The sequence below is a fragment of the Kitasatospora sp. NPDC089797 genome, from assembly GCF_040684795.1.
In the GTDB taxonomy this organism is placed as follows: Bacteria; Actinomycetota; Actinomycetes; order Streptomycetales; family Streptomycetaceae; genus Kitasatospora.
Genome location: NZ_JBFBGS010000066.1, coordinates 1 through 51,577, shown reverse-complemented (window position 1 = coordinate 51,577; position 51,577 = coordinate 1). Strand labels below are relative to the sequence as shown.

Annotated in this window: 42 protein-coding genes and 4 tRNA genes; 20 read left to right on the top strand and 26 right to left on the bottom strand. The window is 72.3% G+C overall.

Annotated elements, in window-relative coordinates:
- Nucleotides 1–114: 114 nt before the first annotated feature.
- The 4 genes from AB0O91_RS36600 to AB0O91_RS36585 all read right to left on the bottom strand — a co-directional run bounded on the left by AB0O91_RS36600 (nucleotide 115) and on the right by AB0O91_RS36585 (nucleotide 5,495).
- Entirely contained in the window at nucleotides 115–2,244 is a 2,130-nt protein-coding gene (locus AB0O91_RS36600) for an FUSC family protein (protein WP_363442493.1), read from the bottom strand.
- Between the two features lie 9 nt (nucleotides 2,245–2,253).
- Nucleotides 2,254–3,516: an HTTM domain-containing protein gene (locus AB0O91_RS36595; RefSeq protein ID WP_363442490.1), complete on the bottom strand. Its 1,263-nt coding sequence runs from the start codon at nucleotides 3,514–3,516 to the stop codon at nucleotides 2,254–2,256.
- Nucleotides 3,513–4,172, bottom strand: a complete 660-nt coding sequence (locus AB0O91_RS36590) for a DUF5819 family protein (protein WP_363442487.1) — start codon at nucleotides 4,170–4,172, stop codon at nucleotides 3,513–3,515. Before AB0O91_RS36590 ends, AB0O91_RS36595 begins: the two co-directional genes overlap by 4 nt.
- A gap of 111 nt (nucleotides 4,173–4,283) precedes the next feature.
- Complete coding sequence (locus AB0O91_RS36585; protein WP_363442484.1) at nucleotides 4,284–5,495, bottom strand: rhodanese-like domain-containing protein; 1,212 nt, start codon at nucleotides 5,493–5,495, stop codon at nucleotides 4,284–4,286.
- 279 nt (nucleotides 5,496–5,774) lie between these two features.
- Here AB0O91_RS36585 and AB0O91_RS36580 point away from each other — a divergent pair, with 279 nt between their 5' ends.
- Nucleotides 5,775–8,525 (top strand): SpoIIE family protein phosphatase, encoded by a 2,751-nt coding sequence (locus tag AB0O91_RS36580; RefSeq protein ID WP_363442481.1) that lies wholly within the window; start codon nucleotides 5,775–5,777, stop codon nucleotides 8,523–8,525.
- A gap of 55 nt (nucleotides 8,526–8,580) precedes the next feature.
- Here AB0O91_RS36580 and AB0O91_RS36575 read toward each other — a convergent pair whose 3' ends face one another.
- Both AB0O91_RS36575 and AB0O91_RS36570 read right to left on the bottom strand, forming a co-directional pair.
- Nucleotides 8,581–9,273, bottom strand: a complete 693-nt coding sequence (locus AB0O91_RS36575) for a hypothetical protein (RefSeq protein WP_363442478.1) — start codon at nucleotides 9,271–9,273, stop codon at nucleotides 8,581–8,583.
- A gap of 277 nt (nucleotides 9,274–9,550) precedes the next feature.
- Entirely contained in the window at nucleotides 9,551–11,371 is a 1,821-nt protein-coding gene (locus AB0O91_RS36570; RefSeq protein WP_363442508.1) for a phosphatidylglycerol lysyltransferase domain-containing protein, read from the bottom strand.
- Between the two features lie 347 nt (nucleotides 11,372–11,718).
- Between AB0O91_RS36570 and AB0O91_RS36565 the strand changes: the two genes are divergently transcribed.
- The gene (locus tag AB0O91_RS36565) at nucleotides 11,719–12,372 is read left to right on the top strand and encodes a response regulator transcription factor (RefSeq protein ID WP_363442505.1); all 654 of its coding nucleotides are present in this window, start codon (nucleotides 11,719–11,721) and stop codon (nucleotides 12,370–12,372) included.
- The gene (locus AB0O91_RS36560) at nucleotides 12,369–13,517 is read left to right on the top strand and encodes a histidine kinase (RefSeq protein WP_363442476.1); all 1,149 of its coding nucleotides are present in this window, start codon (nucleotides 12,369–12,371) and stop codon (nucleotides 13,515–13,517) included. The genes AB0O91_RS36565 and AB0O91_RS36560 overlap by 4 nt, the downstream gene beginning before the upstream one ends.
- Before the next feature lie 91 nt (nucleotides 13,518–13,608).
- Here the strand turns inward: AB0O91_RS36560 and AB0O91_RS36555 are convergent.
- Nucleotides 13,609–13,692: transfer RNA gene (locus tag AB0O91_RS36555), tRNA-Leu, on the bottom strand.
- A 434-nt stretch (nucleotides 13,693–14,126) separates the two neighbouring features.
- Between AB0O91_RS36555 and AB0O91_RS36550 the strand changes: the two genes are divergently transcribed.
- The 6 genes from AB0O91_RS36550 (at nucleotide 14,127) to pknB (ending at nucleotide 22,594) form a co-directional block, all read left to right on the top strand.
- Nucleotides 14,127–14,984, top strand: coding sequence for a DUF3662 and FHA domain-containing protein (locus AB0O91_RS36550; RefSeq protein WP_363442473.1), 858 nt, complete (start codon nucleotides 14,127–14,129; stop codon nucleotides 14,982–14,984).
- 46 nt (nucleotides 14,985–15,030) lie between these two features.
- A complete protein-coding gene (locus AB0O91_RS36545; RefSeq protein ID WP_363442470.1) occupies nucleotides 15,031–15,582 on the top strand; it encodes an FHA domain-containing protein in 552 nt (183 codons plus the stop codon).
- A 53-nt stretch (nucleotides 15,583–15,635) separates the two neighbouring features.
- On the top strand, nucleotides 15,636–17,246 hold the full coding sequence (locus tag AB0O91_RS36540; RefSeq protein WP_363442467.1) for a protein phosphatase 2C domain-containing protein: 1,611 nt from the start codon (nucleotides 15,636–15,638) through the stop codon (nucleotides 17,244–17,246).
- A gap of 163 nt (nucleotides 17,247–17,409) precedes the next feature.
- Nucleotides 17,410–18,786 (top strand): FtsW/RodA/SpoVE family cell cycle protein, encoded by a 1,377-nt coding sequence (locus AB0O91_RS36535; RefSeq protein ID WP_363442502.1) that lies wholly within the window; start codon nucleotides 17,410–17,412, stop codon nucleotides 18,784–18,786.
- Nucleotides 18,783–20,240: a penicillin-binding transpeptidase domain-containing protein gene (locus tag AB0O91_RS36530; RefSeq protein WP_363442464.1), complete on the top strand. Its 1,458-nt coding sequence runs from the start codon at nucleotides 18,783–18,785 to the stop codon at nucleotides 20,238–20,240. Before AB0O91_RS36535 ends, AB0O91_RS36530 begins: the two co-directional genes overlap by 4 nt.
- A 254-nt stretch (nucleotides 20,241–20,494) precedes the next feature.
- Nucleotides 20,495–22,594, top strand: a complete 2,100-nt coding sequence (gene pknB, locus AB0O91_RS36525) for a Stk1 family PASTA domain-containing Ser/Thr kinase (RefSeq protein WP_363442461.1) — start codon at nucleotides 20,495–20,497, stop codon at nucleotides 22,592–22,594.
- 154 nt (nucleotides 22,595–22,748) lie between these two features.
- Here the strand turns inward: pknB and AB0O91_RS36520 are convergent, their stop codons facing one another.
- The 5 genes from AB0O91_RS36520 to AB0O91_RS36500 form a co-directional block, all read right to left on the bottom strand.
- Complete coding sequence (locus AB0O91_RS36520) at nucleotides 22,749–23,537, bottom strand: class E sortase (protein ID WP_363442458.1); 789 nt, start codon at nucleotides 23,535–23,537, stop codon at nucleotides 22,749–22,751.
- Between the two features lie 38 nt (nucleotides 23,538–23,575).
- Nucleotides 23,576–24,700, bottom strand: a complete 1,125-nt coding sequence (locus AB0O91_RS36515; RefSeq protein ID WP_363442455.1) for a class E sortase — start codon at nucleotides 24,698–24,700, stop codon at nucleotides 23,576–23,578.
- Nucleotides 24,701–24,705: 5 nt separating this feature from the next.
- A complete protein-coding gene (locus AB0O91_RS36510; RefSeq protein WP_363442452.1) occupies nucleotides 24,706–25,368 on the bottom strand; it encodes an aminodeoxychorismate/anthranilate synthase component II in 663 nt (220 codons plus the stop codon).
- Nucleotides 25,369–25,424: 56 nt separating this feature from the next.
- A complete protein-coding gene (locus tag AB0O91_RS36505; protein ID WP_350748960.1) occupies nucleotides 25,425–25,604 on the bottom strand; it encodes a hypothetical protein in 180 nt (59 codons plus the stop codon).
- A 91-nt stretch (nucleotides 25,605–25,695) separates the two neighbouring features.
- On the bottom strand, nucleotides 25,696–26,460 hold the full coding sequence (locus AB0O91_RS36500; RefSeq protein WP_363442448.1) for a DUF881 domain-containing protein: 765 nt from the start codon (nucleotides 26,458–26,460) through the stop codon (nucleotides 25,696–25,698).
- A gap of 167 nt (nucleotides 26,461–26,627) precedes the next feature.
- On the opposite strand from AB0O91_RS36500, the gene crgA reads away from it, so the two are divergent.
- Nucleotides 26,628–26,876 carry a cell division protein CrgA gene (gene crgA / locus AB0O91_RS36495; RefSeq protein ID WP_270145659.1) on the top strand — a complete coding sequence of 83 codons (249 nt, stop codon included), beginning with the start codon at nucleotides 26,628–26,630 and terminating at the stop codon, nucleotides 26,874–26,876.
- A 350-nt stretch (nucleotides 26,877–27,226) separates the two neighbouring features.
- Here crgA and AB0O91_RS36490 read toward each other — a convergent pair whose 3' ends face one another.
- Nucleotides 27,227–28,147: a rhomboid family intramembrane serine protease gene (locus AB0O91_RS36490; protein WP_363442444.1), complete on the bottom strand. Its 921-nt coding sequence runs from the start codon at nucleotides 28,145–28,147 to the stop codon at nucleotides 27,227–27,229.
- A 192-nt stretch (nucleotides 28,148–28,339) separates the two neighbouring features.
- Here AB0O91_RS36490 and AB0O91_RS36485 point away from each other — a divergent pair, with 192 nt between their 5' ends.
- The gene (locus tag AB0O91_RS36485; RefSeq protein ID WP_363442441.1) at nucleotides 28,340–29,050 is read left to right on the top strand and encodes a DUF5324 family protein; all 711 of its coding nucleotides are present in this window, start codon (nucleotides 28,340–28,342) and stop codon (nucleotides 29,048–29,050) included.
- 66 nt (nucleotides 29,051–29,116) lie between these two features.
- On the opposite strand, the gene AB0O91_RS36480 is transcribed toward AB0O91_RS36485, so the two are convergent.
- The 13 genes from AB0O91_RS36480 to dnaA form a co-directional block, all read right to left on the bottom strand.
- Nucleotides 29,117–29,189: transfer RNA gene (locus AB0O91_RS36480), tRNA-Ala, on the bottom strand.
- 171 nt (nucleotides 29,190–29,360) lie between these two features.
- Complete coding sequence (locus tag AB0O91_RS36475; RefSeq protein WP_014137031.1) at nucleotides 29,361–29,489, bottom strand: DLW-39 family protein; 129 nt, start codon at nucleotides 29,487–29,489, stop codon at nucleotides 29,361–29,363.
- 299 nt (nucleotides 29,490–29,788) lie between these two features.
- Nucleotides 29,789–29,862 (bottom strand) — tRNA-Ile (locus AB0O91_RS36470).
- A 101-nt stretch (nucleotides 29,863–29,963) separates the two neighbouring features.
- A tRNA-Ile gene (locus AB0O91_RS36465) sits at nucleotides 29,964–30,040 on the bottom strand.
- 16 nt (nucleotides 30,041–30,056) lie between these two features.
- Nucleotides 30,057–31,430: a cyclopropane-fatty-acyl-phospholipid synthase family protein gene (locus AB0O91_RS36460; RefSeq protein ID WP_363442438.1), complete on the bottom strand. Its 1,374-nt coding sequence runs from the start codon at nucleotides 31,428–31,430 to the stop codon at nucleotides 30,057–30,059.
- A 238-nt stretch (nucleotides 31,431–31,668) separates the two neighbouring features.
- Nucleotides 31,669–32,340, bottom strand: a complete 672-nt coding sequence (locus AB0O91_RS36455; protein ID WP_363442435.1) for a DUF3566 domain-containing protein — start codon at nucleotides 32,338–32,340, stop codon at nucleotides 31,669–31,671.
- A 220-nt stretch (nucleotides 32,341–32,560) separates the two neighbouring features.
- Entirely contained in the window at nucleotides 32,561–35,098 is a 2,538-nt protein-coding gene (gene gyrA, locus AB0O91_RS36450; protein WP_363442499.1) for a DNA gyrase subunit A, read from the bottom strand.
- Between the two features lie 131 nt (nucleotides 35,099–35,229).
- Complete coding sequence (gene gyrB, locus AB0O91_RS36445; RefSeq protein WP_363442432.1) at nucleotides 35,230–37,245, bottom strand: DNA topoisomerase (ATP-hydrolyzing) subunit B; 2,016 nt, start codon at nucleotides 37,243–37,245, stop codon at nucleotides 35,230–35,232.
- Between the two features lie 268 nt (nucleotides 37,246–37,513).
- Nucleotides 37,514–38,053, bottom strand: a complete 540-nt coding sequence (locus AB0O91_RS36440) for a DciA family protein (protein ID WP_363442429.1) — start codon at nucleotides 38,051–38,053, stop codon at nucleotides 37,514–37,516.
- A 151-nt stretch (nucleotides 38,054–38,204) separates the two neighbouring features.
- Entirely contained in the window at nucleotides 38,205–39,338 is a 1,134-nt protein-coding gene (gene recF, locus AB0O91_RS36435) for a DNA replication/repair protein RecF (protein ID WP_363442426.1), read from the bottom strand.
- Nucleotides 39,339–39,407: 69 nt separating this feature from the next.
- Nucleotides 39,408–40,283 (bottom strand): phosphogluconate dehydrogenase (NAD(+)-dependent, decarboxylating), encoded by an 876-nt coding sequence (gene gnd, locus AB0O91_RS36430; protein ID WP_363442423.1) that lies wholly within the window; start codon nucleotides 40,281–40,283, stop codon nucleotides 39,408–39,410.
- Nucleotides 40,284–40,471: 188 nt separating this feature from the next.
- Entirely contained in the window at nucleotides 40,472–41,602 is a 1,131-nt protein-coding gene (dnaN, locus tag AB0O91_RS36425) for a DNA polymerase III subunit beta (protein WP_360242831.1), read from the bottom strand.
- A 945-nt stretch (nucleotides 41,603–42,547) separates the two neighbouring features.
- Complete coding sequence (gene dnaA, locus AB0O91_RS36420; RefSeq protein ID WP_363442419.1) at nucleotides 42,548–44,359, bottom strand: chromosomal replication initiator protein DnaA; 1,812 nt, start codon at nucleotides 44,357–44,359, stop codon at nucleotides 42,548–42,550.
- Nucleotides 44,360–44,711: 352 nt separating this feature from the next.
- On the opposite strand from dnaA, the gene rpmH reads away from it, so the two are divergent.
- The 9 genes from rpmH to AB0O91_RS36375 all read left to right on the top strand — a co-directional run bounded on the left by rpmH (nucleotide 44,712) and on the right by AB0O91_RS36375 (nucleotide 51,449).
- The gene (gene rpmH, locus AB0O91_RS36415) at nucleotides 44,712–44,849 is read left to right on the top strand and encodes a 50S ribosomal protein L34 (protein ID WP_031067783.1); all 138 of its coding nucleotides are present in this window, start codon (nucleotides 44,712–44,714) and stop codon (nucleotides 44,847–44,849) included.
- Nucleotides 44,850–44,867: 18 nt separating this feature from the next.
- Nucleotides 44,868–45,296, top strand: coding sequence for a ribonuclease P protein component (gene rnpA, locus AB0O91_RS36410; protein WP_363442415.1), 429 nt, complete (start codon nucleotides 44,868–44,870; stop codon nucleotides 45,294–45,296).
- A complete protein-coding gene (gene yidD, locus AB0O91_RS36405) occupies nucleotides 45,293–45,664 on the top strand; it encodes a membrane protein insertion efficiency factor YidD (RefSeq protein WP_363442412.1) in 372 nt (123 codons plus the stop codon). Before rnpA ends, yidD begins: the two co-directional genes overlap by 4 nt.
- Nucleotides 45,661–46,815: a membrane protein insertase YidC gene (gene yidC, locus AB0O91_RS36400; RefSeq protein WP_363442409.1), complete on the top strand. Its 1,155-nt coding sequence runs from the start codon at nucleotides 45,661–45,663 to the stop codon at nucleotides 46,813–46,815. Before yidD ends, yidC begins: the two co-directional genes overlap by 4 nt.
- 65 nt (nucleotides 46,816–46,880) lie before the next feature.
- Nucleotides 46,881–47,411 carry a R3H domain-containing nucleic acid-binding protein gene (locus tag AB0O91_RS36395; protein ID WP_363442406.1) on the top strand — a complete coding sequence of 177 codons (531 nt, stop codon included), beginning with the start codon at nucleotides 46,881–46,883 and terminating at the stop codon, nucleotides 47,409–47,411.
- A gap of 159 nt (nucleotides 47,412–47,570) precedes the next feature.
- A complete protein-coding gene (gene rsmG / locus AB0O91_RS36390) occupies nucleotides 47,571–48,416 on the top strand; it encodes a 16S rRNA (guanine(527)-N(7))-methyltransferase RsmG (protein WP_363442404.1) in 846 nt (281 codons plus the stop codon).
- Nucleotides 48,417–48,683: 267 nt separating this feature from the next.
- Nucleotides 48,684–49,631 (top strand): ParA family protein, encoded by a 948-nt coding sequence (locus tag AB0O91_RS36385; RefSeq protein ID WP_363442496.1) that lies wholly within the window; start codon nucleotides 48,684–48,686, stop codon nucleotides 49,629–49,631.
- Nucleotides 49,628–50,698: a ParB/RepB/Spo0J family partition protein gene (locus AB0O91_RS36380; protein WP_363442402.1), complete on the top strand. Its 1,071-nt coding sequence runs from the start codon at nucleotides 49,628–49,630 to the stop codon at nucleotides 50,696–50,698. The genes AB0O91_RS36385 and AB0O91_RS36380 overlap by 4 nt, the downstream gene beginning before the upstream one ends.
- Before the next feature lie 133 nt (nucleotides 50,699–50,831).
- The gene (locus AB0O91_RS36375; RefSeq protein WP_363442400.1) at nucleotides 50,832–51,449 is read left to right on the top strand and encodes a GNAT family N-acetyltransferase; all 618 of its coding nucleotides are present in this window, start codon (nucleotides 50,832–50,834) and stop codon (nucleotides 51,447–51,449) included.
- The last annotated feature ends 128 nt before the right edge of the window (nucleotides 51,450–51,577 follow it).

The window sequence follows — 51,577 nt, the reverse complement described above, 5'->3', positions numbered from 1 at the left end:
CTTCCGATCTGTGATTTTCAGACTGCCAACGGCGCCCAGCCACCCCCGATGAGAGTCGGCAGTCCGAAAATCACCCAGCCCCCGGAGCGCCCACCCCCGGAACCGCCCCCGGCGTCACCCACCCTCCCGAGAGCCCCCCTCCGAAGAAACCCCCCGCAACGCCCGCTCCAAATCCCGCAAAGCCACCCCCACCAACCGCGTCCCCGCCCGCACCACATCCCGCTGCACCCCCGCCGGAGCCCCCTCCAACCCCGCCTCCAACCGCCCCTGCGCCTCCCGCACCGCCCCGAACTCCACCGGCCGCCCGGTCAACAGCGCCGCCGCCGCCAACGCCGTGGCCAGCCGCAGCTCCTCCGCGTACTCGGCCGCCCCCGGCACCGGGTCCGCGTCGGCGGCCGGCAGGTGTGCCTCCAGCAGCACCGCCGCCCGCCCCAGGTGCCCGACCGCCGCCCGGGCCCGGTCGATCTGGCGCCGGGTCACCCCGGTCAGCCCCGACTCGTGCCGCCCCGGTTCGGAGTCGGCCCGCTGCATCGCCTGGAGCAGCTCGGAGCGCGCCTCCCGCGAGTCCAGCAGCGCGGACCGCACGACCCGCCCGCGCGGCGCCCCCGGCTGCTCGTAGCAGTCGATCACCGCGGCCGCGTACCGCCCGGCCGCCGCCAGCCACTCGGCGAGCCGTTCCCCGAGCCGGGCCGTCTGCCAGGTGGGGAACAGCGCGTACGTCAGCAGCGCCAGCGACCCGCCGAGCAGCGTCAGCCCGACGCGTTCGAAGGCCGTCTGCAGCGGGTCCCCCGCCTGCAGCCCGAGCAGGAACACCACGTACGAGGAGATCCCGACCGTGGTCAGCGCGTACCCGGTCCGGAACGCCAGGTACGCCCCGCCGATGCACAGCACCGCCAGCGCGGCCAGCACCCACTCGCCCGGGTGGGCCAACTGCACCACCAGCGTGGAGACGGCGACCCCGACGACCGTCCCGGCCAGCCGGGCGACCCCCCTGCTGTAGGTCTGGGCGAAGTCCGGCCGCATCACCATGGCCGCGGTCATCGGCGCCCAGTACCCGTGGTGGAACCCGGCCAGCCGGGCCAGCAGGTAGGCCCCGGTCACCACCGCGGCCAGCCGGACGGCGTGCTGGAAGATCGCCGAGCGCGGCCGCAGCTGCCGCCGGACGGCCCGCAGCGCGACCGGCAGCATCCGGGAGATCGACGGCTTGTGCAGCGCCCCGCCGGCCCCGACCACCGGGGTGGTGATGGTGTCCTCGTCGTTGCGGTCCAGGGTGTCCGCGGCCTTGCGCAGCAGTCCGCCCAGCCGCCGGGCGGAGCGCCGGGCCGCACCCTGCAGCGGCGTCCCGTCGTCCGGCCGGACCAGCGTCAGCGTCGGCGCCGAGCGGGGGAGCCGGACCGGGTCGCCGGTGCGGACGGCCCGGGCGAGGGCGTCCATCACCTCGGCGGCGGCCGCCAGCACCTCGCGGGCCCGGTCGCGTTCCGGCCCCTCCTCCGGGGCGCCCACCTTGGGGTCGGCGAGCGCGGCGAGGGTGGGCCGGATCCGTTCGGCGATGCCGCGCAGGCCGCGCAGTTCGGGCGGCCGGTGGCGGTCCTGCCAGGGGGTCACCGCGGAGGCGTGCCGGGCCGTCATGAACGGCTCGGGGTCGACGTGTGCGGTCGGGTCCTGCCGCAACCGGCGTGCGTAGTCGGCGAGTTCGGCATAGGTGTCGGCGAGCGCGGCCCGCTGGGCGGACCAGCTCCCGATCGGCCACAGGGTGATGACGACGGCCTGGGCGACCCCGCCGAGCGCGGCGACCAGCCCGTGGCCGAGCGCCGCGGTCGCGCTGACCGGGAGTTGGACCACGATCAGCATCACCGAGAGGGTGTTGGCGGTGACCACCCCGGCGGTCGGCCCGATCGCCCAGGCCAGGCCCGCGCCGAAGGCCCAGACCGCGAGCAGCACCGGGAACAGCCCGTACACCCCGGCGGCCAGGTAGCCGAGGAAGGTGCTGATCCCGAGCCCGAACCCGGCGGCGACGGCCAGGCTGGCCCGGGGCCGGAAGCTGCGCTGGAAGGTGGCCGAGCCCGCGATGAACGCGCCCATCGCGGCCGAGGTGGCGAGCGCGACCCCGCCCAGGGCGAGGGTGGGGAAGAGCACCAGCGCCACGGCGACGGCCCCGCGCAGCGCCCGCTTGGGGTCGGTGAGCGCCCGGTCCAGGGTGAGTCCGGTCCGCGCGGTGTCACGAAGGGCGGCGAACCAGGACATACCGACATCCTAGGCGGCGGGCGCCCGCACCAGCCTCCGCCGTACCCGGTCGAGCCGCGCCGCCGTCCACCGCAGGGCACCGGTGGGCAGGAACACCGCGTCGGCCGCGACCATCGCGAGCGAGAACACCGGCAGTCCGAGGACCACCGCGATCCCGAGGTGTTCGGCCATCAGCACCGCCAGCAGCACGTTCTTGACCCGCCGGTTCAGCAGCGTGAACGGGAACGCGACCTGGAGGACCACCGTGCCGTACGAGATCAGGAAGACCGGCAGCAGGGCCGCGCCGACCAGCCCGGACAGCGCCGGCCAGGGGGCGAAGTAGTCCAGGTGCAGCGGGTAGTACAGCGCCGTGCCGTCCTGCCAGCGCGAACCCTGCACCTTGTACCAGCCGGCCGTGGCGTAGACCAGCACCACCTCGGCGGCGATCACCAGCATCGCGCAGTTGTGCACCATGGTGGCCAGCGCGTCGAGCACCGCCCGCGGCTCGCCGTCCGGCCGGAGCCGGCCGAGCAGCCACCAGAGCCCGGCCACCACCCAGAGCCCCCAGAACAGCGGCGCCCAGCCGAGGTACGGGAAGGTCGGAGCGGTCCAGGTGAGGCTGTCCCCGGAGAAGTCGCCGGCCTGACAGAGCGCCAGCACCGCGCCGAGCAGCGCCCACAGCACCACCCCGGACCGGCCGGGCCGGGCCCTGCGCGCGTCCAGCGACCAGACCTCGGCGCAGCGGGTGAAGACCAGGTACACCGCCATCAGGTGGACGACGTTGTCCCCGCCGTCGCCCAGGAACACGTTGCGGTTCTGCAGCGACAGCACGGTGACCAGGAACAGCACCGTGGCGGCCCTGGTCCGCCAGCCCAGCAGCACCGCCAGGGCGGCCAGCAGGGCCAGGTGGTAGACCAGTTCGAACCAGAGCCGCCCGTCGAACCAGGGCAGCACGGTGAACGCCCCGTTGTCCGCCAGCAGCTGCCGGGCGAGGTCCGCCGACCAGGGCGAGCGGTCGCCGTACAGCACCCGCCGGTGGGGCCACTCGCGCAGCAGGTAGGCGAGCCAGACCAGCCCGAAGCCGATCCGCACCACCGCGGCCTGGTGCCGGCCGAGCACCTGCCCGGTGAACGCCGCCATGGCCCGCCCGAGGACCGCGACCGGGCCGCGGGCCGGCGGTGCCGGGGCCGGAGCCGGAGCCGGTGCGGCGACGGGCGACGGCCCGCCCTGCCGCGGGATCCCGTCCAGCGTGCCGGCCGCCACCGGCTCCACCGGCGTCGAAGCCTCGTTCACCCCAACCCCCGGTAGTCCTCGTCCCCGACCGGCCACCACGGCAGCTCCCGCGTCCTGGGCGGGGGCGGCGCGGCCTCACCGCTCCAGGCCGGCGGCGGCACGGTGGCGGTGGTCACCCGGAACTCGATCCCCAGGACCCGCTCGCCGTCCACCGTCCGCCCGATCCGCTGCAACGCGATCCGCTTGAGGTACTGCTCGGCCAGCCGGCCGCGCGGGTTGGTGAGCCGCTCGTCCTGCGGGTCGTGCGAGCCGTCGTAGAAGTCCCAGGCGCGGCGCAGCATGTTCTGGTCGACGTGGCTAGGCGCCGGGTTGCCCCGGATCGCGGCGATGTCCCGGGCGGTCAGCCCGATCCAGTCGCGGGTCAGGGTGGCGCCGCCGGTCCCGGCGGTGCGCACCCGGGCGTCGAGGGTGACGTTCTGCTGCAGCGGATTGGGCGCGAACAGCTTCCAGTTCTGCTCGAACTCCGGGTACACCACCCCGTCGACCTCGCCCTGGTACTGCCGGGACAGCGTGTTGGCGGGCGCGACGTGCAGGAACACCGCGGCCAGGAACAGCCCGGTGCCGGTCACCAGCGCCGCGGCGGCCAGCCCGAGGACGAGCTGGGCGGGCCTCGACCAGGTGCGTCCGGGGGCGGCCCGGTCCGTGGTCTCCGTCATGGCCCCCGCCCGATCGGCGCGCCGCCGGCGGCACCGGCGCGTCGCGCGCCCATCCTGCCCTACCCGCCGCCCGCCGGGGCCCGCACCCCGGGCCCCGGCGCCGGTCGGGCGCTACAGCACGAAGGCGGTCTGGCCGGTGCTGCTGACCATCGGCCGGCCCGCGCCCTCCCAGGCGTACATCCCGCCGTCCACGTTCACCGCGTCCCGGCCCTGCTGCACCAGGTACTGGACGACCTGCGCGGAGCGGCCGCCGACCCGGCAGAGCACGTACAGCTTCCCGTCCGGCAGCTCGCCGATCCGGGCGATCACCTCGCCGATCGGGATGTGCAGCGCGCCGTCCACGTGGCCGGCGTCCCACTCGTCCTGCTCGCGCACGTCCAGCAGGGCGGCGTCGGCCGGCACGGAGGCGGCGTCGGTGGTGGGGATCTGCGCGAACATCGTGGGGCTCTCCTGGGCTCGGTTCGGGTCGGTGCCATTGTCGCCCACCGCCGGCTGCCGGTGGGCCGGATCGGGGGCGCCGAGCAGCCGGGCCAGCTCGGCCTGCTGCGCGGCGGCCTTGGCGAGCAGTTCCTCGGCGAGCTGCTCCAGCAGCCGGTCCGGGTCCTGCGGCGCGAGGGCGAGCAGCTGGCCCATCGGGGTCTGCTCCAGCCGGACCTGCTCGGTCGCGGTCTCGGTGATCTTGGCGGTCAGCCAGCCCAGCCGGCGGCGCAGCCAGCCCAGCCGGTCGGGGGAGTCGACGGCGGGCGCGGCCTCCGGCGCGGTGGACCACTCGGCGGCCAGGTCGGTCAGCGCGGCGGTGTCGCCGTACGCGTAGGCCTGGTTGACCCGGACCAGGAAGTCCGCCCGGCGCTGCTGCTCGTCCCGGTCGGTGGTCAGGTCCGGGTGGGCGCGACGGACCAGCTCGCGGTAGATCCGCTGGGCGTCCTTCCCCGGCCGCACCCGGGCCGGCGCGGCGGGCGGCGGCGCGACGGCCTCCTCGGCGCCCTCCGCACCCGCCGCGGACTTCTCCCGGACGGAGTCGAACAGCGCGTCCAGGTCGGGCAGTTCCTCGACCTGCCGGCGCGCCTCGGCGGCCCGGCGCAGGTCCTCGGGGCGGCCGGTGCGGGCCGCGACGGCCTCGGCGACCAGCGCGTCGAGCTCGTCCAGCCGGGCGTACAGCGGGCCGAGCAGCTGGTGGTGGATCAGGGCGAAGTTGTCGATCTCGACCCGCAGCGTCTGCACGTCCACGTCCATGCTGAGCCAGGCGAGCTCGGCCGCGGCGACCCGCTCCTCCAGCTCCTGCTGTTCCGGGTCCGTCCAGCGAACGGGGCTCTGCGCGGTCACGATCTCGCCTCTGTCTCGTCCGGCCGGCTGGGTCCTGCGGAGCCGCCGCGCGGGCGGCCCGGCCTGCCACCCTACCGCCGTGTTCCGGGGCTCCGTCCGGGTGAAGCGGGCGTACGAACCGGCGCGCGGCACCCGACACGCAACCGATCCTGATGAATCTCCCCGTTTCGGTGTCGAGCCCGGCCCGGTCCGTGCTTCGCTGGTATCCGCACAGCGTGCCTTCCTCCGGAGAGACGGCCGCCTCCAGGCGTGGCGGCCAGGCGGGAGCAGACCGAATCCATGGTGGCCGAGTCCAACTCCACACCGCTGCCGGCGGGCGCCGGGACCACCCCGGGCGACCATCCGACCGGGGTGGCCGCCCTGGTCCGCCTCGCCCTCGTGCTGATCGACCGGAGCGGCCGGATCGCCCAGTGGAGCCGGGCCGCCGAGGAACTGTTCGGGCACCGCGCCGAGGCCGTCACCGACCGCCCCGCCGCCGGCCTGCTGCCCGCCCTGGAGTCCCGGGTGCTCGACCGCTGCGCGGTGCGCCGCCGCTGCGACGCCCTCGACACCCTGGCCGGGCTGACCGCCGCCGGCCGCCCCTGGGCCGGCCGGCTGACCGTGACCGACCGCGAGGAGCACCAGCGCGACGTGCTCTGGTGGGCCTACCCGCTGCCCGGCCCGACCGGCGGCGTGCTCGCCCTCGCCGCCGACGCCCGCCCGCTGCGCACCGCCGGGCCCCGGCTGGCGCTCGGCGAGCGGCTGCTGCCGTTCGCCGCCGCGCCCGCCGCCCGGGGCGGCTTCCACGGGCTGACCGCCGCGCTCACCCCGCCCGCCGCCGGGCTGCCCGAGCCGCTGGCCCGGCTGCTGCCCGACGCCCACCGGGCGCTGCTGCGGGAGGCGGTGGCGCGGGGCGGGCTGCCGGCCCTGCGGCTGGACCCGACCACCGTGCTGCCGGTGCTGCCCTCCGACCCGCAGAACGGCACCGCGCACGTGGCCGCCGGCCTGGGCCGCCGCTACCCCACGCCCCAGCAGCGCGCCGCCCGGCTCGGTCCGCCGCCGCAGGGCGAGCACTCCGCGCCGGGCCGCCGCCCGGCCGGCCCGCTGCCCGCCCAACGCGAGCCGGTCCCGCCCGAACCGGCCGCCCAGACCCCGACCGCCCCCGAGTCGAGACGGCGCGAAGCGGCCCCACCCGGCCCCGCCCGGCCCGTCCCGTCCCCCGCCTCCGTCCGCGAGGCACCCCCGCGCACCGGAGGAGGAGCCGCCATCGAGCAGCAGGCCGCCGTCGAGTCGTCCGTCCACGGCCTCCCGCCCCGCCGCCCCGGCCAGGCCCCGCCCGGCGCCGGGGCACCGTCCAGCGGCCGGTTGAGCCCGTTCCTCACCAACGGACAGGCCGGCGAGCAACTGGCGCTGCTGAACGAGGTCGGCGGCAAGGTGGGCACCACCCTGGACCTCGGCTTCACCGCCCACGAGCTGTGCCAGGTGCTGGTCCCCCGGGTCGCCGACTTCGCCTGCGTGGACCTCGTGGACGGGCTGATCTCGGACTCCGAGCTGCCGGTCGCCCGCCCGGACGACGACACCATGCTGCGCCGGGTCGCCCTGGTCTTCAACGAGGCCGGCGGCGCCTGGGACCACGTGCTCTCCGAGGGCTCGCTGGTCAGCATGCCGCGCCGGACCCCGCCCGGGATGGCCCTGCAGCTGAACCAGCCGGTGCTGGTCCCGGTGGTCAGCGCGGACGTCGCGGTCGACTACGCCATAGCGCTCGGCGGCGTCCGGCTGGCCCCGGTGGTCTCCGGCCGCTCGATGCTGGTGGTCCCGCTGTCCGCCCGGGGCACCGTGCTGGGCATCCTCAAGCTGCTCCGGCTGCCGGACCGCGCCCCGTTCGACGAGAGCGACGCCGCCACCCTCAAGGAGCTGGCGGTCCGGGCCGCGCTGTCGCTGGACAACGCCCGGCTGCACCGCGCCGAGGCCCGGGTCGCCACCACCCTCCAGCGCTCGATGATCCCGACCCGCCCGCCGCAGATCCCCGGTGTGCAGATCGCCCACCGCTACCTGCCCGGCGATCCGAAGGCGGAGGTCGGCGGCGACTGGTTCGACGCGATCCAGCTGCCCGGCAGCCGGGTCGCCCTGGTGGTCGGCGACGTGATGGGCCACGGCATCCACTCGGCCGCCGCGATGGGCCGCTTCCGCACCGCGATGCAGACCCTCGCCGCCCTGGACCTGCCGCCCGGCCAGCTGCTGCGGCACCTGGACAACCTGGCCCAGAAGCTCGGCGACGACCACCTCGCCACCTGCCTGTACGCGGTCTACGACCCGATCAACCGGACCTGCGAGCTGGCCAGCGCCGGCCACGTCCCCCCGGTCCTGGTGCACCCGGACGGCACCGGCGAGCTGCTGGAGATCCCGGCCGGTGCGCCGATCGGCGTCGGCGGGGTGCCCTTCGTCGCCAAGACCATCGACGTCTCGGACGGCTCGATGCTGGTGCTGTGCACCGACGGACTGGTCGAGGTCCGGGGCGGGGACATAGGGGCCGGGCTGGCCGCGCTGTGCGGCAACCTGATCGACCCGCAGCAGAGCCCCGAACAGGCCTGCGACGAGGTGCTGCGGCGGCTGCACTCGGACGACCGCAAGGACGACGTCGCCCTGCTGGTGGCCCGCTTCGACGGGGTCGCCCCGTCCGAGGTGGCCACCTGGGACCTCACCGTGGACCAGCGCGAGGTCCGCCGGGCCCGGTCGCTGGTCCGTGAGCAGCTGGCGTCCTGGCACCTGGAGGCGCTCAGCGACACCACCGAGCTGCTGGTCAGCGAGCTGGTCACGAACGCCGTCCGGGTGGCCCGGGACCGGGTGCAGCTCCAGCTGATCCGGGTGGACAAGCTGCTGGTCGAGGTCAGCGACGACAACCACAACCTGCCCTCGCTGGAGCCGGCCGAGCAGCTCGGCGAGACCGGCCGCGGCCTCACCCTGGTCACCAAGCTCGCCGAGCACTGGGGCACCGCCCGCAAGGCGGTGGGGAAGGTCGTCTGGTTCGAGCTGCCCCTCCCGCACGCGTGACGGCCGCGTACGGGCGGTGTCCCGTACGCGGCCGACGGATCGGATGGAGCGCGGCTCAGGGGATGACGGCCCCCGCCGACCGGCGCCGGGCCTCCGCCGCGACCTCCCGGGAGGCACTGGCCGCCACCGAGGTGGCCGCGCCGACCCCGGCCAGCACCCGCGGCCAGAAGTCCCCGAAGACCTCGACCGAGACGGCGATCAGCAGCGCGGTGATCACCGCGACCACGTGCTCCAGACCGGCCAGGTTGGGCAGCACGACCGCCTCGCCGACCATCAGGACGACCACCGTGCCGGCGGTGAACCAGGCCCGGGTACGGAACGCGATGCAGATCGCCAGCGCCACCACGGCGGCCGACGGCCCGGTGTCCCGCACGTAGGCGACCCACTTCGGGAAGCCGAACAGGTGGCCCGGCCCGATCGCCACCCCGACCCGGGCGAACAGCGTGCCCGCCAGGGTGCACGCGTAGGCGACCACCAGGGTCATCCGCCGGCCGAGCACCACCTCGGCGATCGCGAAGACCACGAAGACCTGCGCCAGCGCCCCCCAGACCGGCAGGTCCAGCGCCGGCACGTACAGCGACAGCGGGGTGCGCAGCAGCGAGACGTCCAGTGGCAGGGAGGCCCGCACCACCCCGATGTGGTTGACGAAGCGCTCGCCGCCCGGCAGGTGCTGGACGACGCTGAACAGCAGGATCAGAAACGTCGCCACCGTGGCCAGCGGGAATGCGGCGAACTTCTTTCGCAGCACCGCTCCCCGGACCGTCAGGTACAACGTTCCCCACTCGGCGACAGCGGCCGTTCTGGCTAGCGCCAGCGGCCCCTTTCGCACGCCCCCCGCGTGGGTCCTGTCCATCACAACCGTTTCTCCTGAATCCCCGAACTCGTCAGCTACCTCAACATTAGAAGCCTGTTAACAAATCCACATCGGCATGGATGGGGATCGAGGTCATCCTCAGGAGGGAGACCGATCCCCCCTCCGGACCCCCCGTACGGCCGATGGCCCCCCTCCGCCCCCCGACGGAGGGCTACCCCTTCCCGTCCCGGGCCGACACCGGGAGCCGGGGCGCCACCACGGCGGGCCCGGCGTGCCGGCGTCGGAACAGGGCGGGCAGGCTCGGCGCGACGATGAATCCCTCGGCGCGCGCACTCGCGATGCCGATCCGCGGAATCTCGCTGCTCTTCTCGAACAGCAGGTAGCGCGGTTCCCAGATCGGCCGGTACTTGGCGTTCGCGCGGTACAGCGATTCGATCTGCCACCAGCGCGAGAAGAATCCGAGGATGGAACGCCACAGCCGCAGCACCGGGCCGGCGCCGAGCCGCGAACCGCGCTCGAAGACCGAGCGGAACATCGCGAAGTTCAGCGAGACCCGCTTCAGCCCGACCTCCTCGGCGCGCTGCAGCAGCTCGATCACCATGAACTCCATCAGGCCGTTCTCGGTGTCCCGGGCCCGGCGCATCAGGTCCAGCGAGAGCCCGTCCGGGCCCCACGGGACGAAGCTCAGCAGCGCCTTGAGCTCGCCCTCGCCGTCGCTGCACTCCAGCATCACGCAGCGGCCGTCGCCCGGGTCGCCGAGCCGGCCCAGCGCCATCGAGAAGCCGCGCTCGGTCGCCCCGTCGCGCCACTCGTCGGCCTTGGCCACCAGCTCGGCCATCTCCGCCTCGGAGATGTCCTCGTGGCGGCGGATCCGCACCGTGTACCCGGCCCGCTTGACCCGGTTGTACGCCTGCCGGACCACCCGCATCGCGCGGCCGTCCAGCGAGAACTCGTCCAGCTCGACGATCGCCTCGTCGCCCAGCTCCAGCGCGTCCAGGCCGTGCCGGGCGTAGATCACCCCGGCCTCCTCGGAGGCGCCCATCACGGCCGGCGCCCAGGCGTGCTCGCGGGCCTCGGACAGCCAGGCGTCGATCGCGCCCGGCCAGGCCTCCGGGTCGCCGATCGGGTCGCCCGAGGCGAGCGAGACCCCGCCGATCACCCGGTAGGTCACCGCGGCCTTGCCGCTGGGGGAGAAGATCACCGCCTTGTCCCGGCGCAGCGCGAAGTAGCCCAGCGAGTCCCGCTCGCCCTGCTTGTCCAGCAGGCCGCGCAGCTTGGCCTCGTCCTCGGGGGTGAGCAGCTCCTTGCCGCGCGGGCTGCGGAAGGCGACGTAGAGCACCAGCAGGAACAGCACCGCGCCCATCGCGTTGATCGCGGCGTTCACCCAGGTCGGGGCGGCGATCACGGAGCGCAGGTGCTCGGTCGGGGTGATGGTGATCATCCGGCCGACGGAGTAACGGAACAGGTCCCACCAGCCCGCGCCGTCCAGCTCGTTGGTCAGCCAGACCAGCAGCGCACCGACCGCGCCGCCGAAGAACAGCCCGCCGACGAAGGTGGCGGCCGCGGTCTTCGGGTTGGAGCGGTCGCCCTTGGAGGTGAACTCCTTGCGCCCGATCAGCAGCGACAGCACGAACAGGCAGGTCAGGATGGTGGAGATGTAGTTGAGCGGGTGCTTGTTGAAGCGCTCGCCGGGCAGCAGCATGACCGCCAGGTAGAGCAGGGCGAACACACTGCTGAGCGCCGCGTTGAAGATCCACGCGGCCCGCTTGCGCCGCCGCATCGCGACGGCGAGGAACACCGAGAGCACTGCGGCCGCCAGGCCGGAGGTCATCAGGTAGGGGGTGAAGTACTCACCCTCGTTGTGCTCGTTGACCTGGTTCCCCCACGGGACCAGCAGCACGGTGGCCAGGTTGAGCAGCGCCAGCAGGCGGAGGTACCAGACGGAGGCGGCAGCGGCCCTCGGGCGCCAGCGGTCGAGCGGTCCGGTGGGCCGCGGACCGGCGGAGGTTGCGGAGGGCTCCGACTTCACAATGGACGACACAGCTCAATTCCAAACGATCAGATGGTGGGGCGCATCCGCACACGGCCCGGCGCCGGGCGCCCGCACGGGCCCGACGGACTGACCGGCCACCCCCGCCCACCCGGCCGCCCGCAGCGAGCGGCAGGCCGGAAAAGGGCAGCCAACTCCATGGTTCCGCACTATTCCTGAGAATTGCGTGAACCGGGTAGCGGATTCCCACCCCCGCCGAACGGCGGGGGTTGGGACCCCCACGGGTTCGGCACCCCGCCGTACCTACCCCTACTCTCAAAGCGACCCCCGCGGACCGACCGAACCCGGCCGCCCGAACCGAGGAGGCACTCATCACCACCACCCGCGTGCTGATCGTCGACGACGAGATCCTGGTCCGCTCGGGCCTCGGCCTGATCGTGGGGTCCGCCCCCGACCTGGAGGTGGTCGGCGACTGCTCCGGCGGGCAGGCCGAGGACCACGTCCGACGCCTGCGCCCGCACGTGGTGCTGCTCGACATCCGGATGCCCGACCTGGACGGCATCTCGGTGCTGCGCCGGCTGCGCGCCCTGCCCGACCCGCCCGCCGTGGCGATGCTCACCACCTTCGACACCGACGAGTACATCGGCACCGCGCTGCGGGCCGGCGCGACCGGCTTCCTGCTCAAGGACACCGCCCCGGAGCAGCTGGTGCACGCCGTCCGGGTGCTCGCGGCCGGCGGCAACATCCTCTCCCCGACCGTCACCCGCACGGTCATCGGCGGCTACGTGGACGGCGGCGGCCCGGACGCCGAGGCCACCGCGCTGGCCCGCACCCTGACCGGCCGGGAGCTCGACGTCCTCGCCCTGCTCGGCGAGGGCCTGTCGAACGCCGAGATCGCCGACCGGCTCTTCCTCGGCACCGGCACGGTCAAGGACCACATCAGCGCGATCCTGGGCAAGCTCGGCGCCGCCAACCGGGTGCAGGCCGCCGTGCTCGCCCACCGGGCCGGCCTGGTCCGGCCCAAGCCCGGCGACGGGGCATGACGGCCGCCGACCAGCTGCCGTCCCGCCGGCTGCCGGCCTGGTGCACCGCGCCCTGGCTGATGCTGCTGCTGCCCGTCCTGTACTCCCTGATGGACGCCGCGCTGGTGTCCCGGGGCTCCTCCTGGTGGCAGGTGGCGCTCTCCACCCTGGCCGCCGTCGCGCTGTTCTGGCGCCGCCGCTTCCCGGTGACGGTGCTGCTGCTCACCATGCCCGGCACCTGGGTCGAGGCGATCTGGCTGGCCCCGATCACCGCCGTCTACACGGTGGCCACCGAGCGCCCCAGGGCGAAGGTGCTGTTCCCCTGCGCGGCCCTGTTCACCCTGGTCGACTTCTTCCACTGGCCGTTCTCGAACCCGATCATCGACCTCAGCCGGGGCACCGCCCTGGACGCCATCCAGGCCGTGATGCTGGCGGCCGGGCCGGCCGCCACCGGCCTGCTCTCCCGCACCCGGCGGGAACTGGCCGCCCGCCTGGACGAGCTGACCCGCGGCCAGGAGCGGGAGAGCCGGCTGCTCGCCGAGCGGGTGCTGATCAGCGAGCGCGGCCGGCTGGCCCGGGAGATGCACGACGTGGTCTCGCACCAGGTCAGCCTGATCAGCATCCAGGCCGGCGCGCTCCAGGTGAGCACCGCCGACCCGGCCGCCGCGACCGTCGCCCGGACCATCCGCGAGCTGTCCGTGCGGACCCTGGACGAGCTGCGCCAGATGGTCGGGGTGCTGCGCGGCACCGGCGGCCCGCTCCCGGACGCCCCGCTCGCCCCGCAGCCCCGGCTGGCCGACCTGCCCCGGCTGATCGAGGAGAGCGGCCTGGCCGCCGACGCCGAACTGAACCCCGGTGACCGCCCGTGGCCGGAGGCGGTCGAACGGGCCGCCTACCGGACGGTCCAGGAGGCGCTCACCAACATCACCAAGTACGCCCCGGAGGCGGTCGTGCACGTGCGGGTCCGGGCGAAGGGCCGCCGGCTGCGGGTCGAGGTCCGCAACGAGCCACCGCCGGTCCGGCCGGCCGAGACCCTGCCGGGCGGCGGCCACGGCCTGGTCGGGCTGCGCGAGCGCGCCCAGCTGCTGGGCGGGACCCTTACCGCCGGCCCCACCCAGGACGGCGGCTTCGAGGTCCGTGCCGAACTCCCGGCCACCCGCTCCTGACCCCGGCGGCCGCTGCGCCTCCGGGGTCTTGCAAGGTCCTTCGGGACAACGAGAAAGCCCCGCAGATCCGAAGATCTGCGGGGCTTCGCTGTGCGCGAGGGGGGAGTTGAACCCCCACGCCCTTTCGGGCACTGGAACCTGAATCCAGCGCGTCTGCCTATTCCGCCACCCGCGCATGGGTGTCGTCTTCACTGCCGTCCGATCCTCGGAACCGCTCGGTACCATGTGGCCCTCGGCGCTTCCTCGGTCCGGCTCCCTTCCGGGCGGCCCTTCCGACGTGGAAAACATTAGCACGACCCGGGGGGCTGCTCCGAATCCGTTTCCCGGGGAGACCGACCACCTCCGAACGGCTGCGCGACGAACGGGCGGACGAAGGACGGCGGACGGTTCCCACGGACACACCTGGCGTCCCGCACCCGGAATGCGTCACCCTGTGTGTCCGAGCCCACCCCCCGGCACCACGCGGTCCGGGAACCGTACGGAAGGGCCCGGCGTGGATACGATCAGTACGGAAGTACCGCAAGTAGGCACGACCGGCTCCGCGGAGGACGCCTCCCCGGAGGGGCCGGATCGGCAGGCAGGCGAACGAACCCTGGAAGGGGGTGCCCCATGGGGATGATGAAGAAGTTCGAGCAGCGGCTGGAGGGTCTCGTCAACGGCACCTTCGCCAAGGTGTTCAAGTCCGAGGTCCAGCCCGTGGAGATCGCCGGCGCTCTGCAGCGCGAGTGCGACAACAACGCGAGCATCTGGAACCGCGACCGCACCGTCGTGCCGAACGACTTCATCGTCGAGCTCAGCCCGCACGACCACGAGCGGCTCAGCCCCTACTCGGGGCAGCTCGGCACCGAGCTCGCCGGCATGGTCCGCGAGTACGCCGAGGCCCAGCGGTACACCTTCATGGGCCCGCTCCAGGTGAACCTGGAGAAGGCCGACGACCTGGACACCGGCCTGTACCGGGTGCGCAGCCGCACCCTGGCGGCCGAGGAGCCCCAGCAGTACGCCCCGCCGCAGCAGCAGCCCGGCTACGACCGCCAGCCGGCCGCACCGGCCCCCGGCGCACCGTGGCAGCAGACCGGCGCCGGGCAGTACGGTGCGCCCCCGCAGCCGCCCGCGCCCCCCGCGATGCCCCCGGGCCCGCCGGCCGGCGGCAACGTCCGCGCCTTCCCCGGCGCCGGGCACGGCGCCTCGGTCCGCCGCTGGGTCGAGGTGAACGGCGCCCGCCACCAGATCACCGGCGCGGCCTGCGTGCTCGGCCGCTCCACCGAGGCGGACGTCCGGATCGACGACCCCGGGGTCTCCCGCAAGCACGCCGAGATCCGTCCGGGCACCCCTTCGATGGTCCTCGACCTGGGCTCCACCAACGGCATCGTGGTGGACGGACAGCACACCCAGCGCGCTACGCTCCGCGACGGCTCCCGAATCGTCGTGGGCTCCACCACCATCGTCTACCGGCAGGTCGAAGGGTAGTGTCCGAGTTGTTCGCGCGCCTCGCTCACCGACTGGCGGGACGGCCATGTCAGAACTGACCCTCACGGTCATGCGGCTGGGCTTCCTGGCCGTGCTGTGGCTGTTCGTCATCGTCGCGATCCAGGTGATCCGCAGCGACCTGTTCGGCACCAAGGTGAACCCCCGCAGCTCCCGCCGCGGCGCTGGCCCGGGCGCCGCGTCCGGCACCGCCGCCGCGGCCACCGCGGCACCCGGACGTTCCGCCGCGCCCGCCGCCGGCAGCCCCGGCCCGGACCGGGCCCAGGGCGGCGGCCGCCGCCGCGGCGCCCCGACCCAGCTGGTGGTCGTCCAGGGCTCGCTGGCCGGGACCACGGTCGCGCTGCAGGGCCAGACCATCACGCTCGGCCGCGCACACGACTCGACCATCGTGCTGGACGACGACTACGCGTCCTCCCGGCATGCCAGGATCTATCCGGATCAGACTGGGCAGTGGACGGTCGAGGATCTAGGCTCCACCAACGGCACCTATCTGGACCGGCAGCGCCTGACCGCGCCCACTCCGCTCCAGCCGGGCACGCCGATCCGTATCGGCAGGACCGTCATCGAACTGCGGAAGTAGTAGCGCATGAGGGACAGCATCCCGTCCATGACCCAGAGGGGGGCACAGGTCGCATGACCCTGGTGCTGCGCTTCGCCGCCGGCTCCCACAAGGGACTGATCCGGGAGGGGAACGAGGACTCCGGCTACGCCGGGCCGCGGCTGCTGGCCGTGGCCGACGGCATGGGCGGCGCCGCGGCCGGCGAGGTCGCGTCCTCCGAGGTGCTCGGCTCGATCGTCCGACTGGACGAGGACGTGCCGGGTGCCGACCTGCTGACCCTGCTGGGCGACGCCGTCCAGGGCGCCAACGACCGGCTCCGGCAGATGGTCGAGGAGGACCCGCAGCTGGAGGGCATGGGCTGCACCCTGACCGCCATGCTGTGGACCGGCCAGCGGATGGGCATGGTGCACGTCGGCGACTCCCGCGCCTACCTGCTGCGCGACGGCTCGCTGGCGCAGATCACCCAGGACCACACCTGGGTGCAGCGGCTGGTCGACGAGGGCCGGATCACGCCCGAGGAGGCCGAGACCCACCCGCAGCGCTCGCTGCTGATGCGGGCGCTGGACGGCCGCGGCCAGGTCGAGCCCGACCTGTCGATCCGCGAGGTCCGGGCCGGCGACCGCTACCTGATCTGCTCCGACGGCCTCTCCGGCCCGGTCAGCCACCAGACCCTCCAGGACACCCTCGGCAGCTACTACTCGCCCGAGCAGACCGTGCAGGAGCTGATCCAGCTCGCGCTGCGCGGCGGCGGTCCGGACAACATCACCTGCATCGTGGCGGACGTCATCGACGTCGGTGCCACGGACACCATGAGCGGCCAGTTCAACGACGTCCCGGTGGTGGTCGGCGCGGTCGCCGACACCCCGCCGTCCTCGGCCGCCGACCACTCGATCGCGGACACCCCGGCCGGCCGGGCAGCAGGCCTGGGCCGCGGCCCGCAGGGCGCCTTCGGCCCGGCCGAGGGCTACGGCGCGGCCCAGGGCGGCTTCGGCCCCGCCGAGGGCTACCAGGGCGACGGCGGCTACGGCTCCCCCGCCGAGCCCTCGGTGTACGGCACCGAGGAGTTCGACGAGGAACCGCCCGTCAAGCGCAAGCGCCGGGGCCTGACCGCCTCGCTGGCCGTCCTGGTCACCCTCGGCCTGCTCGGCGGCGCCGGGTACTTCGGCTACCAGTGGACCCAGGACCAGTACTACATCGGCGAGGACGGCGACCACGTCGCCATCTACCAGGGCATCAACCAGAACCTGGCCGGGCTGAGCCTGTCCTCGGTGCACGACTCGTACGCCGACACGCCGCTGAAGTGGCTGCCGCAGGACCAGCGCGCCCAGGTGAACCGGACCATCACCGTCGGCAGCCTCGCCGAGGCCCAGAAGACGGCGAACGGCCTCCAGGACTGGGCCAAGCTCTGCCAGAAGGCCGCCGTCCTCGGCGGCACCGCCGCGCCCCAGGGCACCCAGGCCACCAAGGCCGCGTTCCTGGCCGCCACCCCGACCACCCCGGGCGAGCGGGAGAAGCCCCGCAACCCCACCCCGGCCGCGCCGACCACCTCGCCGACCCCGAGCGCCCCGGCCCAGAACGCCACCCCGCCGGCGGCCGCCGCACCGACCGAGCAGCCCCAGCAGCCCGCGCAGTCCCAGCTGTCCGACGACGAGCGCAGCCGGGCCGAAGCCTGCCCGAAGCAGTGACGTCCGTGATCCGACATAGGTCCGCCCGGAGCGGGTTCGCCGGCCGTCAGGGAGCGGTCACCACGTGAGCAGCTACCACCTGAGCGGCGACACCGAGCAGAGCGGCGGCCGGCGCCGGGCGTCGGCCGGTCGCGCCGCGACCCGACGCCGGGACAACACCACCATCTCGCTCCAGGGCACACCGAACCGGCGCAACACCGAACTGGCCCTGCTGGTCTTCGCGGTGCTGCTGCCGATCCTGGCCTACGCCAACGTGGGCCTGGCGATGGACGGCCGGGTCCCGACCGGGATGCTCGGCTACGGCCTCGGCATGGGCGCGCTGGCGCTGGTCGCGCACCTGCTGGTGCGCCGCTTCGCCCCGTACGCGGACCCGCTGATGCTGCCGATCGCCACCCTGCTGAACGGGCTCGGCGTGGTGATGATCTGGCGCCTGGACAAGGCCGGCCACCTGCTCAGCGGCAACTTCCCGGCCGCCCGCAACCAGCTGATGTGGTCGGCCCTCGGGGTCGCGCTGTTCATCGGCGTGATGGTCTTCCTGAAGGACCACCGGGTGCTCCAGCGCTACACCTACATCTCGATGGTGCTGGCACTGGTGCTGCTCGCCGCGCCGGCCTTCTTCCCGGCCCGGGCCGAGGACTTCGGCGCGAAGATCTGGATCCGGATGGGCGGCTTCTCCATCCAGCCCGGCGAGTTCGCCAAGATCATCCTGACCGTCTTCTTCGCCGGCTACCTGATGGTCAAGCGGGACGCCCTGGCGCTGGCCAGCCGCCGCTTCATGGGCCTGTACCTGCCGCGCGGCCGCGACCTCGGCCCGATCATCGTGATCTGGCTGCTGAGCCTGCTGATCCTGGTCTTCGAGAACGACCTCGGCACGTCCTTCCTGTTCTTCGGCCTGTTCGTGGTGATGCTCTACGTCGCCACCGAGCGGACCAGCTGGATCCTGTTCGGCCTGCTGATGTCGGTCGGCGGCGCGGTCATGGTCGCCATGACCACCAGCCACGTCAAGGTCCGCATCGACGCCTGGCTCGACCCGATGGCCGCCTTCGCGCCGAACCCGCCCAGGGGCGCCACCGAGCAGATCGGCCAGTCGCTGATGGCGCTCGGCTCCGGCGGGGTGACCGGCTCCGGCCTGGGCCAGGGCCGCTCCTGGCTGATCAACTTCGCCGCCAAGAGCGACTTCATCCTGGGCTCCTTCGGCGAGGAGCTCGGACTGACCGGACTGCTGGCGATCTTCCTGCTGTACGCGCTGCTGGTGCAGCGCGGCCTGCGCACCGCGCTCGCCGCCCGCGACCCCTTCGGCAAGCTGTTCGCCGTCGGGCTCGCCTCGGCGATGGCGCTGCAGGTCTTCGTCGTGGCCGGCGGGGTCACCGGACTGATCCCGCTGACCGGTATGACCATGCCGTTCCTCGCACAGGGCGGTTCGTCCGTCGTCGCCAACTGGGCGCTGGTCGCGATCCTGCTGAAGATCAGCGACAGCGCCCGCCGTCCCGGGGTCGAACCGACCCCGGTCACCGAGGGCCAGGGAGGACCCGCCCGATGAACAAGCCGATCCGACGGGTCTCGATCTTCTGCCTGGTGCTGATCCTGGCCCTGATGGTGCGCACCAACTGGGTGCAGGGCGTCCAGGCCGACTCCTGGGCCTCCAACGTCAACAACAAGCGCCAGCTGTACGACCGCTACGCCCACCCGCGGGGCAACATCATCGTCAGCGGCCAGCCGGTGACGAACTCGGACTTCGTGAACGGCCTGCGCTACAAGTACAAGCGCTCCTGGGTCAACGGCCCGATGTACGCCCCGGTCACCGGCTACTCCTCGCAGGCGTACGGCTCCAGCCAGCTGGAGAACCTGGAGGACGGCATCCTCTCGGGCACCGACGACCGGCTGTTCTTCCGCAACACCCTGGACATGCTGACCGGCGAGCAGAAGCGCGGCGGCGACGTGGTCACGACCATCAACGCCAAGGTCCAGAAGGCCGCCTTCGACGGCCTGGGCGACAAGAAGGGCGCGGCGGTCGCGATCGACCCGAAGACCGGCGCGATCCTGGCCCTGGTCTCCACCCCGTCCTACGACCCGGGCACCTTCGCCGGCGGCGACAGCGGCGACACCAAGGCCTGGCAGGACCTCAACGCCGACCCGAACAAGCCGATGCTCAACCGGGCGCTGCGCGAGACCTACCCGCCCGGCTCCACCTTCAAGCTGGTCACCGCCACCGCCGCCTTCGAGAACGGCCTCTACCAGGGCATCGACGACGTCACCCAGACGCCGGACCCGTACACCCTGCCCAACACCCAGACCGTGCTGAAGAACGAGAGCCCCAACGAGCGCTGCGGGAACGCCACCGTCAAGTCCGGGATGGACCAGTCCTGCAACACGGTGTTCGCCAAGATGGGCGCGGACCTCGGCAAGGACAAGATGCGCGCGCAGGCCGAGAAGTTCGGCTTCAACAGCACGATCGACACCCCGGTCCGCTCCGAGAAGAGCATCTTCCCGGACAGCGCCAGCTCGGACGGCACGGCCCAGGACTCGATCGGCCAGCACGACACCCGCGCCACCCCGCTGCAGATGGCCATGGTCTCCGCCGCGATCGCCAACAACGGCAGCCTGATGCAGCCCTACCTGGTCGACCAGGAGCGCTCGGCCTCGCTGACCACCATCTCCAAGCACACCGAGAAGCAGTTCTCCCAGGCGATGAGCCCGGCCACCGCGCAGAAGATGCAGGACCTGATGGTCTCGGTGGTCGAGAACGGCACCGGCGGCAACGCCAAGATCCCCGGCCTCCAGGTCGGCGGCAAGACCGGTACCGCCCAGCACGGCGAGGACAACGCCGGCCTGCCGTTCGCCTGGTTCACCTCCTGGGCCAAGACCCCGGACGGCCAGTCGGTCGCGGTCGCGGTGGTGGTCGAGGACGGCTCGCAGAACCGCGACGGCATCAGCGGTGGTCGCCTCGCCGCGCCGATCGCCAAGGCGGTGATGCAGGCCGCGCTCTCCAAGTAGGGGGCGTGGGTGAGGCGAATGTCACGATCGGCACCCCGGTCCGGATACCGGTCTGATATCGGCCGACGGCTGACTCCGGTCCGGTGCGGTGCGACCGGTAGCGTATCCGCCAGCAGCGGGTGTGCCCGTTGCCGCCCGCGAGGCGGCGCACGGCCCGGCCGGAGAACCGGCCGCGGGCCGCGCGGCGTCACCCAGAGCGTGCGGGGACACCTACGTCACAACCTCACCGGCGGGTGAGGGAGAGGGTCGGAACTATGGAAGAGCCTCGTCGCCTCGGCGGCAGGTACGAGCTCGGCGGCGTCCTCGGACGCGGCGGCATGGCCGAGGTGTACCTCGCCCATGACACCCGGCTCGGCCGTTCCGTCGCAGTGAAGACGCTCCGGGCCGACATGGCCCGGGATCCGTCGTTCCAGGCCCGCTTCCGCCGCGAAGCACAGTCGGCGGCGTCCCTGAACCACCCAGCGATCGTCGCCGTGTACGACACCGGCGAGGACTACATCGACGGGATCTCCATCCCGTACATCGTGATGGAGTACGTCGAGGGTTCGACGCTGCGCGAGCTGCTGCACTCCGGCCGCCGGCTGCTGCCCGAGCGGGCGCTGGAGATGACCATCGGCATCCTCCAGGCCCTGGAGTACTCGCACCGGGCCGGCATCGTGCACCGCGACATCAAGCCGGCCAACGTGATGCTGACCCGGCAGGGCAACGTCAAGGTGATGGACTTCGGCATCGCCCGTGCGATGGGTGACGCCGGGATGACCATGACCCAGACCTCGGCCGTGATCGGGACCGCCCAGTACCTCTCCCCCGAGCAGGCCAAGGGCGAGCAGGTCGACGCCCGCTCCGACCTCTACTCCACCGGCTGCCTGCTCTACGAGCTGCTGACCGTCCGCCCGCCGTTCGTCGGCGACTCCCCGGTCGCGGTCGCCTACCAGCACGTCCGGGAGGAGCCGCAGCCGCCGTCGGTCTTCGACCCCGAGGTGCGCCCCGAGATCGACGCGATCGTGCTCAAGGCGCTCGCCAAGGACCGCGACTACCGGTACCAGAGCGCCGACGAGATGCGCGACGACATCGAGCGCTTCCTCGACGGCCTCCCGGTCGCCGCCGCCCAGCAGGCCGCCGCCTACGGCATGGGCGCGGCCGGGTACGGCTACGACCAGAACGGCTACCCGCAGCACGACCCGTACGGCCAGACCAACATGCTGCCCCAGCAGCCCGGCGGCGGTCCGACCACCGTGCTGCCGCAGGCCTCCGGCTACCAGGAGGACGGCTACGGCGCCGCCGGCGGGCAGGGCGGCGGCCACGACGGCTACGACGACGGCTACGGCCAGGGCGGCGGCCGGCGCGCGGACGACCGGCAGAAGAAGAGCAACACCTCCTGGATCGTGCTGGCGGTCGCCGCCGTACTGGTCCTGGTGGGCACCTTCTTCGTGGCCCAGGCGATGTTCAGCGACAAGGGCACCACGGACGCCCCGAAGGTGTCGGCGCCGAACCTGGTCGGCAAGAGCCTGGCGGACGCCAAGACCGCCGCCACGGCGGCCGGTGCCAAGCTCGTGGTCACCGAGGGCGACCGGATCGCCTGCCCGGACGCCGGTGTGAAGAAGGACCAGGTCTGCACCCAGACCCCGGCGGCCAACACCCAGGTCTCCGAGGACGCCCACATCACGGTGCAGCTCTCCTCCGGGCCGACCAAGGTCCAGATCCCGACCGTGACCGGCAAGACCAAGGACCAGGCGATGCAGGCCCTGACGGCGGCCGGCTTCACCAACGTCGGCACGCCCGACTACAAGGACGACGACACCGCCCCGCAGGACACCGTCCTCTCCCAGGACCCGGCGGCCGGCACCTCGGCCGACCCGAGCGCCCCGGTCAAGCTGACGATCTCGCAGGGCAAGTCCAAGCAGACCGTCCCGAACGTGGTCGGCGCGCAGAAGGATGACGCGCAGAACCAGCTGCAGAGCCTCGGATTCCAGGTCGACACCTCCAAGACCGCGCAGACCAACGACCCCACCAAGGTCAACACCGTCTCCTCGCAGTCGGTCGCGCCGAACACCAAGGTCCCGGTCAACACCAAGATCTCGCTGACCATCTTCAAGGCGCCGGAGAAGTCCACCGTCCCGCCGCTGCAGAACTCCAAGCTGTCCGACGCCGTCGCCGCGCTGGGCAAGGCCGGCCTGGGCTACACCGTGGTCTCCGGCCCGCAGGACAACAACGCGATCGTCATGCAGAGCATCCCGGGGGCCGGCACCCAGCTGGACCCGAACACCCAGGTGCAGCTGATGACCCGTCCGGCCGATCCGGCCAAAGGAGGCGACTCCTCCACCTCACCCCCCGGCAAAGGGGGCAACAACTAAGCCCTTCTTCCCCTGGTTCTGAGACCGGGGGCGGGAGCGCCCAGCAAGGCCCGAGGGCCCGTCGCGGTGATCGCGACGGGCCCTCGGGCGTTCGGTCCGTCAGGTCCGTCCGGCTCGGCAGGTCGGGTCGTCAGGTCCGGCCGGCCGAGCCGGATCAGCGCAGCTCCGGCGGCGGGGTGCGCTTGGCGTCCATGGCGTCCACCCGCACCAGGCTCCCCCAGACGGCCATCCGGTACCGCGAGGTGTACACCGGCGTGCAGGTGGTCAGGGTGATGTAGCGGCCCGGGCCGCCGTACCCGGAGCCCGCCGGGACGGGCGCGACGATGCCGGTGTCGTACTTGGACGTCTCCGGCAGGGTGTTGTCGACCTTGTAGACGTACCACTTGTCCTTGGTCTCGACCACCACCGCGTCGCCCTTGTGGACGGCGTCCAGGTCGTGGAACTTGGCGCCGTGGCCGTCCCGGTGGGCGGCCAGCGCGAAGTTGCCCGTCTGGTCCCAGGGCATCGCGGACTTGTACGGCTGCTCGTAGACGCCCGCCACGCCCTCGTCCAGGACCTCGGTGGAGGTGCCCATCCGGATCAGCACCTGGAAGTCCCGGCCCATCGCCGGGACGTGCAGGAAGCCCACGTCGTCCCCGATCGCGGCCGCCCCCGGGGCGCCGGTGGGCCCGTCGGCGGGGCCGGCGGTCGGACCGGCCGCCCAGGAGCTGCGCAGCTTGTCCCCGGCGGCCGCCGCGGAGCGGTCCGCCTGCACGTTGGTCCACCAGAGCGAGTAGGCGACGAACAGGCCGAGCACCAGGCCCAGGGTGATCAGCAGCTCGCCGAGGACGCCGAGCGCGGCCAGCGCCCGGCTCCGGCCCTTCCCCGGCCCCCGCACGGGTCCGGGCGCGGGGAAGGCCTCCTGGCCCGGCTCGGCCGCCTGCGCGGCCCCGTCGTCCTGCATCTGCGGTGCTCCCCCTCCGGTACCGGGCCCGCGGGCGGCTACCCGCTGGTGATCGCGTCCGGCTTGCCCTGGCTGCGCGGCCGCTCCTCGATCATCTTGCCAAAGAGGATGAGGCGGTACTTGGAGGTGAACTCCGGGGTGCAGGTGGTGAGCGTGATGTACCGGCCCGGGCCGGTGTACCCGGAGCCGTTCGGCACCGGCTTGATCACGCTCACGTTGCTGGGCGGGGTCTGCGGGATGCCGCCGGTGATCTCGTAGGTGAAGTACCCGGCGGCGGTCTCGACGACGACCTTGTCGCCCTTGCCGAGCTGGTTGATGTACCGGAACGGCTCGCCGTGGGTGTTGCGGTGCGCGGCCAGCGCGAAGTTGCCCGCCTGGTCGCCGGGCATCCCGGTGCCGGGGTAGTGGCCGACCAGGCCCTTGTCGAGCACCGACGCCTTGTCGGTGCCCTCGGCGATCGGGAACTTCAGCCCCAGCTTGGGCAGGTAGATGATGGCGAAGCCCTTGCCGGGCGCGAACACCTCCGGCTTGTTCGGGTCCGCGGCGGGCTGGCCCGGGCCGGCCGGCGGGGCGTCCCACTGCTGCTCCAGCTGGTCCCGGGCGCTGCTGGCGGCCGCGTCGGCCTGCACGTTGGTCCACCAGAGCTGGTAGGCGACGAACAGCAGCATCACCACGCCGAGGGTGATGCACGCCTCCCCGACGAACCGGGCGGCCACCACGACCGCGGACTCCTTGGGACGGGCCCCCGCGGCCCCCCGGCCCTTCGCCCGGCGCCGTCCGCCGCCGGCCCGGACCGAGGTGCGGCCCTGGGCGGCCCGGCGGCGCTCGGCCCGGCCGCCGGTGGGCGGGGCGGTCTCGGCGCCCGGCGCCGCTTCGTCGAGGGGCAGCCGCAGCTGGAGGGTCTGGTCGGGCAGCCACGGGTACTCGGGGCCGTCCACGACCGGCTGCTCGGCCTGCTCGTAGACGCCCCAGGCGTCCTCGGGCGCGCCCCCGGCCGGATGCTCCGACGGGTACGGCCCGCCGGGCGCCGCGTCGCCGTACTGCGGGGCTCCGTACTGCGGGGCGCCGTACCGGTCGCCGTACTCGGTGCCCTGGTACTGCTGCGGGCCCCCGTACGGACCGGCCTCCGGCTGGTAACGCCCCTCCGGGCGCACCGCGGTCACGCCGCTCAGCCCCGGCCGATCACCGGGGCGAGCCCGGCCGACCGGTCCACGGCCTGCGGGAAGCCGCACTCCGCCAGCCAGTTGGCGAGCATCCGGTGCCCGCCCTCGGTCAGCACCGACTCGGGGTGGAACTGCACGCCCTCGACCGGCAGTTCACGGTGCCGCAGGCCCATGATCACGCCGCTCTCGGTCCGCGCGGTGACCACCAGACCGTCCGGCACGGTGGCCGGGTCGACGGCCAGCGAGTGGTAGCGGGTCGCGGTCAGCGGCGAGGGCAGTCCCTCGAACACCCCGCCGTCCTCGTGCTCGACCGGCGAGGTCTTGCCGTGCAGCAGTTCCGGTGCCCGGCCGACCACCGCGCCGTACGCGACCGCGATCGACTGGAGGCCCAGGCAGACGCCGAACACCGGCAGCCCGATCCCCGCGCAGTGGTGCACCATCGCGATGCAGACCCCGGCCTCCTCGGGCGCCCCGGGCCCGGGGGAGAGCAGCACCCCGTCGAAGCCCTCCTCCCCCGCCCGGCGGACGGCGTGCTCGACGGTCACCTCGTCGTTGCGCACCACCTCACAGGTGGCGCCGAGCTGGTACAGGTACTGGACCAGGTTGAAGACGAAGCTGTCGTAGTTGTCCACGACCAGGATGCGGGGCTGGGTCGACTGGGTGGTCATGCGCGCGTGGTCTCCGTGGGATGCGGTGCTGGGAGGGGTGTTCCGGGCCCGCCGGGTCAGCCGGCCGCGGCTCCGTCGCCGCCGTCCACTGTGACGTCACCGAAGGGGAGCAACGGTTCCGCCCACGGGAAGACGTAGGTGAAGAGGAGGTAGACGATCCCCAGGATCAGGAGCAGCGAGATGACGGCCCGGACCAGGGTGTTCCCCGGCAGGTGGCGCCAGATCCAGCCGTACATGGTGCTCCCTCTAGCTAGCGGACTGGGGTCAAGAGTAGACCCGGGATCAACGGCCGCGAGGCCGGTCCGGCACTGCCGTCGCCGCCACCGGCTACGGCTGCCCGCCCGCCGAACGCAGTTCGGTGGTGCCGGTGTACCCCGGCAGCGTCAGGTCACCGCTCTCCTGGACCTTCCAGCCCAGCCCGTACGCCTGGACGTACTGCAGGTAGTTGCGGATCGTCGGGTCGGCGTCGACGGCCGACCGCAGGGCGTCCGTCTTCCCGACCGCCCGGACCACGTACGGCGGGGAGTAGACCCGGCCCTGGAGCAGCAGGGTGTTGCCCACGCAGCGGACGGCGCTGGTGGAGATCAGCCGCTGGTCCATCACCTGCACGCCCGCCGCGCCGCCCCGCCACAGCGCGTTGACCACGGCCTGGATGTCCTGCTGGTGGATGACCAGGTCGTTGACGCCGGGCTCGGGGACCCCGGGGATGCGCGCGGTGGCGTTCGGCGGGGCGTCGTTGAGGGTCACGGTCAGCCCGCCGCCCTGGAGCGGCTCCAGGGCCGCGCCGAGCCGCAGGCCGTCCAGCCGGGCCGCGTCGGCCGGGTCGTGGCCCTGCTGTTCGGTGAGCTCCTGCGCCCGGGCCTGGAGGTCGGCCAGCTGCGCCTGCGCCTGCTGGTTCTGCGAGCTGCGCTGGCGGACGACGTCACCGAGGCTCAGCAGCGAGTTGTCGGTCCGCAGGTCGGTGCCGCGGGCGGTCTGGGCGCTGATGTAGAAGAGCAGCCCGGCGAGCGCGAACACGGCGCAGGTCAGGGCACGACCGACAATTCGGGTGCCGGAACGGCGGGTGACGGCCTTCCCGGGGGGAATCGACAAATTAGTCACCGTACCCTTATCTCCTTGAGACCCGCCGAGCCACTACGCTAACGGACGCCGGTGGCAGGCGGGGGAGCGGTCTCAGAGCGCTCTCCACGTCCGACCGTCGGCGTCTCGCCCGCTGCACCTCTGCGCGGTCTCACAGCGCATCGACAGGAGAGCTCCTCGTGCCGAAGTCTCGACTCCGCAAGAAGTCCGACTACACCCCGCCCACCACGGCCGCGGTGAAGATCAGCTCGGGCCGCGGTTGGGTCGCGCCGCTGATGCTGGCACTGTTCCTGATCGGCCTGGTGTGGATCGTCACCTATTACGTGACCAGCGGCAGCTACCCGGTCGAGAGCTGGCGGAACTGGAACATCCTGGTCGGCTTCGGCTTCATCGCGGCCGGCTTCGGCGTCTCCACCCAGTGGAAGTGACGCTCCCCGCGTCCTGAGGCTCACGTTCGAGCCACATCCGCCGCTTCGGATCGCGGGCCCCGGAGCGGCGGTCAGGCATGCCCGGAACCGGTCCGGAACGCGGCCGGCCGCCCACCGCCGTGCAGCCCTACGATCACACGGTCACGCTTATCCACACGGTTATCCACACTGGGGAAAAGTCCCCACAGCCTGTGGATAACTTTCCCGGTCGGGGCCGCCCACGCCTGTGCACAACTCCGCGGAAACGCGGAAACCGCACAGGAGGACACGCGTAGAACAACAGTCCACAGGAGGGGTGGCACACAGCCTGTGCACAACCCCGCACCCGCTGTGGACAAACGTCCGGGCCGTCACGCGCCGTAGAGGGCCATCCCGGCCAGCAGCAGCGCCGCCTCCAGCACCAGGGCCCCGGCCACCGTCAGCCCCTGGACCAGGCCGCGGCGCCCGCGCGGGGCGTACATCAGGCCGAAAGCCGTCAGCGCGCCGATCACCAGCCCGCCGATGTGCGCCCGCCAGTCGATGGCCGGCCCGGCCCCGCCCGGGCCGCCCCTCGCCCCCGAGAAGGTGATCACCAGGTTGAAGACCAGCAGCGCCATCGCCGGGCCGATCGGGCCCCGGTTCCGCAGCTGCATCACGACCGTGGCCCCGATCAGGCCGAAGATCGCCCCGGACGCGCCGAGCGAGATCACCCAGTCGCCGGCCACCAGGAAGGTGAGGGTGCTGCCGCCGAGCCCGGCCAACAGGTAGAGGGCCAGGAACCGCAGCCGGCCGAGCGCCTGCTCCAGCGACGGGCCGAGGAAGAACAGCGCCAGCATGTTCATCCCGACGTGCCACCACTCGAGGTGCAGGAAGGTGGCGGTCAGCAGCCGGTACCACTGCCCGGGGCCGTCGGCGACGCCGTACGGACCGCCGAGCCGGTCCCGGCCGGCGCTGGCCAGCGACCAGACCTGGCCCAGCCGCGGCGTGAGCACGTAGGCGGCCAGGACCCAGACCACCAGGTTGATCCCGATCAGCACCCGGGTGACCAGTCCCCCGTCCGCGGTCGGCACCCCGCCGAACCGGGTGGTCCCCCGCCGCGCCCCGGCATGCCCCTGGCCGACGCACTCCGGGCACTGGAAGCCGACCGAGGCCGCCACCATGCACTGCGGGCAGATCGGCCGTTCGCAGCGGGTGCAGGAGATCCCCGTGGCCGTCTGCGGGTGCCGGTGGCAACCCGGCAGCCCGCCCTGCGGGGACGGCTCCGTCGACTGCCGCGGCTCGTCCGGGAGCATCAGCGCGTTCCCCTTCCCCTACCCGACCACCGGAGCCGCCAGCCTACTGCCGTCCCCCTCCCGCCGACCCGGCCCGTCCCCCGCCGGGGCCCGCGTACGGCCCACCCCGGCGTGCCCGTGGGCAAATCCGGATGCATGATCAGCATTCAGGTGGATATGTGCATAAAGGACGCCACCCAGGAGGAGAGACTCGTGAGCTTTTCGGACTCGGCCCGTGACACCGCCACCAGGACCCGGGACACCGCCGCACAGTTCGCGGACGGCGCCAAGCAGCGCCTCGGGCCCGCCCTGGACGCCCTCGGGCCCAAGGCCACCCAGGCCGCCCACCACCTCCGTGTCCACTACGACAAGCACCTGGCCCCGCAGTTCAACCAGGCCTTCGCCGGCCTGTCGCCCGAGGCCCAGCAGAACGCCCTGAGGGCCTTCCACCGGGCCCAGGAGGCCGCTCTGGCGGCCCGCCTGTCCGCCACCCGCGCCGCCGACCAGGCCCGCTGCACGGTCGCCCCCAGGGTCGCCCAGGCCGTCGAGGACGCCCGCGCCGCGGTCTCCCCGGTCGCCCACGAGGCCCAGTCCCGCGGCGCGGCCGCGCTGACCGCCCTCCAGGGCCACGTCAGCTCGGCCGAGATCAGCGAGCTCGCCGCCCGGAACGCGAAGCGCCGGCAGCGGTGCGGCGGCTGGGCGACCGGCCTCACGGTGGCCGGCGTCCTGGCGGTCGGCGGCGGTCTGGTCGCCTGGCAGTGGTGGCGCCGGCACAGCAACCCGGAGTGGCTGGTCGAGCCGCCGGCCCCGGAGTCGCCGCGGCCGGCCGGTGCGACCGCCGCCACCTCCCCGGTGAACGGCGCCGCGCCGCAGGAGGCGGCGGGCTCCGCGGAACCCACCGAGGACGACGGCCCGCAGGCCTGACCGGCGGGCCCGGAAACGCTGAACGGCGGCCGACCCGTTTCCGGGTTGGCCGCCGTTCAGGTGCTGTGGAGCATAGGAGACTCGAACTCCTGACATCTGCCTTGCAAAGGCAGCGCTCTACCAACTGAGCTAATGCCCCTCGACGGCACGGTGCGTGCCGACGGGCACTAGCGTACCGGGTTCCGGCGTCGTTCCGACCGCCGTCCCCCACGGGGAACCGGACGCTCCGGTCGGGCGACCGGGCCGACCGGCTCCGGGAGGCGCGGATCGGCGCCTCCCGAACAACCGTCGATCGTCGGACCGTCCGGGCTCAGCGACCGGCCGGAACCGGGTCGGTGGCCTCGGTCCACAGGTCCTGCTCGGCGCGGTCCGCCTGGACCTGACGGTAGACAAAGAAGCCGCCGAGGGCGACCAGGGCGACCAGGAGGAGCTTCTTCACCGCGGGACCTCGTCCTTCTTGCGTTGGCGGACTCAGGAGCCGGTGCTCCGGCCGGACTGACCGGGCCGACGAGTCCAGATGTGTTTCGAGCGCGAACGGGCTGTCGGGTGCCGGACTGCCCTTGCGGCCGATGATACACACCGGTGTCCCAATCGTGACCAGCCACCGGCGCTCAACCCGGCGGTCCGGTCCGAGGATTGACGCCGCACCTCCTGTCGTACGGATCGTCCGCACGCGGCCCGCTCCGCCGGGGAACGCCGAAGGGCCCGGAGTGGATCACTCCGGGCCCTTCGGGGCGGTGGGCCTAACAGGACTTGAACCTGTGGCCTCTTCCTTATCAGGGAAGCGCTCTAACCGTCTGAGCTATAGGCCCTCGCTGCAGAGAGATAGTACCGGAAGCCGCCCGACCTGCGACGCCACCCCGTCCCGGGAACGCCGAAGGGCCCGGAGTGGATCACTCCGGGCCCTTCGCGGTGGTGGGCCTAACAGGACTTGAACCTGTGGCCTCTTCCTTATCAGGGAAGCGCTCTAACCGTCTGAGCTATAGGCCCTTGCCGCACTGAAAGATTAGCGGACCGAGCGCCGATCCCCCAAATCCGTTCCGGCCGGGGTCGCGGCGGTGACCTCGGCGACCGGGCGCACCAGCCACTCCTCGCGGGTCGGCGGCAGGCCCGATCCACCCTCCTCGGTGCTGCGGACGGCGAGGATCTGGTTGACCCCGATCCGGTTCTGCTCGAAGGCGAGCGCGGAGGCGGCCATGTACAGCCGCCAGACCCGGGCCCGGCCGAGGCCGACCAGTCGGACCGCCTGCGTCCAGTGCGCCTCCAGGTTGGCCACCCACTCGCGCAGGGTCAGCCCGTAGTGCTCGCGCAGCGCCTCGACGTCCCGGACCTCGAAGCCCGCCTCCTCCAGCCGGGCCACGGTGGAACCGACCGGGGAGAGCTCGCCGTCGGGGAAGACGTAGCGGTCGATGAAGGGGCTGGTGCGGTGGACCTCACCGGGGTGGTCGGGGCGGCGGGCGATCTGGTGGTTGAGCAGCCGGCCGCCGGGCGCCAGCAGCCGGTACAGGCCCTCGGCGTAGACCCGGTACTGCGCCTCGCCGACGTGCTCGGCCATGCCGACGCTGGAGATCGCGTCGAAGGGGCCGTCGGTGATCTCCCGGTAGTCCTGGAGCCGGACCTCGACCCGGTCGGCCAGGCCGGCCTCCTCGACCCGCGCCCGGGCCAGCGCGACCTGCTCCTCCGAGATCGACACGCCGACCGCGGTGACGCCGTAGTGCTTCGCGGCGTGCAGCAGCAGCGAGCCCCAGCCGCAGCCGACGTCCAGCAGCCGCATCCCGGGCCGCAGGCCGAGCTTGCGGCAGATCAGGTCGAGCTTGGCCTCCTGGGCGGCCTCCAGGCTCTTCGCCTCGGGCGTCCAGTAGGCGCACGAGTAGACCATGGACGGGCCCAGCACGAGGCCGTAGAAGTCGTTCCCGACGTCGTAGTGGTGATGGATGGCCGCGCGGTCCCGGCCGCGGCTGTGCAGCCGGCCCCGGGCCCGCCGGGCCTCCTCCGGGGGCGGGGTGGGCTCCGGGCCGAGCGCCCCGGCCCGCAGCGCGGCCGCCAGCACCCGGCGCCCCCGGGCGCCGAGGGCGTCGCGCGGCCCGAGGGCCAGGGCGCGGATCTCCGGCAGTTCGGCGAAGCGGGCGACCGCGGCGAGCGTCTCGTACAGGTCGGTGCCCGGGGCGAGGTCCAGGTCCCCCGCGACGTAGGCCCGGGCCAGGCCCAGCTCGCCGGGCTGCCAGAGCAGCCGGCGCAGCGCCCTGCGGTTGCGCAGGACCACGGTGGGCGCGCCGGGCGGCCCGGCGACGCTGCCGTCCCAGGCCTGTACCCGCAGGGGGACCGGGATGCCCAACAGCCCGTCCAGGGCCTCGACCAGTTGACCTGCGAGCTTCGCCACCGCGCGCCTCCGTCCAGCCGTCCTGCGGAACCCACCTGACCCGGTCGACCGACCGGGGCGGCCTGTGGCACTCCCGGGAACGGGAACGGGCGGCGTCCAGCTAATCCCACTGCGGACGGCCCGATTCCGGGCGGCACGCCGCGGGGTGCCGGTGTCACCCGAATGCGACGGGCCCCGCAGGCTGCAACAGCCTGCGGGGCCCGTACATTCCGTCTGCGGACGGCGAACTGACCGGGGGTCAGTCCTCCTCGGCGAGGGTCAGCTCGACGCCGCCGGTGAAGCCGGCCGCCGCGTTGTAGATGAAGGCCGAGAGCGTGGACAGCGCGGTCAGCAGGACGACGTCGACCACGGCGATCAGCGTGGTGAACATCATGACCTTGCCGAAGCCGATGTAGTCCATCAGGTTCAGCTGGCTGCTGGCGTTGTCCGCGCCGCCGCCGGTGACGTCCTTGAGCGTCTTGGTCAGCGAGTCGAAGACGCCGAGCGAATCCAGCGTCATCCACAGCACGGCCGAGGCCACGATGATGATGATGCCGACGGCCAGCGACAGCAGGAAGCTGACCTTCATCACCGACCACGGGTCGACCTTGGTCACCCGCAGCCGGGCCTTGCGGGTGCGGCCGAGGCCGCCCCCGACGGTGGCCGGTCCACCGGCCGGGCGGCGCGCCGCCCCGGGCACCGGGGTGCCGCCGGCCGGCGTGTTGCCGCCGGTGCGGGTGCCCCGGGGCGGGGTCGGCTGCCCCTTGGTGTACGTCGTCGGCTGCGAGAACCCACCCCCGCCGGGGGCCGGGCTGCCGGGCGGGGGCGGCGTCTGGCCCCCGTAGGTGGCACCGGCCTGGCCCGCTCCGCCGACCGGCGGCATCAGCGAGGTGGACGCGGCCGAGTGCTCGGTCGGCGGCTGTCCCGGCACGCCGTACGAACCCCCGCCCTGCGCGCCCGGACGGCCGCCGGAGGGTCCTCCCGCAGCACCCGTGGCTCCACTCACCTGGTCCTCCCGCACTTCCCACCAGGGCGGGGCCGCCCTGATCCGTCACTCGTCATCCAGCGCCCGGCGGGTTTGCCCGGTACTGGTGCGCCCGGTGCCGCCGCGTCCCTTCTCAGGACGCGACGGCACCGGTCTGCGGTTCGGTTCAGACCGCGGCGTCGCCGCCGACCGCCGTCCCCGTCCCTTCGACCGTCTCGGCGGACTCGGCGCCCACGCCCTCGTCCTCCGCCGTCTCCTCGTCCTCGGCCTCCGCGTTGCGGGCCATGCCCACGACCGCGTCGCGCTTTCCGAGGTTGATCAGTTGGACGCCCATCGTGTCACGTCCGGTTTCACGAACCTCGGAAACCCTCGTGCGGATCACCCCACCCGAGAGGGTGATCGCCATGATCTCGTCGGTGTCGTCGACCACCAGGGCGCCGACCAGCGAGCCCCGGCCCTCGACGATCTTCGCCGCCTTGGTGCCGTAACCGCCGCGTCCCTGGACACGGTACTCGTCGACACCGGTCCGCTTGGCGTACCCGCCGTCCGTGGCGGTGAAGACGTAGGTGCCCGGGCGGACGACGTTCATCGAGAGCAGCTCGTCGTCCTCGCGGAACGCCATGCCCTTGACGCCGGAGGTGGCACGGCCGGTGGGCCGCAGCGCGTCGTCGGTCGCGGTGAAGCGGATCGACTGGGCCTTCTTGGAGACCAGCAGCAGGTCGTCCTCGGAGGAGACCAGCTCGGCGCCGATCAGCTCGTCGTCCCGGCCCTCCTCGTCCTGGCGCAGGTTGATCGCGATCAGGCCGCCGGAGCGCGGCGAGTCGTAGTCCTTCAGCGGGGACTTCTTCACCAGGCCGGCCCGGGTGGCGAGGACCAGGTACGGCTTGTCCTCGTAGGTGCGGACGGCCATCACCTGGGCGATGTGCTCCTCCGGCTGGAAGGCCAGCAGGTTGGCCACGTGCTGGCCGCGGGCGTCGCGGCCGGCGTCCGGCAGCTCGTAGCCCTTGGCGCGGTACACCCGGCCCTTGTTGGTGAAGAACAGGATCCAGTTGTGGGTCGTCGTCACGAAGAAGTGGTCGACGATGTCGTCCTGCTTGAGCTGGGCGCCGCGCACGCCCTTGCCGCCGCGCTTCTGCGAGCGGTAGAGGTCGGAGCGGGTCCGCTTGACGTAGCCGCCACGGGTGATCGTGACGACGATGTCCTCCTCGGCGATGAGGTCCTCGATGGAGAGGTCGCCGTCCGAGGGGATGAGGGTCGAGCGCCGCTCGTCGCCGTACTTCTCGACGATCGCGGTGAGTTCCTCGGAGATGATCTCGCGCTGACGGGACGGCGAGGCCAGGATCGCGTTGTACTCGTCGATCTTGCGCTGCAGCTCGTCGTGCTCGTCGGTGATCCGCTGGCGCTCCAGGGCGGCCAGGCGGCGCAGCTGCATCTCCAGGATCGCGTTGGCCTGGAGCTCGTCGATGTCCAGCAGGCCCATCAGGCCGCTGCGGGCGGCGTCGGCGCTGGCCGAGGCCCGGATCAGCGCGATGACCTCGTCGATCAGGTCCAGGGCCTTGAGCAGCGCGCGCAGGATGTGGGCGCGCTCCTCGGCCTTGCGCAGCCGGAAGGTGGTCCGCCGGACGATGACCTCGACCTGGTGGTTGACCCAGTGCCGGATGAAGGCGTCCAGCGACAGCGTGCGCGGCACCCCGTCGACCAGGGCCAGCATGTTGGCGCCGAAGTTGGTCTGCAGCTCGGTGTGCTTGTACAGGTTGTTGAGCACGACCTTGGCGACCGCGTCGCGCTTGAGCACGACGACCAGCCGGGTGCCGGTGCGGGACGAGGACTCGTCGCGGACGTCGGCGATGCCGGCGATCTTGCCGTCCTTGACCAGGTCGGCGATCTTCAGCGCGAGGTTGTCCGGGTTGACCTGGTACGGCAGCTCGGTGATCACCAGGCACTGGCGGCCCTGGATCTCCTCGACCTCGACCACGGCGCGCATGGTGACCGAGCCGCGGCCGGTGCGGTAGTAGTCGTCGATCCCGCGGCGGCCGACGATCAGCGCGCCGGTGGGGAAGTCGGGGCCCTTGATCCGCTCGATCAGGGCCTCCAGCAGGTCCTCGGCGGAGGCCTCCGGGTTCTCCAGGTACCAGAGCGCGCCGGAGGCGACCTCGCGGAGGTTGTGCGGCGGGATGTTGGTGGCCATGCCGACCGCGATGCCGGTGGCACCGTTGACCAGCAGGTTGGGGATGCGGGCCGGGAGGACGGTCGGCTCCTGCGAGCGGCCGTCGTAGTTGGGCGCGAAGTCGACGGTCTCCTCGTCGATGTCGCGCATCATCTCCATGGCCAGCGGCATCAGCTTGCACTCGGTGTAGCGCATGGCCGCGGCCGGGTCGTTGCCCGGGGAGCCGAAGTTGCCGTTGCCGTCCACCAGCGGCATCCGCAGCGACCACGGCTGGGCCAGACGGACCACGGTGTCGTAGATCGAGGTGTCACCGTGCGGGTGGTAGTTGCCCATGACGTCGCCGACGACGCGGGCGCACTTGTAGTAGCCCTTCTCGGGCCGGTACCCGCCGTCGTACATCGCGTAGAGCACGCGGCGGTGCACCGGCTTGAGGCCGTCGCGGACCTCGGGGAGCGCCCGGCTGACGATCACGCTCATCGCGTAGTCGAGGTAGGAGCGCTGCATCTCGGTCTCGAGCTCGACCGGCTCGATCCGCATCGTCGTCTGGACGGTGGCCTCGGCGGCCTCGGGAGTCTCGGGCTGGTCGCCTTCGGGACGGTTGTCGTCGACCACTGGTGGTCAGTTTCCTTTCACGCGGACTGGTACGTGCGGGGCCTGGGTCGCAGGCGTCACACGTCCAGGAAGCGGACGTCCTTGGCGTTGCGCTGGATGAAGGAGCGGCGGGCCTCGACGTCCTCGCCCATCAGCACGGAGAACAGCTCGTCGGCGCGGGCGGCGTCCTCCAGGGTGACCTGGAGCAGCAGCCGGTGCTCGGCGTCCATGGTGGTCACCCGGAGCTCCTCGGCGTTCATCTCGCCGAGACCCTTGAAGCGCTGGATCGCGTCGTCCTTGGGCAGTCGGCGGCCGGCCGCGACGCCGGCGGCGATCAGCGCGTCGCGCTCGCGGTCCGAGTAGGCGTACTCGAAGTCGTCCTTGCCCCACTTGATCTTGTACAGCGGCGGCATGGCCAGGTAGACGTACCCGGACTCGACCAGCGGACGCATGAAGCGGAACAGCAGGGTCAGCAGCAGGGTGCGGATGTGCTGTCCGTCGACGTCGGCGTCGGCCATCAGGACGATCTTGTGGTAGCGCAGCTTGGACTCGTCGTAGTCCTCCTGGATGCCGCAGCCGAAGGCCGAGATCAGCGCCTGGACCTCGGTGTTCTGCAGCACCTTGTCGATCCGGGCCTTCTCGACGTTCAGGATCTTGCCGCGGATCGGCAGGATGGCCTGGGTGCGCGGGTCGCGGCCCTGCTTGGCCGAGCCGCCGGCGGAGTCACCCTCGACGATGAAGATCTCGCACTCGGACGGGTCCTTGGACTGGCAGTCCGAGAGCTTGCCCGGCAGCGAGGCGGACTCCAGCAGGCCCTTGCGGCGGGTGAGGTCGCGGGCCTTGCGGGCGGCGACGCGCGCGGTGGCGGCCTGGATGGACTTGCGGATGATGTCCGAAGCCTCGTTGGGGTTGCGGTCCAGCCAGTCGTTGAGCTGCTCGTGGACGACCTTCTGGACGAAGGTCTTGGCCTCGGTGTTGCCGAGCTTGTCCTTGGTCTGGCCCTCGAACTGCGGCTCGCCGAGCTTGACCGAGATGATCGCGGTCAGACCCTCGCGGATGTCCTCGCCGGAGAGGTTGTCGTCCTTCTCCCGGAGCAGCTTCTTGTCCCGCGCGTAGCGGTTGACCAGGCCGGTCAGCGCGGCGCGGAAGCCCTCCTCGTGGGTGCCGCCGCCGTGGGTGTGGATGGTGTTGGCGAAGCTGTAGACCCCCTCGGTGTAGGAGGAGTTCCACTGCATCGCGATCTCCACCGAGATCGCCTTGTCCTTGTCCTCCGCCTCGAAGTCGATCACCGAGGGGTGGATGACCTCGCCCTTGCGGGAGTTGAGGTGGGCGACGAAGTCGGCGATGCCGCCGTCGTACTTGTACGTGACGGAGAGCGGCTTGCCCTCCTCGTCGACGTGCTCGGGGCGCTCGTCGGTCAGCGAGATCGACAGGCCCTTGTTGAGGAAGGCCATCTCCTGGAAGCGCCGGGAGAGCGTCTCGAAGGAGTAGACGGTGGTCTCGAAGATGTCGGCGTCGGCCCAGAAGGTCACCGTGGTGCCGGTGCGGTCGGTCTCCGCGCCCTTGACCAGGGCGGCGGTCGGCGCGCCCATCTTGTAGTCCTGGGTCCAGACGTGGCCGTCCTTGTGGATCTCCACCGAGAGCCGGGTGGACAGCGCGTTCACCACCGAGACGCCGACGCCGTGCAGACCGCCGGAGACTGCGTAGCCGCCACCACCGAACTTGCCGCCCGCGTGCAGGACGGTGAGCACGACCTCGACGGCCGGCTTGTCCTGGCCGGGGACGATGTCGACCGGGATGCCTCGGCCGTTGTCGACGCAACGGATCGCTCCGTCGGCCATGATCGTGACGTCGATGGTGTCGGCGTACCCCGCCATCGCCTCGTCGACGGAGTTGTCCACGACCTCCTGCACCAGGTGGTGCAGGCCGCGCTCACCGGTCGAGCCGATGTACATGCCGGGGCGCTTGCGGACGGCGTCGAGGCCTTCCAGCACCTGGATGTTGCTGCCGGTGTAGGAAGCCTGGTCGGTCTGGTCTGGGGTCTGGCTGGGGTTGCCGGAATCGGCCACGAAGCGCCCTCTCTGGCACAGCACGGGCCGCATTCCCACCCCGTGCGGGCAGGCGTGCGACCACGGCGTTTCGACTCGGTTGCCACTAGCAACAGTGTTTGGCTTTCAGTCTACCGGTACGACTGACAGAGATGGGCGTTTGGCAGCCCTTGAAGGCAGATATGCCGCCCTGAATCCCCTCGGGACATGTCCCGATACTCGACCGGGGGGCCCGGGGCGCCTGGAAGGGCCGTCAGGGGTTCCGGAAGATCGTGGTCCGATCCCGGCCCGGGCCGGCCGCCGCCGGCCGGGCTCAGCCCCAGGTGTCGCCGGGGCCCTTGCTGCCGGGCGCGCGCAGCCGGCCGTAGCCGCGGACCGGCGCGGCGGGGCCGAGCACCTTGATGGTCCGGACCGTGCCGTGGCCCAGCTCGTGGTTCAGACGGGCCACCAACTGTCGTGCCAGCCAGCGCAGTTGAGTGGCCCAGGCGGTGGAGTCGCACTGCACGGTGAGCACCGCGGCGGCCTCGTCGTAGGAGGAGGGGTGGCAGTGCGCGGAGATGTCCGGGCCGACGATCTGCGGCCAACGGCCCATCACCCCGCCGACCGCGGCCGAGGACTCCCAGCCGCGCTCGGTCAGCAGCCGGTTCAGCGCCGCACCCAGCGGCACCGGGTCGCGGCCGTCCGAGCGGGCGCCGCTGCGCAGCCCGTGCCGCTTCGCCTCGCGCTTCTGCTGGACCTGCTCGCCGCGCTGCCGGGCCTGGGCGCGGGCCGCCCGCAGCGCCGAGCGGGCGAGATCGGCCCCCGTCGGCTCGGCGGTGCCGGGTCCGGGGGAGGTCTCCGCCGACTCGCTCACGGCGATCTCCTTTCCCCAGCCTGTGGACAACCCGATGAGCCGTCCAGCCTACGGGAGCGCACGGGTGCGGCAGGTCGGCGCGGGCCGCGTCGTGGTACGGGCCGACCGGGGCGGTCGACGGAGGAAGTGGGCGGGTGGAGCGGGGTGGGGATCAGGCGTCGACCCGACGGACGGCGCCGTCGGAGACCGCGAACCGGGCGCCGGCCAGCGCCTTCGGCACGTCCTCGGCCACCGCGGCGGTCACCAGCACCTGCTCGCCGTCGGCCACCAGCTCGGCCAGCCGGTCCCGGCGGGCGGCGTCCAGCTCGGCGAACACGTCGTCCAGGATCAGCACCGGCTCGCCGCCGTCGGCGCGCAGCAGCTCGTACGAGGCCAGCCGCAGCGCGAGCGCGAACGACCAGGACTCGCCGTGGCTGGCGTAGCCCTTGGCGGGCAGCGGGCCGAGCTTGAGCCCCAGCTCGTCGCGGTGCGGGCCGACCAGGGTGATCCCGCGCTCGACCTCCTGCTTGCGGACCGCCTGGAGCGCCCCCAGCAACTGCTCCTCGGCCTGCTCCCGGCTGGTCGGCAGCTCGCCCTCGAAGGAGCTGCGGTACTCCAGCACGGTCTCGCCCCCGCCCGGGGCCACCCGGCCGTACGCGGCCGTCACCAGTGGCTGCAGGGCGGACACCAGCTGGATCCGGAAGGCGGTCAACTCGGCCCCGGCGCGGGCCAGATGACCGTCCCAGACCTCCAGGGTGGACAGGTCGGCGCCCTTGCCGCCGCCGGCCCGACGGGCCATCGCGGCGGTCTTCAGCAGGGCGTTGCGCTGCTTGAGCACCCGTTCGTAGTCCTGCCGGACCCCGGCCAGCCGGGGGGCCCGGGCGGTCAGCAGCTCGTCCAGGAAGCGCCGCCGCTCGCCCGGGTCGCCCTTGACCAGGCTGAGGTCCTCGGGGGCGAACAGGACGGTCCGCAGCAGGCCCAGCACGTCCCGCGGGCGGACGTTGTCGGAGCGGTTGATCCGGGCCCGGTTGGCCTTGCCCGCGGTGAGCTCCAGCTCGACCAGGGTGGAGCGGCCGCGGTCCACCACCGAGGTGCGGATCACCGCCCGTTCGGCGCCCAGCCGGATCAGCGGGGCGTCGGTGGCGACCCGGTGGCTGCCCAGGGTGGCGACGTAGCCGATCGCCTCGACCAGGTTGGTCTTGCCCTGGCCGTTGGGCCCGACGAAGGCCGTCACGCCCGGGTCGAGGGGTACCTCGGCCCGGGCGTACGACCGGAAGTCGGCGAGCGACAGGTGCGCGACGTGCATGCTGGGGACTGCGCTCGCCTTCTGTGAACAGGCCTGTGGATGACCGCGGGAGCCCGGCGGACTACCCGGCTACTTGGACTCGACCGCGTGGCCGCCGAACTGGTTGCGCAGCGCGGCGATCATCTTCATCTGCGGCGAGTCGTCCTGGCGGGAGGCGAAGCGGGCGAACAGCGAGGCGGTGATCGCCGGCAGCGGGACGGCGTGGTCGATCGCGGCCTCGACGGTCCAGCGGCCCTCGCCGGAGTCGGCGGCCCAGCCGCGCAGCTTGGCCAGGTGCTCGTCATCGTCCAGGGCGCGGACGGCCAGGTCCAGCAGCCAGGAGCGGATGACAGTGCCCTCCTGCCAGCTGCGGAAGACCTCGCGCACGTCGGTGACCTCGGGGGCGGCCTCGAGCAGCTCCCAGCCCTCGGCGAAGGCCTGCATCATCGCGTACTCGATGCCGTTGTGGACCATCTTGGCGAAGTGACCGGCGCCCACGGCGCCCGCGTGCACCGAGCCGAAGTCGCCCTCGGGCTTGAGCGCGTCGAAGACCGGCTTGGCCAGGGCGACGTGCTCGGCGTCGCCGCCGTACATCAGCGCGTAGCCGTTCTCCAGGCCCCAGACGCCGCCGGAGACACCGCAGTCGACGAAGCCGATGCCCTTGGCCGCCAGCGCCTCGGCGTGCTTGATGTCGTCGGTCCAGCGGGAGTTGCCGCCGTCGACCACGACGTCACCGGGGGAGAGCAGCTCGGCGAGCTCGTCGACGGTGGCCTGGGTCGCGGCGCCGGCCGGAACCATCACCCAGACCACGCGCGGGCCCTGGAGCTTGGTGACGAGCTCCTGCAGGCTCTCGACGTCGGAGATCTCCGGGTTGCGGTCGTATCCGATGACGGTGTGGCCGGCGCGGCGGATCCGCTCGCGCATGTTGCCGCCCATCTTGCCGAGACCGATGAGGCCGAGCTCCATGACCAAATCCTTACTGTGGGGACGTGCCTGGCGGCGGCGCCGTTGCCGCACTCCCCGAGCCTACGCTTCCGGGGGATCAGGGCCCCCTGCGGTCGGGGCCGACCGGGGGAGACGTCCACAGGCTGTGCACAGCGGGTGTGCACAGCCTGTGGACGACCGGTCCGGTCCGGGCCCGGACCGGGCGGCGGTCAGCCGGAGAGGCGGACCGGCATGATCAGGTACTGGTACGCCTTGTCCTCCTCGGCGTCCACCGAGACCTTGCCGCTGAGCAGGGCGGGCTTGGTCGGGGTGGTGAAGCTCAGCTGGGCGAAGGGGGAGTCGATGGCCTTGAGGCCCTCCTCCAGGTAGCCCGGGTTGAAGGCGATCGAGATGTCGTCGCCCTCCAGGTCGGCCTCGATCCGCTCGGTGGCCTGGGCGTCGTCGCCCGAGCCGGCCTCCAGGGTCAGCACGCCCTGCTCGAAGTTCAGCCGGACCGGGGTGTTGCGCTCGGCCACCAGCGAGACGCGCTTGAGCGCCTCCAGGAAGGGCTGGGTCTGGATCGCGGCGACCGCGCTGAACTCGGTCGGGAACAGGCTGCGGAACTTGGGGAACTCGCCCTCCAGCAGCCGGGTGGTGGTGCGGCGGCCGGCGCCCTCGAAGCCGATCAGGCCCTCGCCCGCGCCGCCCGAGGAGAGCGCGATGGAGACGGTGTCGCCGCTGCCCAGGGACTTGGCGATGTCCTGGAGGGTCTTGGCGGGCACCAGGGCGACCGCCGAGATGTCCGACTGCTCGGGCTTCCACAGCAGGTCGCGGACGGCGAAGCGGTACCGGTCGGTGGCGGCCAGGGTGATCCGGTCGCCCTCGATCTCGACCCGGACGCCGGTGAGCACCGGGAGGGTGTCGTCGCGGCCGGCGGCGACGGCGGCCTGGCTGACCGCGGAGGCGAAGACGTCCCCGGAGACGGTGCCGGTCGCGGTCGGCATCTGGGGCAGGGCCGGGTACTCGTCCACCGGCAGGGTGGGGAGGGTGAACCGGGAGCTGCCGCAGACCACGCTGACCCGCTGGCCGTCGGTGGAGATCTCCACCGGCCGGTTGGGAAGGTTGCGCGAGATGTCGTTGAGCAGGCGACCGGAGACCAGGACGGTGCCGGCCTCCTCGACGTCCGCCTCCAGCTCGACCCGGGCCGAGACCTCGTAGTCGAAGCCCGACAGCGCCAGGCTGCCCTCCTGCGCGGTCAGCAGCAGGCCGGCCAGCACCGGCACCGGCGGCCGTGCCGGGAGGCTGCGGGCAGCCCAGGCCACCGCCTCCGCGAGGACGTCACGCTCCACCCGGAACTTCACCGGTAACCGCCTCCTGGTTCGAGCGCTCCCGCTCGCACTCTGGTTCGTCTGATCTTGATCGTCGGTGCGCCTGTCCGCCGAGCTCTACCACTCCGCTTCCAGTCGCAAAGGACAGTCTGACGTACTCCGCCGACAGACGGGGCAGACGGGCGGAAGCAAGCCGAACAGATGTCGGGGTCCACGGTCGACCGGGTTGTCCACAGATTTCGGGCCCACCCACTTTCAAAGCAGGTTCACGGTCTATCTGTGTAGCGGTAGTAGTAGGGCCTGTGGAAACCGTGGATAACCCCGTTTCCGCAGGTCAGCGCCCAAATTTTGTCCACAGTCGGTGTGGACGGCGGCTGTGGACGAGCGGGGCGCGCTGTGGACAGCCGAGCGTTACCCACAGGGCACGCTGGGTATCCACAGGTTATCCCCAGGGCTGTCCCCAGATCCGGGCCCGGTTATCCACGGGCCCTGGTCAACTTTTCGTGACGCCTTTCACACCAGGGTGTGAACGGGCGCCCAAGGTTGTCGAACTGTGGACCCCGCTGTGGACAACCTGGGGATAACCGCCCCGACCCTGGGGACAACCGGTGGATAACCCGGACGGCCCACTGGCGGCCCGTCAATTGTCCACACCCTGTGGATAACCGTTGTGCACAAGTCCACAGGCATCTGACCTGCGCGGAAGAGCGTAGCGGCGACGGGCCTGTGGACGAATTCTGGATAACTCCGGACGCCCCGGCCTGTGGACTGTGCAGAAGGGGCCCGTCCTGTGGACAACGGCCCTGCGCGCTCCCGGTTTTCGAATCACCGGTCAGTTGTTCGGCGCTGGCTGTGGACTGGTGGAACGTCCGTCGACCCGAACCCTGCCCAGCCGTCCTCCGCCACACACCTCCGGAAGCGCAAAAAGGGCGTCAGGATGGCTCCTGACGCCCTTCTCCGGCCACCGGGGCCGGCCCGCTAGCTCTTGATGCGGTTGGTGAGTTCGGTGACCTGGTTGTAGATGGAGCGCCGCTCGGCCATCAGCGAGCGGATCTTCCGGTCCGCGTGCATCACCGTGGTGTGGTCGCGGCCGCCGAACTGCGCCCCGATCTTCGGCAGCGACAGGTCGGTGAGCTCCCGGCAGAGGTACATGGCGATCTGGCGCGCCGTCACCAGCACCCGGCTGCGCGAGGAACCGCAGAGGTCGTCCACCCCCAGGCCGAAGTACGCGGCGGTCTGCTGCATGATGACCTGCGCGGTGATCTCCGGCCCGGCGTCCTCGTCGCCGCCGGGGATCAGGTCCTTGAGGACGATCCCGGCCAACTCCAGGTCCACCGGCGCCCGGTTGAGGTTGGCGAAGGCGGTGACCCGGATCAGGGCACCCTCCAACTCCCGGATGTTGCGGGTGATCCGGGACGCGATGAACTCCAACACGTCGGCGGGGGCGTTGAGTTGTTCCTGGATCGCCTTCTTGCGCAGGATCGCGATCCGGGTCTCCAGCTCCGGCGGGGTGACGTCGGTGATCAGGCCCCACTCGAACCGGTTGCGCAGCCGGTCCTCCAGCGTGGTCAGCAGCTTGGGCGGCCGGTCCGAGGAGAGGACGATCTGCTTGTTCGCGTTGTGGAGGGTGTTGAAGGTGTGGAAGAACTCCTCCTGGGTGGACTCCTTGCTCGCCAGGAACTGGATGTCGTCCACGAGCAGGATGTCCATGTCCCGGTAGCGGCGGCGGAAGGTGTCCGCCTTGCCGTCCCGGATCGAGTTGATGAACTCGTTGGTGAACTCCTCCGAGGACACGTACCGCACCCGGGTGCCCGGGTAGAGGCTGCGCGAGTAGTGCCCGATGGCGTGCAGCAGGTGGGTCTTGCCCAGCCCGGACTCGCCGTAGATGAAGAGCGGGTTGTACGCCTTGGCCGGAGCCTCGGCGACGGCCACCGCCGCGGCGTGCGCGAAGCGGTTGCTCGCACCGATGACGAAGGTGTCGAACAGGTACTTGGGGTTCAGCCGGGCGGCCGGCTCGTCCTTGCGCGAGCCGCCGGCCGGGGGAGCGCCGGGCGGGGCGGGCACGCCGGGGACGGCCGGGACGGCGGGGCGCTCGGCGGACCGCTCCGCGGACTTCTCGGCCGGGCGGCCGCCGGAGGGCCTGGAGCCCGGTCCGCGGCGGCCGGCGCCGGTGCGGGGCTGCTCGCCGGGGCCGGGGCCGTAGGCGCCGCCGAAGAGGTCGCCCTGGGTGGTCGAGGGCGGGCTGGGGAGGGGCCGCGGGGCCTGGCGCGGCGAGGGCTCCTCGGGCTCGTGGTACGGCGCCTGCGGCTCCTGGTAGCCGGGCCAGGGCTGGGCCGGCTGGCCGCCGTAGTGCGCGGGGCGCTGCTCGTAGCCGCCGTTGTCGTAGCGGGGGCGGTCGTAGTCCTGCTCGTACGACTGGTGCGGGTAGTCCTGGTCGCCGTAGCCGGAGTCCTCCTCGGCCGGGCCCGGGTAGGGCTCGGCGGGGGCCTGGGGGGCGGGTGCGGGGGCGGGGGCGGTCGGCACGGCGTTGGCGTCGACCATCACCGCGATCCGGACCGGGCGGCTGAGCTCGCGGCTGAGCGCCTCGGTCAGCTGCGGCAGCAGTCGACCCTCCAGCACCTGCTTGGCCCGCTCGTTCGGGGTCGCCAGCAGGGCGGTGTCGTGCATCATCCACATGGGTTGGGTGCGCTGCACCCACTGCTTGTCCATCTCCCCGATATCGGGGTCGTTGACCAGCCGCTCGACGACCCGAGCCCAGACCGGGACGAGGTCGCTGTTGACATCAGCCACTGGTGCACGCTTTCCAAGAACAAACCAGACAAGTCCTGCAACGGTAGTCAGCGAACAGGGACGGATCAAGTCGTTGTCCACAGGCTGTGGGTAAGCCGCCTCCGGACGGCTGGTTTGACCCTCGCACCCCGTCCCGCGTACCGTAACCAGGTCGAGTTGTCGATGGCCGCTGCCGCATGTCCGCGGGTCCACCCGCTCCATAAGGCGCGCAGCACGGGCGCCGTGGATTGCCCAAGACCCCAGCCGAACTGGGGCGATGGGCCGGATTTCCGAATCAGGGGAGATCACGCGGACGCACGGTGACGGCCAAGCGACCCCCCGTCATCCTACGATTCACCTCAGGAGCCCCCGAGTGAGCAAGCGCACCTTCCAGCCGAACAACCGTCGTCGCGCGAAGACCCACGGCTTCCGGCTGCGGATGCGTACCCGTGCCGGCCGCGCCATTCTGGCTGCCCGCCGTGGCAAGGGTCGCGCCGCCCTGTCCGCCTGATCCGCACCAGAGTCTGTTGTGCTGCCCTCCGAGAATCGGCTGCGGCGGCGCCAGGACTTCGCGACCGCGGTGAAACGCGGTCGCCGGGCCGGTCGGCCCCTTCTGGTCGTCCATCTCAGCAGAGACGGTGACCCGCAGGGGCAGACCGACCGGACCAGCGACTCCCGCCCGCACGTCGCCGAGGGGACTCCTTCGGCGCGTGCGGGTTTCGTCGTGAGCAAGGCCGTTGGCCCGGCGGTCGTGCGCAACCTGGTCAAGCGCCGGTTGCGCCATCTTGTCCGTGATCGTCTGTCCAGGCTGCCCGCCGGTAGCCTGATAGTGGTGCGTGCACTGCCTCAGGCCGCGACCGCCTCGTACCAGGAGCTCGAACGGGACCTGGACGCGGCGCTCAAGCGGTTGCTGCGGGTGGAGCCCGCTGCGACGGCGCCGACGGGAGCAGGGCGATGAAGTACCTGCTGATGGGTCTGATCAGGGTCTACCAGTGGACCATCAGCCCACTGCTCGGTCCGGTCTGCCGCTACTACCCCTCCTGCTCGCACTACGGCTACGAGGCCGTGAAGGTGCACGGGGCGGTGAAGGGCGGCGGGCTGACCGTCTGGCGCATCCTGCGTTGCAATCCGTGGACGCCCGGCGGGGTCGATCATGTCCCGCCGCGCAAGCATCCGGTGTGGCACCGGCGGTTGCGTGACCGGCTGAACAGCCGGTCCGCCGTCGACACGTCGGTGACCGTCACCCCCGCCGGTCCGGACCCACAGGGCCCGGCGACCATTGGCCCCGAGCGGCCGATCCACCTGTCCAAGGAGCCTGACCGGTGACCTTCGGTTTTCTGAGTCCCCTGTACACCGCGGTGTCCTGGATCATCGTCCAGTTCCACTCGCTGTACAGCAACATCTTCGATCCGGACGGCGGCTGGGCCTGGGGCCTGGCCATCGCCTCGATGGTCGTCGTCATCCGGATCTGCCTGATCCCGCTCTTCGTGAAGCAGATCAAGGCGACCCGGGCCATGCAGGCGATCCAGCCGAAGATGAAGGCTATCCAGGAGCGCTACAAGAACGATCGCCAGCGCCAGTCCGAAGAGATGATGAAGCTGTACAAGGATGCGGGTACCAACCCGTTCTCCAGCTGCCTTCCCATCATCGTCCAGGCGCCGTTCTTCACCGCTCTCTACGGTGTGCTGTCCAAGGTCGCCAAGGGCGAGGACATCGGCGTCATCCACGGCTCGCTGCTGCTGAGCGCGGGCAAGGCGCACATCTTCGGAGCCCCGCTCTCCGCGACCTTCGTCAGCAGCCCCGAGACCAGCGTCAAGATCGTCACCGCGGTGATGATCGTGATGATGTCGCTGTCGCAGTTCGTCACCCAGCGCCAGCTGATGACCAAGAACGTCGACCTCACGGTCAAGACGCCGTTCATGCAGCAGCAGAAGATGCTGATGTACGTCTTCCCGGTGATGTTCGCCGTGATGGGCATCAACTTCCCGGTCGGTGTCCTGGTCTACTGGCTGACCACCAACGTCTGGTCGATGGGCCAGCAGCTGGTCGTCATCCACAACAACCCGACCCCGGGCAGCAAGGCCTTCGAGGAGCGCCAGGCGCGCCTGAAGAAGGCCGGCCGACTGCGTCCGGACGGTACGGAGATCAAGGGCGCGCTCTGGGGCATGCTGCCCCCGTCCAAGGCGAGCATCGCCGAGGCGGCCTCCGCCGCCGCGGTGGTCGAGGAGTCGGTCCGGGCGAACCGCCAGCAACCCCGTCGCCAGACCAAGGCCCAGCGCCAGCAGAGCGGTGCCGCCCAGGTCGTCGAGGCGGGCGAGGACACCCCGGTCGAGCAGCCCGCCGAGGAGGCCGTCCCGGCCGACTCCGGTGCCAAGCCGGCGGACGCCAAGCAGCCCGCGGCCAGGCCCGGCGGCACCAAGCAGGGCACCCGGCAGCAGCCCAAGCGCGGCGGCCAGCGGCCGAAGAAGAAGTCCTGACCGACTTCTGCGAAGAGCTTCGTTCCCCGCCCGCCAGCCGGGCCCATCTCCGAAGGAGTCCATCAGTGACGGAAGGCACCACCTCCGCCATCGAGGCCGAGGCCGCCGCCAGCGCCGACGAGAGCCTCATCACCCGCTTGGAGCAGGAGGGTGACATCGCGGCGGACTACCTGGAGGGTCTGCTCGACATCGCGGACCTCGACGGTGACATCGACATGGACGTCGAGGGCGACCGCGCCCTGGTCTCCATCGTCAGCGACGGCAACGACCGCGCGCTGCAGCGCCTGGTCGGCCAGGACGGCGAGGTGCTGGAGGCCCTGCAGGAGCTGACCCGGTTGGCTGTCCACCGGGAGACCGGCGAGCGCAGCCGTCTCATGCTGGACATTGCCGGCTTCCGGGCCCGCAAGCGCGAGGAACTGGCGGTCCTGGGCGCCCAGGCCGCGGAGCAGGCCAGGACCAGCGGCGAGCAGGTCAAGCTGCGGCCGATGACGCCCTTCGAGCGCAAGGTGGTCCACGACGCGGTCGCGGCCGCCGGGCTGCGCAGCGAGTCGGAGGGCGAAGAGCCCCAGCGGTGCGTGGTCGTGCTGCCGGCCTGAGGCCGACGGCCGACGACCGGTCGCCGCGGCGGTCGGTGAGCCTTACCGGACACGACCCCGTCCGCCTCGTGCGGGCGGGGTCGTTGTTCCTTCTGGGATGTTTCACGTGAAACAGTGCGTTTGAGCGGGTCGGTGGATCCGGAGATCGGAGAGGTCGAGATGGACACGGAGAGCGCGGCCACCGGCCGTCCGGGGGCGGACGTGAACCCTGACGCCGAGGAGCGGACCACCGGGACGCCGGAGACGCCCGAGACGCCCGAGCTGGACGTGCTGGCCGAGGCGCCCGCCGCCGCCCGGGAGGTCTTCGGGGACCGCTTCGACGCCGCCGTTCGCTACACCGAGCTGCTGGCCACCGCAGGGGTCCGGCGCGGCCTGATCGGGCCCCGCGAGGTGCCCCGGCTGTGGGACCGGCACGTCCTGAACTGCGCGGTGCTGGCCGAGCTGCTGCCGGCCGGCTCCACCCTCTGCGACGTCGGCTCCGGCGCCGGCCTGCCCGGGATCCCGGTGGCCCTCGCCCGTCCGGACGTCTCGGTGACCCTGCTGGAGCCGCTGCTGCGTCGGACCACCTTCCTGGAGGAGGTCGTCCGGGAGCTGGCCCTGGAGAACGTCACGGTGCTGCGCGGCCGGGCCGAGGAGATGGTCGGCAAGCTCGCGGTGGACGTGGTGACCGCCCGGGCGGTGGCGCCGCTGGACCGGCTGGCGGGCTGGGGGATGCCGCTGCTGCGCCCGCACGGGCAGATGCTGGCGCTCAAGGGCGACAGTGCCGAGCAGGAGCTGGCCGACTCGCGCGCCGGACTGGCCAAGCTGGGCGCCGTGGAGTGGAGCGTCATCTCGGTCGGCGAGGGCACCCTGGAGACCTCGACCCGGGTGGTCCAGGTGAAGGCGGGGGAGAGCCCCGGCGGGGTGAGGGCCGCGACCCGACGGGCCAAGATGGCCCGGGCCGGCCGCAACGCCGGCGCCAAGAACGGCCAGGGCGCCCGGGGCGGGCGGCGCCGCAGCCGCTGACCCCGGCTCGTGCCACGACAGCGGGCGGACGGTTCCCTCCTCGGAGCGGGAACCGTCCGCCCGTCGTCGTTCAGGTGACGGCCCGGCCTCCGACGGGAAACCGGAGTGTCGCAACGTCAGATTTCCGGCATAGCGGGCATGGTGTTTCACGTGAAACGTCGCTCCCTGCTCTCCGGAATCCTCAGTCGCGGTCGGGCGGCGACTGTTGCCGCTCCGGTTTCACGTGAAACACTGAGCCCCATGCAGGACTCGGAGACCATCGACCAGATCGATGACACGCCCATCGCGCGGGCTGCCCAGGCTGCGGTTCAGGCGATCGGCCGAGCGGGGGAGGGGCTGCCCCGTCCCGCCGCCACCCGGGTGATCGTGGTCGCCAACCAGAAGGGCGGGGTGGGCAAGACCACCACCACCGTGAACATGGCCGCCTCGCTGGCCATGCACGGGCTGCGCGTCCTGGTGGTCGACCTCGACCCCCAGGGCAACGCGTCCACCGCCCTCGGCATCGACCACCACGCCGAGGTGCCGTCCATCTACGACGTCCTGGTCGAGGGCAAGCCCATGGCCGACGTGGTCCAGCCGGTCGTGGACGTGGAGGGGCTGTTCTGCGTCCCCGCCACCATCGACCTGGCCGGCGCCGAGATCGAGCTGGTCTCGCTGGTGGCCCGGGAGAGCCGGCTGCAGCGGGCCATCGCCGCCTACGAGCAGCCGCTGGACTACATCCTGATCGACTGTCCGCCCTCGCTGGGTCTGCTGACGGTCAACGCCCTGGTGGCCGGTCAGGAGGTGCTGATCCCGATCCAGTGCGAGTACTACGCGCTGGAGGGCCTCGGCCAGCTGCTGCGCAACGTCGATCTGGTGCGCGCCCACCTCAACCCCACGCTGCACGTCTCGACCATCCTGCTCACCATGTACGACGCCCGGACCAGGCTGGCCTCCCAGGTCGCCGAGGAGGTCCGGACGCACTTCCAGAACGAGGTGCTGAGCACGGCGATCCCGCGCTCGGTGCGCATCTCGGAGGCGCCCAGCTACGGGCAGACGGTGCTGACCTACGACCCCGGTTCGACCGGGGCGCTCTCGTACCTGGAGGCCGCCCGCGAGCTCGCGCTGCGCGCGGTGGGCCAGGGCGGCTCGCTGGTCGGTCAGCAGCGGGACGGCAGCGGTACGGGGCACGGCGCCCCGATGGCACAGCACGGTACGACGGAGGGTCATCAGTGAGTGGTCGCAGGGGTCTGGGACGAGGGCTCGGGGCGCTGATCGGCCCCGCCGCGCCGGCTGACGGCGGGGCGGCGCAGCCCGCCGCGGCCCCGTCCGCGCCGACCTCGGTGGTGACGACCGGTGCGACGTCACCGGTCTCGGTGCCGGTGCTGCCGGGCGGCCGCGCCACGGTCGCGGCCCGGGCGGCGGTCGGGCGACCGGTGGAGCCGCCGGCGCCGGTTCCGGGGGCCTTCTTCGCCGAGCTGCCGCTGGACGCGATCACCCCCAACCCGCGCCAGCCGCGCGACGTGTTCGACGAGGAGAAGCTCGCCGAGCTGGTCACCTCCATCAAGGAGGTGGGCCTGCTCCAGCCGATCGTGGTGCGTCAGGTCGCGGTCGAGCGCTACGAGCTGATCATGGGCGAGCGCCGCTGGCGCGCCTCTCGCGAGGCCGGGCTGGAGCGGATCCCGGCGATCGTCCGGGCCACCGAGGACGACAAGCTGCTGCTGGACGCCCTCCTGGAGAACCTGCACCGGGCCGAGCTGAACCCGCTGGAGGAGGCGGCCGCCTACGACCAGCTGCTGCGGGACTTCTCCTGCACCCACGAGGAGCTGGCCGACCGGATCGGGCGCTCGCGGACCCACGTCTCCAACACCCTCCGGCTGATGAAGCTCCCGGTGTCCATCCAGCGTCGGCTGGCGGCGGGGACGCTGACGGCCGGACACGCGCGGGCGCTGCTCTCGCTGACGGATCCCGAGGCCCAGGAGAAGCTGGCCGTGCGGATCATCGCCGAGCACCTCACGGTGCGCGCCGTCGAGGAGCTCGTCATGCTGATGCGGGCGGCGGAGCCCGAGCAGCAGAAGCGGCAGACGCCCAAGGCGGGCAAGATCATCTCTCCGGCCTTCAACGACCTGGCGAGCCGGCTCTCGGACCGCTTCGACACCCGGGTGAAGGTCGAGGTGTCGCAGCGCGGCGGCAAGCTGGGCAAGGGCAAGGTGGTGCTGGAGTTCGGCTCGGTGGAGGACCTCAACCGGATCCTGGACAGCATGGCCCCGGGCGAGGACGGTCTGCGACTGTCGCAGGGCTGAGCCGGTCGACCCGACCGGGGGCGAGGACCCGATGGGTGCATGTGCCACGTGAGCGCTGTTTCACGTGAAACATGCACCCATCGGCGTTCGTGGGGGAATGCTCGACCGTGACAGGGAGGAGGAGGGACGGGTCATGGGACGCCGGATCGCTCCGCTGACGTTGGACAACCTCGTGGACCTGCCGACGGGCTGCCGCTCCTGCGTGTTCTGGGAGCTGGACCCGGTCAGCGGCAAGGAGGCGGTGGAGTCGGGGAAGCCGGAGCTGGAGAAGGAGGGGTGGATCTCCGCGGTGCTGCTGGAGTGGGGGTCCTGCGGTCGGATCGCCTACGTGGACGACCGGCCCGCCGGATTCGTGCTCTACGCGCCGCCCGCGTACGTGCCCCGCTCGCAGTCCTTCCCGACCAGTCCGGTCTCGCCGGACGCCGTGCAGCTGATGGTCAGCCGGGTGCTGCCCGGCTACCAGCGCCAGGGGCTGGGCCGGGTGCTGGTGCAGGCGGTGGCCAAGGACCTGTTGGGGCGCGGGGTGCGGGCGATCGAGGCCTTCGGTTCGGCGGGCCGGGTGCCGACCAGCTGCGTGCTGCCGGCCGACCACCTCCTCGCGGTCGGATTCAAGACCGTCCGGCCGCATCCGCGCTACCCGAGGCTGCGGCTGGAGGCGCGGGCCACGGTCTCCTGGCGGGGGGACGTGGAGGGGGCGCTGGAGCGGCTGCTCGGGGGCGGGCGCAAGGAGCCGGCGCTGCGGCCGTTCTGAGCCGTGCCGGGCGCGGGCCAGGGCCACCCCGGCGGGTTCCCCGTGAAACGTCGACGGCGGGGGGGCCCCCGCGGGGGGCCCCCCCCGCCCCCCGGCCCGGGGGGGGGGGCCGAGAAAACGGCCGGCCC

What these genes read in the sequence shown, in the direction of transcription:
- AB0O91_RS36600 (WP_363442493.1), bottom strand. Translation starts at nt 2,244, where the DNA reads ATGTCCTGGTTCGCCGCCCTTCGTGACACCGCGCGGACCGGACTCACC.
- AB0O91_RS36590 (WP_363442487.1), bottom strand. Translation starts at nt 4,172, where the DNA reads ATGACGGAGACCACGGACCGGGCCGCCCCCGGACGCACCTGGTCGAGG.
- AB0O91_RS36580 (WP_363442481.1), top strand. Translation starts at nt 5,775, where the DNA reads ATGGTGGCCGAGTCCAACTCCACACCGCTGCCGGCGGGCGCCGGGACC.
- AB0O91_RS36560 (WP_363442476.1), top strand. Translation starts at nt 12,369, where the DNA reads ATGACGGCCGCCGACCAGCTGCCGTCCCGCCGGCTGCCGGCCTGGTGC.
- AB0O91_RS36550 (WP_363442473.1), top strand. Translation starts at nt 14,127, where the DNA reads ATGGGGATGATGAAGAAGTTCGAGCAGCGGCTGGAGGGTCTCGTCAAC.
- AB0O91_RS36545 (WP_363442470.1), top strand. Translation starts at nt 15,031, where the DNA reads ATGTCAGAACTGACCCTCACGGTCATGCGGCTGGGCTTCCTGGCCGTG.
- AB0O91_RS36540 (WP_363442467.1), top strand. Translation starts at nt 15,636, where the DNA reads ATGACCCTGGTGCTGCGCTTCGCCGCCGGCTCCCACAAGGGACTGATC.
- AB0O91_RS36530 (WP_363442464.1), top strand. Translation starts at nt 18,783, where the DNA reads ATGAACAAGCCGATCCGACGGGTCTCGATCTTCTGCCTGGTGCTGATC.
- pknB (WP_363442461.1), top strand. Translation starts at nt 20,495, where the DNA reads ATGGAAGAGCCTCGTCGCCTCGGCGGCAGGTACGAGCTCGGCGGCGTC.
- AB0O91_RS36520 (WP_363442458.1), bottom strand. Translation starts at nt 23,537, where the DNA reads ATGCAGGACGACGGGGCCGCGCAGGCGGCCGAGCCGGGCCAGGAGGCC.
- AB0O91_RS36510 (WP_363442452.1), bottom strand. Translation starts at nt 25,368, where the DNA reads ATGACCACCCAGTCGACCCAGCCCCGCATCCTGGTCGTGGACAACTAC.
- AB0O91_RS36505 (WP_350748960.1), bottom strand. Translation starts at nt 25,604, where the DNA reads ATGTACGGCTGGATCTGGCGCCACCTGCCGGGGAACACCCTGGTCCGG.
- AB0O91_RS36490 (WP_363442444.1), bottom strand. Translation starts at nt 28,147, where the DNA reads ATGCTCCCGGACGAGCCGCGGCAGTCGACGGAGCCGTCCCCGCAGGGC.
- gyrA (WP_363442499.1), bottom strand. Translation starts at nt 35,098, where the DNA reads ATGCGGATCGAGCCGGTCGAGCTCGAGACCGAGATGCAGCGCTCCTAC.
- recF (WP_363442426.1), bottom strand. Translation starts at nt 39,338, where the DNA reads ATGCACGTCGCGCACCTGTCGCTCGCCGACTTCCGGTCGTACGCCCGG.
- gnd (WP_363442423.1), bottom strand. Translation starts at nt 40,283, where the DNA reads ATGGAGCTCGGCCTCATCGGTCTCGGCAAGATGGGCGGCAACATGCGC.
- yidD (WP_363442412.1), top strand. Translation starts at nt 45,293, where the DNA reads ATGAAGTACCTGCTGATGGGTCTGATCAGGGTCTACCAGTGGACCATC.
- rsmG (WP_363442404.1), top strand. Translation starts at nt 47,571, where the DNA reads ATGGACACGGAGAGCGCGGCCACCGGCCGTCCGGGGGCGGACGTGAAC.
- AB0O91_RS36375 (WP_363442400.1), top strand. Translation starts at nt 50,832, where the DNA reads ATGGGACGCCGGATCGCTCCGCTGACGTTGGACAACCTCGTGGACCTG.